This window comes from Microvirga brassicacearum (assembly GCF_008757455.1).
Taxonomy (GTDB): domain Bacteria; phylum Pseudomonadota; class Alphaproteobacteria; order Rhizobiales; family Beijerinckiaceae; genus Microvirga; species Microvirga brassicacearum.
This window is the reverse complement of record NZ_VCMV01000029.1, coordinates 1-56335: the sequence shown is the minus strand read 5'-3', so window position 1 is coordinate 56335 and position 56335 is coordinate 1. Positions and strand designations below refer to the sequence as shown.

The window sequence follows — 56335 nt, the reverse complement described above, 5'->3', positions numbered from 1 at the left end:
TCGATCTCATCACTGCGGTCGACCGAGATCCCGAGAGCTCCATAAGTCTCAGCAAGCCTCGCAAAATCTGGATTCACCAGCGCCGTTGCACTGACCCGTTTGGGAAAGTGTTTTTCCTGATGCATGCGGATCGTGCCGTACGAGCCATTGTCGGCAATGACAATGATTGGGCGTGCGCCACACTGAATCGCCGTAGCCAGCTCGTTTCCCGTCATCAGAAATCCACCATCGCCGACGAAACACATGACGTCTCGGTGAGGACAGCGCAGGTTTGCGGCGACCGCGGCTGGCACCCCGTATCCCATCGCGCCTGAGGAAGGTGCCAGCATCGTGCGCCCTCCGCCAAAGCGCATCAACCTCTGAACCCAACCACCGAAATTCCCAGAGTCGATGGTGATGATGGCATCGTCTGCAAGCAGCCGATCGGCCGCTTGAACGGCGGCCGCGAAGATGACGCCATCATCGGCGTCCAAAGGACCTTCCCTGTGCCTGAGACCGGTCGCGACCTCATGTAGGCGCCGGCTCCATGCCAAATGATGTGCAGGAATCTGCCGCGGGGCATGCGCTCGCAGTCCCTTTAGGAAACGGGCTGGATCGCAGACGAGGCCAAGATCGACTTGGCGAATATGCCCGATTGCCGCCGCGTCGGGCCATACGTGAATGACGGGCTGAGCTGGACGTGGAGCCCCCGGAAATCGGTAACCTTGGGTCGTCACGTCACCGAGGCGGGACCCAACCGCGATGACAAGATCGGCTTGCTCAACTGCGGTCGAGAGTTCTTTCGGTGCTCCGTACGCGAGATGTCCCGCGTAAAGAGGGTGCGTATTCGGAAGCAGATCAGCGTGCCTGACGGCCGCTGCGACCGGAAGTCCAAAGGCTTCGACCAGATCGCGCAAAGCCGATTGCCCATCTGAATTTTTTAGCAAGCCGCCCGCAATCACCAACGGCCTTTGAGCGTGACCAATTTGACGGGCTACATCCGCCAAAGCATCGTATCCAACGTCAGCTATCGGCAATGTGAGCGGCTTTGCCGGTTCACAATCGACCATGTCCTCAAGCATGTCCTCGGGTAACGCTACGACAACAGGTCCCGGCGTGCCGCTTTGGGCAGCATGAAAAGCTGTCGCGACAATGTCGGGCAACCGTGTCGCATCGTTGACCTCGACCACACGTTTGACCATGGAACCGAAGACCCGCTCGTAATTGATCTCCTGAAATGCACCCATATGGCGATGTACGCGTTCAACCTGTCCGATAAACAGAACCAGCGGAACCGCATCCTGCTCTGCGGAGTGAACCGCGATGGCTGCGTTCATTGCGCCCGGCCCTCGGCTGACGAAAGCGACCCCAGGGCGGCCGGTCAGGCGGGCGTCTGCTAACGCCATGAAGCCAGCACCGCTTTCGTGCCGGCAGGTCACGACGTCAATATCCGGATGTTGAGAGAGGCCATCCAGAACACTCAGATAGCTTTCTCCCGGAACACAGAAGACACGATCAACACCATGGAGGATTAACGTATCGATCAACAGATCAGCTGCCCGTCTCATCGCCTCATGGTTCCTTGCTTTTGCTGCTGGTGGCCGTGCGCCGGGCTTCCAATGTCGCCAGGGATTCCTGTTTCAGGTCCTGCGGGAAGGCTTGGACGATGTGTTCAAGTGCGGCATAGAGCCTTTCCCACCCCTCATTCGTGCGCAGGGGAACACCGAGAAAGTGGCTCTCCGTCTTCGAACGCAGCATCAGGTAGAGAACACCGGCCAGCATGATACTGACGACTGCTGGCACATCCATATCCGGCGTCAGTCCGTCTATGCGATCGATGAATGAGCGCGCAGCCTTTTCGCGGCGGTTGGCCAATTGGGCAGTTACGTCGTTGACTTCGACAAGCTCCCAACGCCGCACTTCGCGGAGCGTTTCGTTCTTCCCGAGCGCCTCAATCTGAGCTCGCAACATCGACAAGACGAGCGCCCCCGGCGGCTGCTGGCTGGATTCGCCGGAAGCGAGAAAATCGCGGTGGCTCGTCCAGAAATCCTGCTCCTGCATCCAGGCAAGCATCAATCCGGACATGCCATCAAAATAGCGATAGATCAGTTCCTTGCTGACACCTGCCCTGTTTGCAATGGCGTTGATGCCGACCCCGCCCATGCCGGTTTCCCGAATTTGCTCTTCGAGCGCATCGAGAATTTGCCTCTCCGTTCGCTTCCGACGTGACATTCGGTCTTTCAATGCGTTTCGCCGTTCACAAGCTGAGAATTGAATGAAGATGCTTCTTGGGATGTCTTGGACGGCCCCATTACGAAATGTGACCATGCGGTCACAAAATTGTCAACGCGGGTCGTTTGAAAAAATGATGTGGATGTCAGTTGACGTCCGAAATGAGCCCCGCTTCTCGCGGGGCAAGGCCATTGAGGTCCTCGAGCCGGTGATGGCGCAGACGCTTTCAGGAGATGCAATCAGCCGGACCGGCGCCCAGGCTTCATGTCGCCCTAGTTATCGTCTTCCTCCTTATCCTGGCGGCGCGATCCTGCCTGTTTGTAGACGTGCGGAGCGTTGCGGGAGAGAGGTCAACAGACATTTGCGTTCATGAACCGATTTACCCGATTGGTGTGGCATGAGAACCCGGATCAAGGTTTGCGGGATCGCGTCGGCGGAGGATAACCCGCCTGGCCGTAGAAGCTGACGTCGACGCACTTGGCGTCAGTCGTGTGGAGCCTCCCAGTGGAGTGGTATTCCCACGCGAGGTTGTCAGGCTGGCCTCAACAAGGGCGAGGCGGCCCACAAGCTCAAGCGGGCGGTGTTCTTCTACGCGCGTAGCCAGATCCGCGACCGCTCGTTTAGAAGCGAGGCCTTCGGGGCCTCGGTGGCTGTGCGCCATGCTTGCGCCTCAATGCTCGGCTGTACCGGAGGGCTGCCACAACTCGGTGAGCATCTTCGAGGCGGGGACTGGCCGCCCTATCCGCCTCGGGAATTAGTTTGAGGATGCGGACCCTCTTTCTGACCGCTTTGGACGGACAGGCTTGCAGACAGAGATCGTTGATAATGTGAGTAGTTGGAGTCGCCTGACGCACGTTTCGTTAAGCTGAGGCATGAACCGAGAGTGGCGGAGTGGAAACGCGACAAGCTACAGGCCAAGCACTATAGAGATAAGTCACCGATGGCTTTGGCGACTGATGGAAAGTATTTGAATCATTTTGCGAACGGCAATCGCCAAGCGATGGCATATTATAGGAATGTACTCACCAACTAGAGCCATTCTCGACGGCAGCTTTATTCGTTGTGGCAGTAAGCTTGACTTGAGCGATTCGATGGTTCATCTGGTGAGCCGCGCGAACGTGAATAGATACAGCCGGGGTTAATTTCGAACCGGCATCTGCGTTCGCCGCAATTGCAATGACGAATACGCGGCGATCCAACGACATCCCGCACGACATCCCCGGCCCTGGCCGCGCAGCTCCTCGGCCTCATAGAAGGTTTTTGATATTGGCGATTCTCTACATTTCCCCCGCTGGGTCGGGCACTCGCGACGGTTCGTCGATGGCCAACGCAGGCACGATCTCGAACATCTCGAATTTTATCGACAAGGCCGGCGCGGGTGGCCAGGTTCTCCTTCGCGCTGATCAGGGCGCCTATAAAGTTGCTGGCCAAGTGACCGTTAAGGCTGGCGGCGACGCAGGCGCTCCCGTCACCATACGTGGCGTGGATGCAAGCGGCACGACCATGAACGTCGAGATCATCGGCACGCGCGCCACTGACTGGACGACCGGCAAGGCGGAGGGGACGGAGATCTTCCGGTTGCTCCCGGGCGCCGACCACCTCAAGTTCCAGGACATGACCTTCAAGAATGTCGGCAACGGCGCGTTTCGTATCGGCGCCGACATCAAGGACCTCACACTCGAGCACATGCAGGCCACAAATGTGAAGCGCTTCCTCGAGAACACCGTCTCGAGCGGCTATTCGAGCGCCAGCGTGGACGGGCTCACGGTGCGCGATGTCGACGTCTACAAATATTCAGAAAGCGCGATCAAGCTTCAGTACAACAGCCGAAACATCGTCATCGAGGACGTCACCGGCGAAGGTGACCCCAACACGCCTGAGAAATATGTGTTTGGCATTGCGCTCAACCACACGGCTCATGATGTTCTGTTCAAGAACGTCATCATGAAGAACAGCTCCGCTCGAGGTTCGAACGACGACTACTGGAACGGTGACGGCTTCACGACAGAGCGCGGCAACTACAACATCCGTTTCGAGAACACCGTGGCGTCCGGTAACACCGACGCCGGCTACGACCTCAAGTCGAGCAATACTGTTTTGGTGAACGCGATAGCCGAGGGCAACAACCGTAGCTACCGGTTCTGGAGCGACTCTATCACCATGGAGAACAGTCAGAGCCTGAACCCGAAGCACTACGGCGGCAGCGCATCGACGGATCATATCTGGATGGCCGAGGGCGCCCATGCGAGGGTGATCGGCGGGCACATCGTCGACCAGAACTCGGGTCTCACGGTATTCGACCTGTGGAAGTCGGGTGCTACGCTAGAGGTGAGCGGCACGACGATCGACACGGACGGGAAGCTCTCGGGACTGGGCTTCAACTCCCAGCTCTTCATCAGCGAGGGCAGCGCGCCAGGGGGCACCGCCGCCGGGCCGCAGACGATCGCCGGAACCGGCGGAAGCGACAGGCTCAACGGCACTCTGGGCGACGACACGCTCAACGGACTGGCTGGTGATGACGAGCTGAACGGCAGCGGCGGAAACGACATGTTGATCGGCGGCGCAGGCCGGGATGAACTCCTCGGCGGCGCCGGCGCCGACAAGTTCGTGTTCAATGCCACGCGCGAATCCGGGTCCTCGAAAACCGTGGATACGATCAGGGACTTCATCCAAGGTACCGACAAGATCGACCTGTCGGCAATCGACGCCAACACGACGCTCTCGGGCGACCAAGCATTCTCGCTCAAGGGCGCGCTCGGCTTTACCAAGACGGCAGGCGAGCTGCGCACCCTCTCAGTGAACGGCACAACCGAGTTCTGGGGCGACGTCAACGGCGACGGCGCGGTCGACATCAAAGTCAAGCTCGTCGGCACCTTCAATTTAAGTACGGACGACTTCTTCCTCTAAGCGTCCGTCCGGACGGAAGAAGAGTCCTTAGAAGCCCTTGTGATTCACTGCGACCGAGCAAGATCCAAGCGCGACAGATTGCGTTTGATGGCGAAAGGGCTGCGGCGAACCGCTGCAGCCTTTACGTCGGCCGAAAGCCCCGCATTGCTCGTTCCCGCCTTCCGTGAGGACATGAGAGTTTTCTGCCCTGTTGTTCAAGCCCTGATGGGATCGATGTTCGACCCGGCACAAAGGGCCGCGTGGAGGTCGAATATCGCGGCTGACTCAGATGGTCAGCTTCGGCATCCGTCGTTCAAGGGCGTTCGCGAGGATTAGGCAGGTCCGCTTTGTGCCAGATCGGACCTATGAGAACATTTGAAAAGTTGTGTGGCGCAGCTGGGGTCGAAACAGATCACTTGCTCGCCAACAAGGAGATATAGGCGATCTTGTAAATTTAAGTGGCCCGTCGGCCGGTAGCGTCGAAAAAGTGCAATCGGTCCGGCGCGATGGTAAGCGCCAAGGCGGTATCCGCATCGATCGTCTGGCCGTCGTACGCCACGAGGAAAACCTCCCCACCGGGCAGTTCCACGTGCAGCAACGAGGACGCGCCGGTATACTCGCTGAGGAGCACCCTTCCGCTGACGAGACCCGAACCGGGATCGGTCAGCTTAAGGTCCTCAGGCCGCATGCCGACGTGGCTCGCGCGGTTGGGGTGGGCGGGCAACGCTCCCGCAACCGAGCCGATCGGAAGGATGTTCATCTTCGGGCTGCCAATGAACTGCGCCACGAACAGATTGTCAGGTCGCTCGTAGAGTTCCCGCGGCGTGCCGACCTGTTCCACGAGCCCGTCGCGCAGCACCACGATCTTGTCGGCCAGCGTCATAGCCTCGATTTGATCATGCGTGACATAGATCATGGTACTGCCGAGACGCTTGTGCAGCGACGCGATCTCGGAGCGCATGTGGACGCGCAATTCCGCATCGAGGTTCGACAACGGTTCGTCGAACAGAAACACCTCCGGGTTACCGACGATCGCTCGGCCGATGGCGACCCGCTGCCGTTGCCCACCGGAGAGCTCGCGCGGAAAACGGTCGAGGAGAGGTTCCAGCTTGAGCGTGCGGGCGGCCTCCGCAACGCGGCGGGCCCGCTCATCGGCCGGCGCCTTTCGCACCTTAAGGCCAAACCCCATGTTGTCGCGCACGTTGAGATGCGGATAGAGCGCGTATGATTGGAACACCATCGCAACCCCGCGGCGGGCCGGCGGCATCTCGTTGACGATCCGATCCCCGATCCTGAGCACGCCTGAGCTGATATCCTCCAGGCCAGAGATCATGCGTAGTAGCGTGGATTTCCCGCAGCCGGAGGGCCCGACGAAGACGACGAACTCACCGCGGTCGACCGAGAGATCGACGCCGCGAATGACCTCGACCCTGCCGAAATGCTTCTTGACGTTGCTGAGGGAGAGACTGGTCATGGCAAGGTCCGATATGCGGCCAGGATTGGCGGCCTAGCCCTTCACGCCGGAGAGCGCGAAGCTCTCGATGATCTGGCGCTGGGCGATGATGTAGACGACGAGGATGGGGACGACCGCAAGGCTGGTGGCGGCCAATTGCAGGTGCCAGAGCGGCGTGCCGTACGGGTCCGTGAAATTTGACAGCGCCAGCGGCAAAGTGAACTTATCCAGCGACGAGACGAAGATCAGCGGCTCCAGAAAGAGGTTCCAGGAGTTGAGGAATGTGATGATGGCGACGGCGGCAAGCGCCGGTCGGGACATGGGCAGCGCGATGCGCCACCAGACACCCAGCCGTGACAGACCGTCCATCTTGCCCGCGTCTTCGAGTTCCCTCGGCAAGGCGAGGAAGTATTGCCGCATGAGGAAGGTCGCCATGATGCCCTGTGGTCCGAAGGTCGGCAGCAGGATCAGCGGCCAATGCGTGTCGACGAGTCCGGCCCAGCGCATCAAGAAGAAATTGGGAATGATCGTCACTTCCTCGGGAATCATCAGCGCGGTCACCAACAAGAGCGCGATCAGCGCCGCCCCGGCAAACCGCATGCGCGCCAGCGCATAGCCGGCGAGCGACGAGACGAGCAGAGTCAATGCCGTCACGATGACGGCGATGTAAAGTGAATTGAAGTATTGCCGCGCGAAGGGCTGGTGGTTGAAAACGTCGATGAAGTTCCGCCATTGCCATTCGCGCGGAACAAGGCTGGGCGACCCGAATATTTCGGCCGCACTCTTGAAGCCGGAAGAGACCATCCAAAGGAAGGGAAAGACGAAGGGAATGGCGGCGACGCAGAGCGCGACCGTCCAGCAAACCTGATTGATGATGCGGATACGACGGCGCGTGAGAAACGCAGTCACGTGTCCCTCCGACGCAGGGCGAGCTGGAAGATCGTCAGAACCATGACGATGACGAACATGATCATGGCGAGGGCCGACGCGTAGCCGACGTCAAAGAACTGGAATCCTTGCTGATAGATGTAGAACGCGAGGACGAGCGTGCCGTTCTCCGGGCCGCCGCCGGTCATTTGATAGATGTGGTCGAACACTTTGAACGACCCGATGGTGGTGATGACCATGATGACCAGCGTCGTGGGTCCCAGCAGCGGCCAGACGATCCAGCGAAAGATCTGCCAGCCCGAAGCACCCTCCAGCCGGGCGGCCGCACCGTAGTCGCGCGGGATCGCCTGCAGCGCGGCGATATAGAGGATCATATTGAGACCCACCATCTTGATGACGCGGGTCACGATCACGGCAGCCATCGCCCAGTTCGGTTCGCGCAGCCAGTTCGGTCCATCGATGCCGACCAGAGCGAGGATCTGGTTGATGAATCCCGCTTCGCCCTGAAGCAGGAACTTCCAGACGATAGCCCAGGCCACTGCCGATGTGACCACCGGCGCAAAGAACACGGTGCGGAAGACGACCACGCCCGCGAAGCGACCGGACAGGGCAAGCGCCAGCACGAGCGCCAGTGCCATGTTAAGCGGCACCAGCCCGACGGCGAAGATCACCGAGTTGCGAACGACATGCCAGAAATCCGGATTGCGAAACAGCGCATCATTGTAGTTGTCGAGACCGACGAAGGTGGCCTGCTGGGTGAGCAGGTTCCACTCGGTCAAGGAATACCAGACCACCGCGATCAGTGGCCCGCCGAAGAAGATGAGAAAGCCGGCCAGCGTGGGGCTGATGAAGAGCCATGCCTCCATCGCCTCACGCATCTTCAAGGTGAGCCACGGCGCATCCTCGCGGCGCGCCGTGTCTCGCATTGGTAGCGTGTCCGCCACTGTCCGGTCCTCAGAGAAGCGGTTGAATGGCGGTGCAAACGGCCTTCAACGAGGCTTCCACGTCCGCGTTGGCGCGCCACAGGGCATCGACACGTGGCTTCATCGCGGCAAGGATCTGCGGGCTCTTCTCGTGAGCCGGCAACACTTTGCCTTTGGAAATGGCGTCGGCGACGACCTTCATCTGCTTGGGGGGAATGAGATTGTTGGAGTTGGTGAAGGCGTCGCTCTCGAGCACGCTCTTGCGCGCCGGCGGGAAGAACTGCGCCGCGATAGCGACGTTCTCCTTGCTCGTCATGTGAGCGACGAACTCGCCAGCGAGTTCCTTCTGCTTGCCGGCGGAGAACACGACAATGCCGGCCTGCCCGATGACCGGCGACTCGCCGCCCGCGCCTGTGGGCAATGGAGCGATGCCCCAGTTGAAGCCCGCCTTCGGCATGAGCGAAGCGCGCGAGATCTGGTTGATGGTCATCGCGGCGCCGCCGGAGAAATAGTCCCCCTGTTCGCCAGGCGGCACGATCGACTTGTCCTTGAAGACCATGTCGTGCAACTGCTTGACGGCCGCCACAGCCTCAGGCTTGTCGAAGCCGCACTGCTTGGCGGCCCACACATCCCCGCCGGCGGCGCGGATCGGCGGCATCAGTGCATGCATGACGCGCGTGTCGTAGCCCTGGCCGTCCTTGAACTCGAAGCCCCACTTGCCGGAGGTGTCCTTGAGCTTTTTGGCCACTTCCTGGAACTTCTTCATGTTCCACTCGCCCTTCGCCGCAAGGGCATTCGGGTCTTCCAGACCCGCCTTGTCGAAGAGGTCCTTGTTGTAGAAGATCACGAAGGGCGAGGTCGAGAACGGCACCCCGTAGACCTTGTCGCCCGCGGTCCACAGGCCGAGCGATGGCTTGGAAAAGTCCGCGAAGTCGTAGCCGTCGGCTTTCTTCAATGCCGGGGCGAGATTTTCGAGCACGCCTGCCGCGGCGAAGGTCGGTGCGGCGTCCTCCATCAACCACCCAGCGTCCGGCGGGTTGCCGCCGGCCAATTGAAACGTGAGTTTCTGGGTATAGTCGCCTGGCGGAATCGTCTCGTACTTGACGGTCACGTCAGGGTGCTTTGCCTTGAAGCTCTCCGCGTACGCGTTGAGCATCTTGAGATGCGCTTCGTTGCCCGTCCAGATGGTGAAGCGGAGCTCGGCGGCGCCGAGAGTGCCCGACATCATTCCGAGCGCCAGCACCGTGGTCGTCATTCTCTTCATTGTGGCTTTCATCGTTCTCCTCCCTGCAACTTTCATCCGAATACTAACTCGCCCGCGCTGAGCGGTGCCGCGTCGGGAACCATGGCGACGCGGCCCTCCTGAAAGGCCGTGATGTCGGCATAGGCGCTCATGCGGTCTCCCCCGGCAGCGAGCCCGGCGCATCGCCGATCGTCCAGCCGCCATCAACGGGTATATCCACGCCGGTCAGATAGGCCGCTTCGTCCGAGCACAGGAAAATCGCAGGGCCAACACAATCCTCCGGCCTGCCGGGACGCCCGACGGGAATCTTGGCGGCGACGGCACGACGGAAGGAGGCGTCGGCATAGCGGGCGGCCGTGCGCTCCGTCTCGATCGCGCCCGGGGAGATCACGTTCATGGTGACTCCGCGAGTTGCAACCTCACGGGCGATGGCGCGAATGGCCGTGAGTTGCGCCGACTTGAACGCCGCATAGGCGACGGTCTCGGCACGCGGCCGGGTCGCCATGACGCTGCCCGTGGCCACGACACGCCCCCATCCACGCTCCGCCATCGCAGGGACGAGCGCGCGACAGAGCGCCACGAGGGACGCGAAATTCGCGGTGAAATGGCGCGCGAGATGGTCGCCCGTCACGTCTTGCCACGTCACGCGGTGCTCGATGGCCGCATTGGCGATCAGGATGTCGACAGGCCCGAATTCGTTCGTTACCCGGCGCGCAAGCGCTTCGGGCGCAGAGGGGTCCAGGAAATCCGCTTCGAAGTCCATCGCGGCACGGCCAATGGCGCCGATCTCGGCACGAACCGACGCCAAGCCGTTCCGGTCTTCGTGACCGTGGACCGCCACATCCGCGCCCTGCCTCGCCAAGCCCAGCGCAATCGCGCGCCCGATGCCCGAGTTGGCGCCGGTCACGACCGCGCGGCGGCCTCGGAGGGAGAAGGCGCCAGTCATCGCTGCGTATCCCCAGCGCTGCCGAGCTTTTCGGCGACCTCGAGCGAGGCGATATCTGCCGCCTCGAAATGAGCGATGATCTTCTGCCCGGCAAGATCCGGCGCACCGGCCGCAATCGCTTCGTAGATGGCGCGATGACGCTCGACGGTTGCGCTCCAGTCGGCATCGGTGCGGTTGGCGCGGCGCGCGAAGACCTCGGAGACCTCACGCTGGACGGAGCGCATGCCCTCCATCTGGACGCGGATCATGGCGTTGCCCGTCGCAAGCGCGATGCCGAGGTGAAAAAGGATATCGGCCTCGGTGAATCCCGCCGGCTCCTTTATGGAGCCAACCATGTCATGCAGTGCCCGCTCCATGGCGGCCAATCCTGCCGGATCGCGGCGCTCCGCCGCCAAACGGGCGATCCCCGTCTCGATCACGCGGCGCATCTCGTTCGCCTCACGCAGCCGCTCGAGGCTCGATCGCGCGGCATAGCCGTAGATGCGCTCCATCGGTTCGCCGTTCATCGCCTTGGCGCGCGCAACCTTGCCCTGCTGGGTGAGGATCAAGCCTGCCGCCGCCAATTGGCGCAGCGCCTCACGGGCGATGGGTTTTGAGACCCCGAACTCGCGGGCAATCTCGACTTCGGCCGGCAGCGCCTCCCCAGGCGCGATGCGACCGTCGAACAGGGCTGCGGCGATCGCATCCGAAACGGTATCCGCGAGCCGGGCCGGCACGACCGGCTTGGTGGAAAAGAGTCGCTTTCTGGCCGATCCTGCGCTCATGGGGCTCCCGATCTTCCTCATCGATAGCACGCCAGCGGCCAACCTAGCAACTAGGTTTGTTAGTTGCCAAGCGGTTGCGTTCTGCGCTAGGATTCCTGGCCAAGTGACAGGGGGAATGGGTGTCGACGGGAACGAACAGCGCGGAAATCCGCATCACTGACGTGATCGCCCATCCGCTGACGCAGACACTGCCGCGGCCCACCGTGACGTCGTGGGGGACATACACCGAAGTCTCGATCGTGCTGGTCGAGGTGCGTACCGATGCCGGCATCACCGGCGTGGGCGAGGCGCTCGCCCGCTTTTCGCCGAAGGCCTATGTGGAACTGATCGATACCCTGCTGAAGCCCCGCCTTGTCGGCGGCAATCCCACCGATATCCAAGCGCATTGGCGCACGATGCGGCGTGCGCTTTCCGGACGCGCCGGCGGTATGCTGTTCGAGGCGATCGCCGGGGTGGATATTGCCCTGTGGGACATCCTCGGCAAGGTGGCCGGCCTGCCCGTCCATCGCTTGCTCGGCGGTATGGGCCGGACGGAGGTGCCCGTCTATGCGGCGTCCGTGAACTGGGGCAGCGAGGAGTTCATGAACCGTGAACTCGACGCCTATCTGGAGAAGGGATTCCCGCGGATCAAAGTCAAGATCGCGAATCCCGTCAACGACGCATGCCGGCGCATTGCCAGCCTGCGCAAACGTGCCGGCGACGACATTGAGCTCTGCGTCGATGCCAATTGGGCCTATACGCTGGAAGAGGCGGTCGAGGTGGGCCGCGCGTTGTCCGACAACGCTTATTTCTGGTTCGAAGAGCCGCTGCGGCCCGAGGACGAAGCCGGCTACGAGGAACTTCACCGCCGGTGCGCCACGCCGCTCGCGGCAGGCGAAAGCAACTATACGCTCGATCAGGCGATGCGGCTCGTCGCCAACCGGACGCTCTCCTACATTCAGCCGGACGTTGCCCGTTCTGGCGGGATCAGTGAGACGCGTCGCATGGCCGAGTTCGCTGCAGCGCACGATGTTCAATACGCGCCGCATATCGGCATGTCGGGCATCATCTGTGAAACGGCGAGCGTGCATCTGGCTGCGGCGATGCCGAACATTCGCGCCATGGAATGCGAGACCGATTCCAGTCCGTTCAAGACCGCGCTGACTGGCGCCGCGCCCGGTGCCGACCGGCAGAAAAACGGCATGCTGCCGGTCCCGACTGGCCCCGGGCTCGGCATCGAGATCGACTGGGATGCAGTCGCGCGGCTTCGCGCCTAGCGGAGCATGGAGACGAGAATGACTTCCAATGTGCCGACGAACGACCTGATCGAGGCCATGCGGCTTGCGCTCCTGCGCGCCGATCCCAAGCTCAGCCGGTTCGATCCTCTGCCGCGCATCATCAGTCACGACTGCTTTTCCAGCGGCCACTGTGGCTGGTCGCAGCTCGTCGGCAACTACGAGAACAATCTCGACACGATGCTGCCGGGCTACGCTCAGCACACGAGCGCAATGCTCTCGACACTGCCGCATTGGGATTCCGGTTCGCACGGCGGTATGGGATCGTCCTATGCCCTCAAGATCGCGACGCGCCCACGCAAGGGGGCACAGAACGTCGCCATCAAGCGTCACACCTTCCGCCACCGTGGGACGATCCGGTTCGAGGTGTATTTCACCTTCAAGCCGGAGGCGACGGAACTCAACCTCAGCGAAACGGACGTGCGTTCGGTCGGCTTCCTGTTCGATCTGCAGTCGGGCGATCAGGACGATGGCGGCCAGCGCGTGATGCCCCATCTGCGATTCCTCAACGCGCTGGATGGTCAACATGTGCAGAAGTGGCAGTTCAAGCGCCGGACCACCGAACTGAAGCCAATCGGCGACAGTGACAAGACCCTCAGCCACTATCACCTGGCGGCTGAAGACTGGGAGGACTTGCCCGGAGGCGCACAGCGCCTCTGCTACAACGAGATTCCGACCAAGATAAACTGGACCTATCTCGCGTTCGACTTCGATCTGGCGGAGATGAAGGCGCTGTCCTTCCGCTGCAACGATCGCACGTTCGACATGTCGGCCTTCGAGCCTATCCGCATGCCGGCGATGAAAAATCTCTGGTGTATGCTGAATTTCGGCCTTTTCGCCGAGGCCGACTCGGACAAGCGTGCGTTCCTGTATGTCGATTCCGTTTGCATCTCGGGGGATTTCTGATGCTGCCCGAGAACATCACCCTTGTGGTTGGCCGTAATGAGTGCTGGTCAGGCCGTGCGGCGACAGAACCTTTCGAAGCGGGTTGGGCACGGGAGGCCGTCATCTTCGTCCGGGCGCTGAAGGAGCCCAAGGGCGAACAACCCATGGCGCGGGTCGAGATCTCGCCCGACGGCATGCGCTGGGTGGCGGAAGGCACCGAGTTCCGGATGCCTTCGCACGAGGACGGCATTGCCGTTCTTCGCGTGAAGCACTTTGGCAATTGGCTCCGTGTTGCTGCGGACTATCCGCCCGGTGCCGAATGCACCGTCCTTGTGACCGTTCACTTGAAGGCCTGAGCATCAAGGCCATGGGCGAGTTGCTTCGGCGAGGCCAGGGACGGTCTGCGGGATCTCGAAGTCTGTTTCTTTCGCGGAAGTTTTCGCGAGACGTCGGTGAACCCAGCCCACGGGTCTCGGCCGAGATGGCGCAAGCGTGCAGGCATGCTGCTCGCCTGGCAACGATGCTGCTAGAATATGATTCCCGGGTTGAGGATGCCTGCTGGGTCAAATGAGCGCTTGATCTCCTGCATCAACTGTCTTTCAACAGGATTCGAGAAGCGCGCGAAAGCGCGACAACCCGAGCGTCCGATGCCATGTTCGGCACTGATGCTCCCGCCGAAGGCCGTCGTTACTGCGTAAACGGCCTCGTTCACCTGAAAGGCTGCGGTCTCTAAGGCGGCCTGATCTGTGAAAGCATCGCGCGGAAAAAACACGATGACGTGCATGTTGCCATCCGCCAAATGACCGACGAAGCGTACGAGTGCATTTGGGAAGCGTTTTGACACGGCGGACGGTAGAGCCTTCAACAGGGCAGGAACGTCGTCGGTCGCGACACTGACGTCGTGTGAGATTGAAGGTCCGGCCAAACGGTTCGCCTCGGACGCGGCGAATCGCAGATGCCAAATCGCTTTGGCTTGCGTCTCGCTCTGCGCCAACACCGCATCCGAAATGGCGCCGGCATCGCTTGCCCGCGTCAGCGCTTGCGCAAGGCATTCTTCGATCGAGAAATCGTCTGCACCGATCTCAATGAAGACATACCAGGGATGCCGTGAGGGCAACGGGTGCGCGATGTTCGGGAAATACTCGCGGATCAGGCTCATCTCGCCGTCATCCATAAGCTCGAAGCTGATCAGCTTGTCGCCTGAAACCTCGCGAACCATGCGCAGCAAGCTGAGGGCTGCCTGCGGTTCGACGAGCCCGCAAAGCGCGCTCGCGCGGGCCTTCGGCCTATCCATCAACCTGAACGCGGCGGCGGTGATGATTGCGAGGGTTCCCTCCGATCCTACGAGAAGATGACGGAGATCGTAGCCCGCATTGTCCTTTCGCAGGCGCTTGGGGCCAGGCACGATCTCACCCGTTGCGGTCACATATTCGAGTCCAAGGACGAGATCGCGTGTCATCCCATAGCGCACCACATTGATGCCCCCGGCATTGGTCGCCACGATGCCTCCGATTTGGCATGAGCCTTCACTACCAAGGCTGACCGGGAAAAAGCGTCCTGCTGCGTCCGCAATCCTCTGCAGTTCTGCGAGTTTGCAGCCAGCTTCCGCCACCACGGTGTTTCCCGCCGGATCGAGCGACCTGATCGCGTTCATGCGTTCGAGGGAGAGCACGATGGCAGCGCCGCTCGAGTCAGGCGTTGCGCCCCCGGAGAGGCCGGTATTGCCGCCTTGCGGCACGATGGGCACGCCCGTATGTGAGGCCCAGCGCATCAGCGTGGCGACTTCTGCGACGTCTCGAGGTTTCGCGACAGCCCGTGCGGCGCCAGAGTAGCGGCCACGCCAATCAGTGAGATAAGGGGCCATTGCGTCGGGCGCAGTTACGAAAACGTCGGGCGAAAGGTCCTTTGGGAGTGCGTCCATGATTCACACCACGCCGGCATCCACGATGTAGTTCTGGCCCGTGCACATACGAGACACATCGGAGGCGAGGAAGAGAACCATGGCCGCCACGTCTTCGGGCAAGATCTCGCCCTTGATCGATTGCCGCTCCTCGGCCGCTTTCCCTTTCTCCGGCGTGTACCACATGGATCTCTGCCGCTCCGTCATCACCCAGCCAGGCGTCACGCAATTGACGCGAATTCCCTGAGGTCCCAGTTCCCGGGCGAGCGAACGCGTAAAGCCAGTGACCGCGGATTTCGCCGTGGTATAGCCGATGAGCCCGGGTGCGCCTTGCATCCAGGAGGTCGAGCCGAGATTGATGATGGAACCGGAACCCCGCTCGCGCATCGTCGGAGCGACCGCCTGGCTGACGAACATCATGGGACGCAGATTCACGGCGAAGCGGTCATCCCAATATTCAACGGTGACGTCATCGAATCGATGACGCTCGTCGTGCCCGGCATTGTTGACGAGTACGGAGAAAGGACCCGCAACCTCTTCAAGTTGCCTGATCGCAGCGCGCACGGCATCGATCTCGCGCAAGTCCACAGCCGCGAAGGCAACCTTTCGGCCCGCGCCACTCAGCCGAGCGGCCAAAGCCTCTCCAGCATCTCGATTAACATCGAGGAACCCGACGCTCATTCCCTGCTCTGCCATGGCTTCGATAACCGCGCGGCCGATGCCCTCGGCGCCTCCCGTCACAAGCGCGGAACGGTTGGCAAGGTCGGGATAATACGCGCGCATCATCCTGCGAACTCGGAGGTGGGCAGGCCGGCTGCCGGCGCAGGCGTCGCGAACAAACCGCCCGAGAATGGCGCCTGCGCAAGGACACGGGATGACAGGCGGATCCGGGCGGTGGTGATGAAGAGCGTCTTTAGATCGCTACCCCCGAACGCGATGCTGGTGGGTCGCGGGACCGGGAGGCGGATTTCACGCTCGACCTTTCCGTCGGGTGCGTAGCGCCTGACGCACCATCCATCCCAAATTGCGCACCAGACAAAGCCGTCGCGATCGACGGCGAGCCCGTCCGGGCGCCCCTCTCGTGGATCGATTTCCGCGAAGACGCGGCGGTTCTCGATGGCTCCAGCAGCCAAGTCGAAATCGTAGGCGTAAATGCGTCCGGGTGCCGAATCCGCGAAGTAGAAGGTCTTCCCGTCCGGGCTCCAATCGAGTCCGTTGGCAACCGTGAACCCCTCGGCCAAGCGCCGCCATTCCAGATTTCCCTGAATAACGTAGAGGCCGCCGGTCGGCTTGCTGGCGTCAAGGCGCATCGTCCCCGCCCACAAACGTCCCAGCCTGTCGCACTTTCCGTCGTTGAAGCGATTATCGATGATCTGCGCTTCGGGATCGACCAGAGGCTCGAGCTTTCCAGTCGCGAAATCGAGCGCCTCCAGACCGTCCTGTGTCAGGGCGGCAAGGCCTCCGGCGCGGCGGGGAAGGACCGCACTGACGAGACGCGGAAGCATGACCTCCTCATTTGTCCGCGTCGCAGGATCGAAGCGATGAACGGAAGGCGCCAGGATATCAACCCAATAAAGCCGCCTCTCTTTCGGAAACCAGACTGGCCCCTCGGCCAAATGTGCCCCCCAGGGCAGAACGCATTCCACTTCGCTTTCCCCCACAAGACGAGCACGTGGCTGTGGAGTAATGTTCATCGGCATTGCTCCGACATTACCCGAGATCTGACGTGCTGCCGCCATGAGATCGCGACCTGTCGTGTGCAGGCGGTCGTTCGACAGGCGGGAACTCGGACCGAACACGCCGATTGCCGCCACTGCCTTTCCCGTGTGATCGAAGATCGGGGCCGCAACCGAGACGACTCCGGAGACATGTTCTTCCAGCGAGATTGCATAGCCGCGAGCACGGGCGAGCGCGAGGTCGGCGCCAAGCGCTTCTTCGTCGATGATCGTGCGCTCGGTAAAGCGTTCCAAGTGGGCTTGATCAAGCAGCGCCCGGCGTTCGTGAGGCGAAGCAAAGGCCAGAAGGGTCTTGCCGCCTGCGGTGCAGTGAAGGGGTGCGCGTCGGCCAATCTCGATGCGAAAGCCGAAGGCCCCTCCCCGACTGCGTTGGTCGATGTAGAGAACTTCGTGGTTCTCAACGGAGCAGAGCGCCAGCGTCTCGCGGGTCTCATCGGCAAGCCGGTCAAGCACGGGGGCCGCGGCGCCGCGCAGGTCGAAGGATTCCCAAACACGATGCGCGAGTTCGAACAACCGGTGCCCAAGCCGATAGGTGCTGTCGCTCTCCTCGTATCGGACGAGCCGGAAGAGGACGAGCGTGTTGAGCATCCGAGCCAGCGTCCCTTTGGGAAGACTCGTCGCCGCCTGAAGATCCTTGAAACGCGGCGGCGTCGCGCATTCGCCGATGACGTCGAGCAAATAGAGTCCCTTCGCCAGGGCAGCCGCGCCGGTTGGGACGTCACGTTCTTCCGGAGTCGCGACGCGGGGGCTCTCCATCACTAGGTCGCTTGTATCCTGTCGCGCCGGGCCTGCACGGCCTCGGCGATCATGCGATCGATTGTCCATTTCGGCTCAAACCCTAGATCGTTGCGGATGCGTGCATTGGAGGTCTCGTAGAAGACGCCCCCACCGGGAAGGTCAATGGTCTTGAGCGGCAATCCGGTCAACTGCGCCATCAAGGGCAGAGCCTCGGCGAAATCGACCGGAGCGGTCGCACCCAGATTATAGGTCCGTCCGGCTGCCCTCTCCGCGGTGAGCGCGAGGAGTATGCCATCGACCATGTCCCTCGTGTCGGTAATATGCATCCTAAACGGACGCCCGCTCTCGTTGCGAGAGAGGACGAGAGCCTCGGTTCCGTCATCTTGCCGCTTCAACTTCTCGACAGCCGCAATGTTGTTGAAGCTTTCTTGCTGCTTGATCTTCGGGTGGAGGAAAAAACGGGGGCCTGAGAAGAAGCTCGTGGGGTCGAGGAGTTCGGCTGCATCCTGTGTATGGGAGAATCGCAGGATGGTTGCGGGAATACTGGTGGTGCGCTCGACGAAGCGCACGATTTCCTCCCCGAGCTGCTTCGTCAGCCCGTAAGGAGAGCGGGGCTTGATCGGGTGGTCCTCGTCGACCGGAAGGTAATCCGGGACGTTCTCCGGATATACCTCTCCCGAACTGGCGAAGATGATCCTGCGCGGCTTGTGTTTGGCAGCCTCTTCCAAAATCACGCGCGTGCCGTCCACATTCGCGCGGTGCAGCTTGTCGGAATCGGAGGGGAGCCAGGACATGAAGGCGCCGAGGTGAAGCACCGCGGTCGTCCCTTTCGCTGCACGCTGGGCCGCAGCGCGGTCGTCGAACGCCCCGGTGACTTCGCGATAGTTCACGTGTGTGATGCCTGACGGGCGCAGGTCGAAACCCGTGACGCTATCGCCCTGATCGAGCAGGCGTTTGACAACCTTGGATCCCACGCGGCCAGCGCTTCCGGTGATAAGAATGCTCATGACAGGTGTCTCATTGAATAGCGACTTCCGATTTGGCGTCGAAGAGGTGAAGATGCGCAGGATCGAAGGAGAGCGTGATGCGCTCGCCGGCTGACCGTTCATCCGGATTGATCAGGCGTGCGATGATCGTGTCCGCGCGTCGCTCCTCTTCCTGCCTGTCCGCAGGGTCGATCTGCGCGCGGTTTTCCTCAGGAACGTCGACATAGATGTATTTCTCGCTGCCAAGGCTTTCGACGAGCCGCGGTGTGATTTCGAAGGTCACCGGCCCTGGACCCGCACCGATGTGTTCGGGGCGCAAGCCGACGACGATCTCGCGTCCGGCGAGCGATGCGGGTGCCTCAAGCCGAACATCGTGTCCGAAGAGCCGCACCGCCGCCGCCCCGCCCATCGTCGTCACCGGCGAGCGCAGGAAGTTCATGCCCGGCGACCCGATGAACCCGGCGACAAAGAGGTTCGCCGGCTTGCGGAACATCGTATCCGGATTGGCGATCTGCTGGATTACACCATCCTTCATGATGACAATGCGATCAGCCATGGTCATCGCTTCAATCTGATCGTGAGTGACGTAGATCGTCGTGACCCCGAGTCGCTTATGCAGAGCGCTGATTTCGGCGCGCGTATGAACGCGCAGTTTGGCATCGAGGTTGGACAGCGGCTCGTCCATAAGGAAGGCCTGCGGCTCGCGCACAATGGCGCGCCCGAGCGCCACTCGTTGACGCTGGCCGCCCGATAGCGCCTTGGGGCGTCGGTCAAGAAGATGATCCACGCCGAGGATTTTTGCGGCGTTCATCACGCGCATTTCGATCTGCGCTGCATCCATGCCGCGCATTTTGAGACCGAATCCCATGTTGTTGCGCACGGTGAGGTGCGGGTAGAGGGCATAGTTCTGGAACACCATCGCGATGTCTCGGTCGCCAGGCGCGAGATCGGTTACGTCGCGGCCGCCGATCCGGATGGTTCCGGATGAGGCTTCTTCGAGGCCGGCGAGAATTTTGAGCATCGTCGATTTGCCGCATCCGGACGGCCCGACGAAGACGACGAACTCGCCATCTGCGACCTCAAGGGAGAAATCCTTCAGAACCGATAGCGACCCATAAGATTTGGTGACGTTCTCGATGCGGATGCCGGCCATAAGAAAGTCTCCACTATTTCTCAGCGCCAGCAGTCAGGCCGCCGACGAGATAGCGTTCGAGGAAGAGATAAATGAGTAGGATCGGGAGGGCGACGAGGATAGACGCTGCCGAAATGTCTCCCCAGTTGGAGATGTACTCGCCCTTCATGGTCGTAATGCCGAGATTGGCGGTCCAATTCGTCTGAGCGTTGGTGAGGAAGGTGCGTGCATATGCATAATCCGACCACGACAAGACGAAGCCGTAGAGTGCGGTCGCGGCAAGTCCTGGTGCAGAAACAGGCAGGATCACCCGCACCAACGCGCCGAAGGGCGAGCAGCCATCGACCATCGCAGCCTGTTCGAGTTCGCGCGGAATGGTGTCGAAATATCCCTTCATCATCCAGGTCGTGAAGGGGATGATGAGAGTCGCGTGGGCGAGAATGATCGACCACAGACTGCCGATGAGGTCAACGGTCCGGAAGATTCCAAAGAGCGGGATGACAAGAAGGGTCGCCGGCAGCATCTTCGCCGTAAGGATGAACAGGCCGAGGGATTGCCCGCCTCGAACTTTGAACCGGGACAGGCTGTAGCCGGCGAGAACCGACACGGTCATAGAAAGAACGACACTGCCAACAGCCGCCAGAGTCGAGTTCGTCAACCACAGGAGGATCGGACGCTCGCGCATGATCTGCCCAAACACATCCCAGCGCGGCGTCTCCGGCCAGAAACGTGGCGGCAGAGCGCGAAGCTGGTCGGGCGGAGAGATGGCTGTGATGAGCAGCCAATAGATTGGGAAGACAAGGAACGCGCAGACAATCACGACGGCTGCGTAAAGAAAAAAACGATCGACGGGGCGGCTTCTCATAGCACCTCTCAGATGTTGTCCGGCGCGCGGCCGATCATGAGTCGGCTCGCGACAACGCAGACGATCAGCGTCACGATACCAATGGCCGAGGCGTAGCCCATGCGGAAGAAACTGAAGGCTTGCTCGTATGTCATGATCGAGAGCGACTGGGTAGCCTTCAGCGGACCTCCGCCAGTGAGAACATAGATGATCGAGAAATCGCGGAACACCCACAGCATCACGAGGACGAGCGTGACCCCAAGAACTGGCATCAGCGAAGGAATGGTGATGTTGATCAGGCGCTGCCAGCTATTCGCGCCGTCGACTCGCGCGGCATTGTAGAAGTCCTCGGGAATGGATTGAAGCCCCGCGAGCATCATGATGGATACGAAGGGATAGCCCTTCCAGATCATTGTCACGCACACGACGAAGAAAGCAGCGTTAGGTGACGAAAACCAGTTCACCGTGGTGTCGATGAGACCGATCGTGATGAAAACCCAGTTCATCAGCCCAAAGGACGAATCGAACATCCATGCAAAAATGACGACCGCGATGACTTCCGGTATCGCCCATGGCAACGCGACGAGGAGGCGCGCCAGCGAACGGCCCTTGAACTTGTTGTTGACCAGCAAAGCCGTTCCGAGCCCGATCAGAAAGCAGAAAAGGCTGACGATGACGACAAGCTTTAATGTGACCCAGACTGCGTTCCAGAAGTCCGGAGACGTGAACAATCGCTCGTAATTTGCGATCGTGAATGGACGGCGCGGTTGATCGAGGCGCGCGATGTTGACGTTCTGGAACGACAGATCGATGGAGACGAAGAGAGGATAGACGATGATGAGGCCGATCAGGATGACGGCGGGCGCGAGAAGGAGATAGCCGAGCCAGTGGCGACGGCTCGGACGCGCAAGATCAAGGCTGAATCGAGACTTCATGAGTATCCTCGGTTGGCGGCAAAGATCGGCCGGCGTTAACGCCGGCCGATTGCAACTTCGTGGCGCCTCACTGCTTCTGCAGCGTTTCAGCTTTCTGTTGCATGGTGGCCGCGACCGTCTTGGGATCCAGATCCTGAATGATCATGCGCTGGGACTCCTCCATGATCATCTTGGAGAACTCGTTGAACTGAATTTCCAGCCCTTTGGGAATCCGGTCGACCTTTGCCTTGGACGCGGCCTGTGTCGCTTGGACGAGAAGGTCGAAATTGGGATTCTCGGCCTTTGCCGCCGTGACGTCCGCGCGTGGACTGGGCGGCGGTGAGGCTCCGAGCGTCGCATAGGTCGCCTGAAATTTGTCCGATGTGGCGAGCTTGATGAAATCCCACACGAGCTTTTTGTTCGCCTCACTGATATCGGACGGGATAGCCAGGACGTTGGAGGAGCCGCCAACCGGTGGGTCGAACGGCACCATCGCCGTCTTGATCTGATCCTTTGCCTTGCCCTTCTGAATGATCGGCCAGAGCCACGGGCCATCCATCTTCAGCGCGATCTTGCCGTCCGCGAAAAGTTGGCGGACCTCGCCAGCGGAGAGATCGCGAGGGGTCAGGCTATTCTTGACCACTGTCTTCCAGCGCGACAAGCCCTCCACCATCTGAGGAGTGTTGATGCTCACCTTTCCTTTATCGTCGGTCCAGCGTCCCCCGGCATCGAGCGTGTAGTTCATCATCTCGCTCATATACTGGCCGCCGCCGCCGCGGGTTTCATGACCCGTGCCGTACTGGTCCATGATCCCGTCGCCGTTTGTATCTTTTGTTGTCTTTTTGGCGGCCTCGAGGAACTCCGCGTAGTTCTTGGGAACTGAAAGGCCTTCCTTCTTCAGAAGGTCGTCATTGTAGGCGAGGAAATAGCCAAAATAGAGCATCATCGTGCAGACGGTTTCGCCGTTCCACACGCAGGTGTCCTGACCTGCCCAGCCGTTTAGATCAAGCTTCGACTCCTTGATGTAAGGGTCGAGATTATCGAGCCAGCCGGCATCGGCGAACTTCTGAAATTCGAACGAGGCGAGATGGACGATGTCCGGCGGCGTCCCACCTGCAAAAAGGGTGGTCATAGTATCGGCATAGGCACCGCGCTCAACCTTGGTCCATTCAATCTTGACGCCCGGATGCGCCTCCTCGAACGCCTTGATGACGGAGGCCCACCAGTCGCCGACGCCACGCTCGTCCTTCTGCCAGGAGACGAATTTCAGAACCTTGGTCTGGGCAAGCGCGACATTCGTGCTCAAGGCAAGAGCGGCGCAGGCCGCCAGAAGTGTCAGTTTCTTTCTCAACATAGCGTTTCCTCCGATTTGCTGTGACGGCTTTGTTATTGATATTTTTGGAGGAGGTTCAGCGCCTCCTCGGATGGCTCAACGCCGAGCCCAGGGCCTGTCGGGAGATGATAGAATCCTCCGATGCAATCCATGTCTCCCTTCAACAATCTTCGGTTGGGCTCAAAGATCGAATGCTGGTACTCATGGCATGTCACCGCGCTTAACGCGGCGCTGGCATGCAGACTCGCCGCCATGAAGAGCCCGATTCCGATCGTGGCGTGCGGTATCAATTCGAGATGATGCGCCTGGGCGTATTGACCGATGCGCATGAATTCCGTGACGCCTTTGTGCCCCATTTCGGGCTGGATGATGCCGCAGGCTCGCTTTGCGACGCGAGGAACGAGGTCGTAGACGGTTCGCCATTCCTCGCCAGCGGCAACCGTCGAGGAGACATTACGGGCAACATGGGCGAGGCCGTCGATGTCCTCCGGTTTCACTGGGGCCTCGGCGAACCAAAGGCCATGCGGTTCCATGGCTCGGATTACCGCAATGGCCTGTTCGGCGGTGTGAGCCCAATGCATGTCGCACGCGATCCGGGCGTCGGAGCCGAGGTGCTGGCGCAACGTTGCCATTTCCGCCACCACGCCATCATCCGCGACCGGCGCAGCGAATTTGAAGCTTGTGAATCCCTTTTCCTGCCACTCGGCGGCGAAAGAGGCTCGCTCCTCGCGAGTTCGTTTCGGCAAGCCAGAAATATAGGCCGGAAGGTGCGCGTGACGCTGTCCGCCCAAGAGCTTTACAAGCGGCAAGTTGGTGAGCTTACCGAAGATGTCCCACAAGGCGATGTCGACAGCCGCGAGCGCATCGAGATAGAACCCACCTGTGTAGCCGCGCACCCTCATGAAATCATACAGATCTTCATGGATAATGACGACATCCCGCGGGTCCCGTCCAATCAGGTAAGGGCCGAGCAGATCGTCGATGATTGCCATCGCGGCGCCAGGCGCGACGATGCCATAGGTTTCCCCCCAACCGACTGCGCCATTTGTCGTTTCGACACGCACCACCACGGTTCGGTCACTGGTCGGATAGACCGTGCGATTGCCATGCCGGACGATGTAGCCTTTCTCGTTGACTGTTTCGCCGGGGCGGGCTTCGCCAAGATAGATCGTCTCGCGCGGAATGGTAATCGAGAAGACTTCGATCTTGGCAATCCGCTCGGTCATTCGGCGGCTCCGACGGCTCGCGGAACCGGAGCGGCACTGAAGAGATCGGCCACAAGAGCAAGCCAGGCGTCGATCTCGCCCAGGTCGTGCCGATCCATCGGCGGTACCTTCGCACGAGCAATGAAGTTGGTAAGATTGCCGCGCCTGGTGAGAACGTATTTTGTAAACGCCATGCGAAAGTTGGCCTGAATAACCAGCAGGGGAAGCGTTCGCATGTAGAGCTCCCGCGCCTTTGCCACGTCGCCGCTCCGAAAAGCGCGGTCTATGGCAACATGAACATCCGCGATCTCGACGGCAGGCATCGCACCGCAGGCGCCGCGCCCATATTCGTCAATGATATAGCGCGCGCCGCCGCCGCCAATGACACCTTTCAGGTGAGGTGGCTTGTCCTTGAGAATGGCGGTGATGGCAGGGCCGGCCGGAAGGGTTTCCTCCTTCACATAGAGAATGGCCGGATTGTCTTTGATGATTTCAAGGATGACCTCTGGCTTCAAATCCGAGCCGCGCGGCGCGGGAGCGTTCTGCAGGACGATCTCCAAACCGGAAACGGCATCGGCAATCGTGCGGTAGAAGCTCGCGACAGCCTCGGCGCTGACGCCGATACTTTTTGGTGCTTGGATCATCACAGTGGAGACGCCGTTTGCCATGGCCTCGCGCGAATGCGCGATCGCTTCCTCGACACTTGGCGCGCTGGCGCCAGCCACGATAGGAACGCGGCCGGCGACACGCTTGACGACAAGCGCCAGGAGAGCCGCCCGTTCTTTGGTGTCGAGTTCATCCACTTCGCTTGCAAATCCCGGAAACACCACCCCATCGACGCCCGATGCGAGGGCGAAGTCCACGATGCGAGCCATGGCTGCTTCATCGATTGAGCCGTCAGCGCAGAACGGAGTCGGAAGGACAGGAAAGATACCTTTCAGCATTGCATTTCCTCGTGATCCACTATGTGGACCTTATGTATTTCATATTGGACCTTATGCAAATCTGACGTTACGGTCAAGACAGCATCAACTCTCAGCGGTGGCATCTCATGACTTCTAAAGACATCAACCTGCGCATCGTGCTCGATTGGGGGACGACTTCTTTTCGCGCGCTCCTTGTCGACGGCGCGGGAGCAATTATCGATCGCATCGAGTCCGAGCAGGGGATCCAGTCGGTGCAGGACGGCAATTTCATCGGCGTCTTGCAGTCGGCGATCGCGCCATGGCGGCAGCAACATGGCGTGCTTCCCATCTATGCGGCCGGGATGATCGGGAGCAGAAACGGCTGGATCGAAATGCCCTATGTGGCGACCCCTGCGGATGAGAACACTGTTGCTGCGCAGGTGAGGACGATCAGGCTCCCGGACGGCGGAACCATCACTTTCATTCCCGGACTTACAGACAGATCCGCCTATCTCTTTGCTGACGTGATGCGGGGCGAGGAAACACAGCTCGTCGGCTTTGGTTTATCGCGGGATATAACCGCCGTGCTGCCCGGCACTCATGCCAAATGGGCCCGCATCGAAAACTCGCAAATCACGCGCTTTCAAACTTTCGTAACGGGAGAAGTTTTTGGCACGCTGTCGCGATACTCATTCCTTGCCAAGATTGCCAAGAAGCCAGAAGCGCCGGACTGGACTGCCTTTCTCCGCGGAGTTGATGCGGTGCGCAACGATCGACGCGCCGCAGGCCTACTCACGCACCTTTTTGCGGTGCGCACGGGCTGGCTCTCGGGTAATCTCAAGCCCGAGGAGATGTCGGATTACTTGTCGGGACTTGTCGTTGCCTCCGAATTCCGTGAAGCCAAGGCTCTCGGTTGGTTCGAGATTGGCGACACGATCGCGGTTATCGGCGATGACGATCTTGTAGATGTCTACCGCAGGGTGGGCGAGTCTTTCGGCCTCACGGTGATTTTGGGTGATCCAGACTGCGCGGTGCAGGGCTGCCTCGCTATTGCGAAGATCTTGCACCACACCCCGGGGGTCTCGTAGAGAATCCGACCTGGAGCATTGCCGGCCGGGACAGTGGCGACGAAGCGTCAACGAAGCGTCAATTTACTCAAACGTCACGCCCACATGCATGACGGAGTTGGGAATCCTCTTCCTTAGGCGGGGAACGTTCCCACTGCAAAAGACCTATAGGAAAGACCCACGGATTGAAGTTCTTGTCGCAGACGAGCCAAGGAGACCGTGATGCCTGTTCCCGTGCAGCATCGGAGAACGACCGTCGGCGGGGTGGACATCTTCTATCGCGAGGCCGGGCCGGCGGACGCGCCCGTCGTGCTGCTGCCCCACGGCTATCCCTGCTCCTCCTATGAGTTTAGAAACTATATGCGTCATCTGGGCGAGCGCTGGCGACTGCTCGCGCCGGACTTCCCCGGCTCCGGCTACAGCGCCACGACCGACGGCGTTGCCAATGATTTCGACGGCTTCGCGACCTTCCTCCATGACTTCGTCGGCACGCTGGGCGTTGGCCGCTTCGCCCTCTATCTGCACGACTTTGGCTCATCGATCGGCCTGCGGCTGGCGATGCGCGATCCGGCCCGTATCGCCGCGCTCATCATTCAGAATGGCGACATCTATGAAGATGTGCTCGGCCCCAAATATGCTGGGCTTAAGGACATATGGAATATGGGGCTTACGGAAGGGCTCGCTAAGTTGCGCGAGTTCGTCTCCCGCGACCATTTCAGGGACGAGTTCCTGAACGATGTCCGGCCTGACCTAGCCGAGCGCATCCCGCCCGACCTGTGGGAACTGCACTGGTCACTGATGACGGAGCAGCGGCGCAGCAACGCCGCGCGCATTATCTACGACCTCAAGGACAATCTTGAATGGTTCCCGCGCTACCAGAGCTATCTGCGCGAACACCGACCGCCGACGCTCATCCTTTGGGGCCCGCAGGACGGCTATATGCCCGAGGAGTCGGCCCGCGCCTTTTTGCGCGATCTGCCCGACGCGGAGCTCCACCTGCTCGACGGCGGCCACTGGCTGCTCGAGACCAATCTTGATGAGGCTGTCAGTCTCTCGCGCGACTTTCTGGGACGGCGGCATGCGCCTCTAAGCTAGCCATGCACCAGTCCGGCATCCGGTAGCGAAGACCACCAAACGGCCGGAGGCACAAGCAGGGCCAGTCACGGATCGGGCGTTTCGAGAACCAGAGCTACCGTGCTTCGGGGCTGACCCTCGGGATCGCGCGATGAGTTGCAATCGGCTAATGCGATGATGTCTGCGGTGGTGTGGCTGCCTCGATCTTGGCCAGCGCTTCGCGCATGGCGCGAGCGAACGCGGGATGGTTGTAGAGATCATTGTGCCCCGTCTCGGCAATCGTGCGATCGAGGACCAGGTTCGGGATAGCCTGCCTCAGCGGCTCGCTCCGCCGTGACGGCACGATCGTGTCGCGACCGGCTGCGAGCAAGGCAGTCGGTGTCGTCGTGTCACGCACGAGGTCGATTATCGGCATGTGATGACGAAGGAGCAGCCCCACAGGCGCCCAGGGAAAGTGCTCGCGTGCCAGGGCCTTTAGGGAATCGAAAGGAGTGACGAGAATCATGCCGGCCAGAGGACGATGGCACGCCAGATAGGCAGCCACGCCGCTGCCGACGCTGAACCCGACGGCGACAACTCTCCGCTCCCGCTCCTGCATGAGGTGATCGAAAATAGAAAGAGAGTCGGACAGCAAGGCCTCCGCACCAGGCTGTCCGCTGCTTGGCGGATAGCCGCGGTAATGGAAGGTGACGATCTCGGATTCAGGAAAGAGACCGTGCAGATACAGAGCCATGGTCTCCGCATTCCAGGCATTGCCAGCAAAGCCCAGAAGGAGAGGCTCGGTGTCGCGCAGGCCGCTTTGGGCTTGCAGCCGTACGCCAATGAGGTGTTCGCCATCCGGCGTCCTCACTTCAAGCCGTTCAGCCGAAGGCGGCAAGTTCGGCCGGTTGGCCGCCGCAATCTGGGTCGGGAACAGCAGCTTGGTCTGAGCAATGGATGTGGCGGTGACAAGGCCGATATAGAGAAGGCCGGCGCCGAGGGTGAGATAGGCAATCCACATGCTTGCTGCCTGGATGTGCAACGTCGAATTTAATCAAGCCCAAACAATACCCAGGCGCAATATCGCACTGACGTTCCGTCGTTTCCACTTTCTGGAGCTTTTTCGACCAGACGGAAATTGCAACGAAACCCATCGCCTCTGGCAGATCCTGACGGAACAAACATACCGGCGAAGCCTTATCAAGCTAAGCAACAGCTAGCAGCCGGAGGAAATCATGTCCCGCCGCTTCGCCAGCCTGGCTCTCCTTATCGGACTGGCAGCCCCCACAAGCGCCTATGCGGTTGAGATTTCCATCTCCTGCAGCGCGCTCGGCCAGGAATACGAAATCTGCAAGCAAGGTGTTGACGCCTGGTCGAAGAAGACCGGCAACACGGCCAAGATCGTATCGACCCCGAATTCCGCCACCGAGCGGCTCGCGCTCTATCAACAACTCCTCGCCGCAGGAGCCGGCGATATCGACGTCTTCCAGATCGACGTGGTCTGGTCCGGTATGTTGAGCCAGCATTTTCAGGATCTGACTGCCAAGGCGCAGGGCGTGATCGATCAGCATTTTCCCACCATGATCGAGACGAGCCGGGTGAAAGGCAAGCTGGTCGCCATGCCATGGTTCGCGGACGCGGGACTTCTCTATTATCGCAAGGATCTGCTGCAGAAGCACAACCGGCCGGTTCCGCAGACCTGGTCGGACCTCACCGAAACGGCCCGTACCGTGCAGGCTGCGGAGCGGCAGGGAGGCAGTCGGGATCTCTGGGGCTTCGTCTGGCAGGGTCGCGCCTATGAAGGTCTCACGGTCAACGCACTCGAATGGGTCAGTTCCCACAACGGCGGCACGATCGTTGACGAGAAGGGCGAGATCACCATCAACAATCCGAAAGCCGCAGCGGCCTTGAAGACGGCTGCTGGTTGGGTGGGGACGATCACGCCCGAGGGCGTTCTCAACTACACCGAGGAGGAATCCCGCGGCGTCTTCCAGGCGGGAAACGCTGTCTTCATGCGTAATTGGCCCTATGCTTGGGCGCTGGCCCAAGGCCCGGAAAGCGCGATCAAGGATAAGGTCGGCATTGCACCGCTGCCCAAGGGAGGCGCGGATGGCCGCAATGCGGGTACGCTCGGGGGCCAACTCCTAGCCGTGTCACGCTATTCCAAGAATGCCGAGGCCGCGACCGATCTGGTCATGTATCTGACAAGCGCCGATGAGCAAAAGCGCCGGGCGATCGCAGGGTCCTTCAATCCAACGATCCCGACTCTTTTTAAGGATGCCGAGATCACGAAGGCCAATCCTTTCATGGGTGATCTCCTGACCGTCTTCACCAACGCGGTCGCTCGCCCCGCCGCAGCGACCGGGGACAATTACAACAAGGTCTCGACCGAATTCTTCGACACGGTCCACCAAGTCCTGTCGAAGCGCGCCGAGCCCGAACAGGCACTCTCGCGGCTCGACCGCGACCTGAAGCGGATCAAGCGCAGCGGCTGGCAATAGTGAGTGCGACCGCAGCCCGAGACATCGCCCCTGCTCCGATCTCAGCGCATGAGCGTCCCTCCCCCCTGACGCGTTCCCGTGTCCGGGCCGCATGGGCCTTCGTGGCGCCCACTCTCTTTGTTCTCGCGTTGATCGCGGGTTGGCCCCTTGCGCGCACGATCTGGTTCAGCCTCACAGACGCCAATCTCAACAATCTCAGTGATTACGCGTTCATCGGCTTTGAGAACTACCTCGTCCATGACAACGGTGAATGGCTGGGTCTGCTGGTGGACCCGGAATGGTGGCGCTCCGTCTGGAACACGGTGTGGTTCACCCTCGTCTCAGTCTCCATCGAAACCGTTCTCGGCATCGTGGTGGCGTTGATGCTCAATGCGGCCTTCCCGGGCCGGGGGATCATGCGCGCCATCATTCTCATCCCATGGGCCATTCCGACGGTCGTCTCCGCCAAGATGTGGAACTGGATGCTCCACGACCAATTCGGCGTCATCAACGACATGCTCCTGCGCCTCGGATTGATCGCATCTCCCATCATATGGACTGCCAACCCTGACACAGCCCTTTGGGCGGTGGTGATGGTGGATGTGTGGAAGGCGACGCCTTTCATGGCGCTTCTTATCTTGGCGGCCCTGCAAATGCTGCCACAGGACATCTACGAGGCCGCGCGGGTCGACGGAATTCATCCGGTGCGGGTCTTCTTCCGCGTGACCTTGCCGCTGATCAGGCCGGCGCTTCTCGTCGCCGTGATCTTCCGGGCGCTCGATGCCTTGAGAGTCTTCGATCTCATTTACGTGCTGACCGCGAATTCCCGCGACACCATGTCGATGTCCGCCTATGCGCGCCAGCAGCTTGTGGATTTCCAGGAGGTCGGCTTCGGTTCGGCAGCCTCGACCCTGATCTTCCTCATCATCGCCCTTCTGGTCGTCATCACGATCGTGGTCGGACGGGTTCGGTTGAGTGAGGATGCACAATGAAACTCCTTTCTCGTATCGGCTTTTGGCTTCTCGTTCTTGTCATCGCACTGTTCGCGCTGTTTCCTTTCTATTATGCGGTGCTCTCGTCCCTGCGCTCGGGATCCGAACTCTTCAGCGTGGCATATTGGCCGGAACGGCTTGATGGTTCGAATTACATTGCCGTCTTTCAGCGCCAGCCCTTTGGACAGAACATCCTGAACTCGATCCTTGTTGCAGGCACCGTTGTCGCTCTATCTCTTGCCCTGAGCGTCTTGGCGGCCTATGCGTTCGGCCGCATCGCCTTCCGCGGTCGCTCGATCCTGCTGATGACCATTCTCGGCGTCTCGATGTTTCCGCAGGTTGCGGTTCTCTCCGGCATGTTCGAGATGATCCGGAGCTTTGGCCTCTACAATACACTTCCCGGCCTAATCCTCGCCAATATGATGCTGACCTTGCCGTTTACGGTCTGGGTACTGACCACCTTTATGCGCGAGCTGCCCAAGGAGATCGAGGAGGCGGCCCTCGTCGACGGGGCCACGCCCGCGATCATCGTGCGGAGAGTGTTTCTGCCGCTCATGGCTCCGGCCGCCGTAACCACCGGGCTTTTGGCCTTCGTCGTCTCGTGGAATGAATTTCTGTTCGCCTTGACCTTCACTCTGACCAACGAGCGGCGCACCGTGCCGCCCGCCATTGCGCTCATGACCGGCAGCAGCGCTTATGAGCTGCCTTGGGGTACGATCATGGCGGCTTCGGTCATCGTGACCCTGCCGATCATCGCGCTGGTCCTCGTCTTCCAGCGCCGGATCGTGGCGGGCCTGACGGCAGGCGCGGTTAAAGGCTGAGGCGCGAGCATGGCAGACGTTGCCCTGAAAGGCGTGCAAAAATCGTTCGGTTCGACAAAGGTGATCCATGGGGTGGATCTGGAAATCCGCGACGGCGAGTTCGTCGTCTTCGTCGGTCCTTCAGGATGCGGGAAATCCACACTCCTGCGCCTCATCGCAGGGCTGGAGGGCATCACGGCGGGCGAGCTCTGCATCGACTGCGAAAGAGTGAACGATCTCCCGCCGGCCAAGCGCGGGATTGCCATGGTGTTCCAATCCTATGCGCTTTACCCGCATATGAATGTCTATGACAACATGGCCTTCGGCCTCGAACTGGCAAAAGCCTCGAAGGCGGAGATCGACCGGCGCGTGCGGGAGACGGCGCGGCTTCTCCAGATCGACGCCCTCCTCGATCGTAAGCCTAGGCAACTCTCTGGCGGACAGCGCCAGCGGGTCGCGATCGGACGCGCCATCGTGCGCGAACCCAAAGTTTTTCTCTTCGACGAACCGCTCTCCAATCTCGACGCTGCCTTACGGGTGCAGACCCGGATCGAGATCGCCAAGCTTCATTCCGACATGAAGGCGACCATGATCTATGTGACGCATGACCAGGTCGAGGCGATGACGTTGGCGGACCGGATCGTGGTTCTCAATGCGGGCCGGATCGAGCAGGTCGGCACGCCGCTCGAACTCTATCATCATCCGGCCAATCTTTTCGTTGCCCGCTTCATTGGCTCGCCCCAGATGAATCTCATCCAGGCAGAGGTCACGCAGACGAGTCCTGAGGGTGTGCAGGTCCGGCTTCCCAATGGAAGCACGGTCATCACCGCCGTGACTTCAGAGTGTATCCAGCGCGGAGAGTCCGTCACCTTGGGCATAAGGCCCGATCACGTCACAGTGGGACGGACAGGCATCGTGACTGGACGGATCGTGCTCGTCGAGGAACTTGGAGAAAACCATCTTCTGTATACCGACACCGATGACGGTACGCGCTTGACCGCGCGTGCGCCAGGCGATGCGAAATATGAGATAGGCGATGCAATCTCCCTCGAGTTTTCCGGGAAGTTCTGTCATCTGTTCAAAAGCTCAGGGGAAGCCTTGGCTCCGTCGCAAATTTAGGTTGAGACAGAAAGCCGGCGCTCATCACCGCATCAGCTAGACGCTGTCGACCAGCGATGGCTGGGTTGAAAGCGAACTTCGTCTGTCATTTGCGCATCATGTGAATCATCTCGATCCCACCCAGGATTACGCGGGCGGGCTGATTATGTCATCCCGCTGTTGCCGGCCCTCGACAACGCGAGCGCCTTGACGTGCATCAGGATGGTGGCGATCGGGCCGATCGGGTCGGCTCGGGGGCTATCAGATGGGGCCACGCGGCGCGCCACGGGAAGTGAGACTGCGAGACCGCGTGGACGTTACCGACTTTGATGCATGGCAAGCTCTGCGCAGCGAAGGCCGAGCTTGCCAATCGAGCCGTGTGACGGCAATCTCAGCTCAGCTAGACGTTCAGCGGGTGTATGCCGGAGTATTTTCTCCTCGGGCAATAGGACATGGGAAACTGCCAAATCATGATCATGGACGGTAGGAATGCCGATGCCGGCAAGAGAGACGAGGTAGCCCTGCTCGGGCGTCGGGCGGGGCTTCTCAACCGCCGGTCGTTTCTGATCGGCTCGGCCGCCGGTGTCAGCGCGCTCGGGCTGGCCGGTTGCGCGACATCCGACGGCATGAGCTTCGCCGAGGCGGCGAAGCTCTACGGGCCAGTGCCCGATGAGAAATTCCCGATCCCGGCGGTCGATGTCAGCAAGGTCGATCCGAAATATTATCGCCGGACAGTTCGCTACGACACCAAAGAGCCGCCCGGTACGATTATCGTCGATCCCGGTAATTACTACGTTTACCGCATCGAGGACGACGGATCCGCCACCCGCTATGGCGCCAATGTCGGCCGCGACGGCTTCCGGTGGAGCGGTGACGCTTATATCGGACGCAAGGGCGAATGGGCGACCTGGACCCCGCCCAAGGAGATGATCCGGCGCCAGCCCGAGGCGGCCAAATGGGCCCGCGGCATGCCGGGCGGCCTTGATAATCCGCTCGGCGCCCGCACGCTTTATCTCTATCAGAACGGCGCTTACACGCTCTACACAATCTATGCCAGCCTTGACGCCGAGTCGATCGGCTCCGGCATCACAAGCGGCTGCGTCGGCCTCCTCACGCAGGACATGATGCACCTGTACTCACGAACGCCGGTCAAGACGAAGGTGGTCGTCCTGCCGGCATAGCAACGGCGTCAGCCCCTGGTCCGGGCGCTGCCGGTGCGGGCAGCGCAGCCAACAGGCTCGTGCTTGGAGTCTGAGGGATTGTGCGGTGCGATCCCTGGAAGGGTCGACGACACGACCTTTATGTCACGCAAGACTCCAGGTTGGCGACGCTAGCATCCAGATTGGTGGACAAGGTGCTCGTCCTGAAACTCCGCCTTGGCGACATCGCAGAATAAGCAACAATTCGGACGCAAAGTGGGGCGCCTAAAAAAGCCGGTTCAAGTGGCCTTTTCGCGGACGCTCTCCAAGGCGTTCACATGAGTAGTCGCCGCCGGCAGCGAGGCGTCGCACCATCCCCACGACGGCGCGGATCGCGCCCAGATGATGCTTTGGGGGCGGCCCAGCTCCGTATCGTCCAGTGCGCCGACCCGCACGACCTTGTATTCGCTCTCGCCGACCGCCTCGCAGAAGAGCGGCGTCCCGCAAGTGGGACAGAAGCTTCGGCGGATGACGTTGCCGCTGTCGGCGCGGCTCTCGTACGCGGCAAGCTCGCCGGTGACGCTGATCGCGACGGACTCCGCGATGATGCTGATCGAGGCGTTTCCGCTGGCGAGGTACTGGCAGACGCGGCACCAGCAGGCCCGGCCGATCAGCGGCGGGCGACTGGAGCTGAAGCGGACCGCGCCGCAGAGGCACCCTCCGGAGAATCCCTGGTCGGGCATTTGTCGCTCCATCCCTGGCGCGCACCGACCCCAGGGCAGGCGCGGCAGCTCGTTCGCGTTATAGAACGGCGTCGGAAGCTCCGGCAAGGCGGCTGCGGAGAAACCGCCATCCTGGATCCGGCTTGCCTCCTGCAACCCTGACCAGCTGGGCCAACCCTTCTGTCGCGCCAGGTCACTGACATTTCTATCATTTCTAATAATTAGCGCGACTACGGTTCGACGAAATCGAGCCGTGGCTCCGCCTATTGAGCCCACATGTACGGCTCCTTGGGCTGACTGCTTTCCGCCCAAAGCCGCCGAGCAGCGCCACGAGCTGCCTGTCAGCGCTCACAGTTCCGCGTGCATGTCGCGGAACAGTCGCGGCGCGACGCCGAAGCGGCGCTCAAAGGCTTCCGCCAGGCGCGCGGGTGGGAACAGCCCGACTTCCGCTGCGACCGATTTCAGCGACAGCCCGCGCGACAGGAGCATGCGCGCGGCGTCGAGCCGGGCGATCTCGACGAAGCGGGCCGGCGTCTCGCCGGTCGCCGCCACGAACTTGCGATGGAAGGAACGTTCGGATAGCCCGGCGCGGGCGGCCAGCGATGGCACGTCCAGCGGCGCATCGAGGTTTGACTGCATCCACCCGATCAACTCGGCAAACGGGCTGTCGCCCTTCACCTGCGCCTTGAGGACCGGGCTGAACTGGGACTGGTAGCCGGGGCGCCGAGCGTACAGCACCAGCCTTTTGGCGACTTCGCCGGCGATCGACGCATCGAGGTCGCGCGTGATCATCGCCAGCGCCATGTCGATGCCGGTGGTTACCCCGGCCGAGGTCCAGAGCTTACCGTCGACCACATAGAGTGCTTCGGGATCGACCGCGACGTTCGGAAAGGTTTTCGCAAAGGGTTTGCAGGAATCCCAGTGCGTCGCGACACGACGGCCGTCGAGCAGTCCGAGTGCTGCCAGGACGAAGCCGCCGGTGCAGACCGAGCCGAAGCGCTCCGCCTTGCCGGCGAGGTGCGGGAGGGCTGCCCACAGGGCGGCATCCGCCACCGCCTGCAGGAGCGGCTCGCGCTCGGCCCCTGCAACCAGCACCGTTTGGGCTTCCACAGCTCGAAGGTCGGCGATTGGTCGCGTCTCCAGCGCGATGCCGCTGCTGCTTTCGATGACACCGCCGTGGGCCGATGCGAGCACGACCTTGTAGAACGCCGGCTTCCCCCGCTGGCGCCGGGCGCGATTGGCACCGTTGAAGACCGATGCCGGCCCTGAGACGTCGAGGAGTTCGAAACCCGGATAGACGATGAAGGCGACATGATGCATTGGCAGAAATTACTATCTCTTTGTCATTTCTGCCAGATGTCGCCGCTGCTAGATTCCGACCAGATGAGGAAGCGCCGGAAAGACCAACCAGCCGATGGAAGGCGCTTCCGTTCCACTTGCTGGAGACTCCATCATGTCGAAATCCGCCTTCCTCTCGGGTGGGGTCGCTCTCATCATCCTGTCGATAGCGGGCTTTGGAGGCTGGTTGTTCAGCCTGCCCCCTGCAACGGTGGCGGCAGAGGCGCCCCCGGTGCCGCAGCAGGAGGGGGACGCCATGCTTGCTTCCCTGAAACCAAAGCGCGAGCGACCACTGGTCGCCGTCATCGGCATCAACGACGCTACCGAAACAACCGATTACCTCATGCCCACAGGCATTCTGCGGCGTGCCGATGTCGCCGACGTGATGATGCTGGCGACTGGTCCGGGACCGGTGCAGCTCTATCCGGCCCTCAAGGTCGAGCCGGATGCGACCATCGCGGCGTTCGACGCCGCCCACCCCGAAGGCGCGGGCTATGTGATCGTGCCCGCCATGAGCCGCGACGACGATCCGGCGGCGATCGCCTGGCTCAGGAGTCAGGCGGAAAAGGGCGCGACGATCATCGGCATATGCGCAGGCGCGAAAGTTGTCGCCGCGGCCGGCCTGCTCGACGGCAAGCGCGCGACGACCCACTGGTACTATCTTGGCGAAATGCTGAGGCGCAGCCCGACGGTTCGATATGTCGCGGACCGGCGGATGGTCGCGGACGGGAGCGTAACGACGACGACCGGCATAACTGCCTCCATGCCGATGATGCTGACGCTGATCGAGGCGATCGCCGGACGGGACAAGGCGGAAGCGGTCGCGCATGACCTCGGACTCGAGCAGTGGGATGCGCGGCACGCAAGCGGCGCGTTCAGGCTCACACGTCCCTTCGCGACGACGGTGCTTGCCAGCAGTGTCGCCTTCTGGAACCGGGAAGAGCTCGGCGTCCGTCTCGAGCCGGACATGGACGAGGTGTCGCTTGCCCTGATTGCCGATGCGTGGTCGCGGACCTATCGGTCCAGTGCTTCAACGTTCGCCGCCTCGTCGGAGACGGTGGAGAGCCGCAACGGCGTGCGCGTCATTCCCGATCAGTCAGGCACGAACTGGCCGGAAGGCGTACGCGTGTCAACGTTTCCCCACAGCAAGCCTGCCGATGCGCTTGATCGCACGCTCGACGCGATCACGGCGCGCTACGGTGAGCGGACCACCGAGGTCGTCGCCATGCAGCTCGAATATCCGAGGCGATAGCGGACCGATGACGGGTCGGGCCGGTGCTCTGGAGTTTTATTCCGGTGCGATGTCGTATCCTCAGGTGCTCGTTCGTCGTTACTGGTAGCGGGCGACGAAAGGCTGCCCGCCAGGAGACAACCGAACAACCCGAAACCGAACCACAAGGAGAAATCCATGCCCAGCACGATCCGTCTGCACCGCGTCATCGCCGCCAAGCCCGAGAAGCTCTATCGCGCCTTCCTCGAACCCGACGCGATTGCGAGCTGGCTTCCACCCTACGGGTTTACCTGCACCGTCCATGAGCTGGATGCGAAGGTCGGGGGCCATCACCGGATGACATTCCGGAATTTCACCACGGGGGACAGCCACTCCTTTGGCGGAACTTATCTGGAACTCGTTCCGGGTGAGCGCCTCGTCTACACCGACAAGTTCGACGACCCCAAGCTGCCGGGTGAGATGAAGGTCACGGTGGACTTGAAGGCCGTGTCTGTCGGCACGGAGCTCAACATTGAGCAACAAGGCGTGCCGGACGTGATCCCCGCGGAGGCGTGCTATCTTGGTTGGCAGGAATCCCTACGCAAGCTTGCGAAACTCGTCGAGCCCGAGATCAACCAGTAGCGACGTCGATCCGGAACGGCTCCGGGAAGAGCCCGGGCCGGCCTGCCGGTCCGGGCCGGTAATGGTCACGTCGACCTTATGGGCGCCAACGACCCTTCGGGCTTTCGCATCACGGCGTGACGCAATCACGCGGAGTTTTACAATGATCCCGACCATTACCGCCTTTGAACGGTCGCCCGACGGAGGCAAGGGACAGGCGCGTGACATGCGCGTTCGCTGGGCGCTCGAAGAAGTGGGCCAGCCTTACGACGTGCGTCTTGTTTCGTTCAGCGAGATGAAGGAACCCGCGCATCGTGCGCTTCATCCCTTCGGGCAGATCCCGACCTATGAAGAAGGCGATCTCGCCCTGTTCGAGTCGGGGGCGATCGTGTTCCACATCGCTGAGCGCCATGGTGGCCTCCTGCCAGACGATGCGAATGCCCGGGCGCGCGCGATCACATGGATGTTTGCCGCGCTCAATACGGTGGAGCCGCCGATCGTCGAGCGCGAACAGGCCCCCTATGTCGAGCGCAACGAGGCCTGGTACGGCAAAGAGCGGCTGTCTTTTCTCGACGATCGCATCCGTGCCCGGCTGAATGAACTTTCCCGTCGGCTCGGCGATGCCGACTGGCTCGATAGCGCGTTCAGCGCCGGCGACCTCATGATGGTGATGGTGCTGCGCAGGCTGGAAGGCATGGGTATACTGGAGGAATATCCGAACCTCTCCGCCTATGTCGCCCGCGGTGAATCGCGACCGGCCTTCAAGCGTGCCTTCGATGCTCAATTGGCGGTTTTCACCGCCGCGTTGAACGGCTGAAACCGAACGCTGCGTGAACCTGCCAGCATCGTGCCGGAATCGATGCGATCGCATCAGTTCCGTAGGATTCTCTCCATCGTCTTGCCTTTGGCCAGCTCATCGATCAGCTTGTCCAGGTAGCGGATTTCCTGCATGGTCGGCTCTTCGATGTCTTCGACCCGGACGCCGCAAATCACACCTGTAATCAGCGACCGCGCTGGATTCAGTCGAGGCGCGTCGGCAAAGAAATCCTCGAAGCCGGTCTTCTTTTCCAGCTGAGCGTCCAGCCCTTCCTGAGTGTAGCCCGTCAGCCAACGGATGATCTCGTCGACCTCAGCCTTGGTGCGTCCCTTCTTCTCCGCCTTAGCAATATAGTGCGGATAAACGCTGGCGAAGCTCATTGAATAGATTCGATGCTTGGTCATCGGGCCTCCTCACCTGTGATCCATCACAGTCGACGCTGATGGCCTCCATGGGCCGGTCGAGCTGCTCGCTTGCCGCTGCCTTCATGGCGTTCTCGTCCCACGCAAGGCAGATGCATCACAGCACGAAATCGGCGTTTGTGAAGGTATGCCAGCCGAGCACCTTGATGGCGAAGTCCGCGATACCATTGCCATCATTGTCAGCCGAGAGGTAGGTGTTACCGTCCGAGAGATGGTAGACGTGCAACTCCCCGGCGATGTTGTGAAAGCGTTCCGTGCCGAGAAAAGTGAACGCCTGGTTGCCCTCTAGCGTCCGGTTCGCGTCCATGACTGAGAGGTGGATCCGGTCTCGGCCATGCTCAAAGGCGACGATGGTGTCGCCCCATGCATCGCGCTCGGTCTCGTACACGAAAGTGTCGCTCCCGGAGCCGCCGATCAGCACGTCCTTACCGGCCTTGCCGTTGAGAATGTCGTTCAAGGCTCCGCCGTCGAGGGCGTTCGCGCCCGCGTTGCCTGTCAGCCGGTTGTGCAGGGTATTGCCCGTGCCGTCGATGCTCGCAGACCCGGTCAACGTGAGGTTCTCCACAACCTGCCCATAGAGCGAGTAGGTGATCGAGCTGTTGACCGTGTCCCAGCCTTCTCCGGCCCTCTCAATCGCTTGGTCGCCGATCTGGTCCACGTGATAGCTGTCGTTGCCCGTGCCGCCATACATGAGGTCGATGCCGCCCAGCCCGTGAATGACGTCATGACCGGCATACCCGTAGATCAGGTCGTCACCGGATGTGCCACGGAGATCGTCATTCAGGCTGGTGCCGGCGATGACCTTGTCTCCCCCGGTGTCGGTTTCATCCGCAATAGTCGGCCCGACATCGTCGGGCTCCGCGCGCTCTTGGTCATTCGGTGTGCCGAAGTTCAGCGTGACAAAGACCACGTCCTGCCCATACATCGTGCCCGCCTTCAGGCCGACCCCGAGCTCCTCGTAGTGAGCCCTGGTGGTGTTCGAGTTGTAGGTCGGCGTTTTCAGAATCATCTCGTGAAGCTTGAGGACGGTCGCCTTGTCTAGGGGGCCGTTCACGTATCCGATGTTGTCGGCGACACTCACATATCCATAGCCCGCCTCGGTCACGCGATATCCGACAGTCGTGCTGTTCTCGCCCGTGTGGGTGAGCTTGTCGTTCTGATCCATCCAGGTGCTGTGCCGGTCGGCGGCGGCCAGAAGCTCGCCATCAAACGTGAGTGCCTGGACTCCAGCCTTGGCGCGGGTCTCGTTCACGAGTTGGAGGAAATAGGCTTCCAGAGTGGTCGGACTGTACATCGTGGCTTTTACCCCTTGCGTTCGTTTTTGGGTTGGCCGTCCTCACGAAGGCTGGGTGAGCACGGTTCCGGAAAGGCACAGCCACGCTTGGCAATCCAATGTGGTCGGAATGTGATTGCCCTCCAAAGGCCCACCTCCTCACACGATTGCCGGAGCACCATGGAACGGGGTGACATCGCCCGGCGGTTCAGTCGTACCTGGGTACGTCGATGACCGTCACGGTGATGAAGTTGGAGTCACAACTGCTGGACAGCTAGGCTTCTGACATAGGCTGGACCCGCGCCCGCCGTGGGAGGGTCAGGGAAGGCTCGCTCCCTCAGCTCTCAAGGCGTAAACTGGTCAGGTGCCATACCAGCATTGGGAGTTCGGCATGGAGCGCCGCTTGGCCGCGATCATGGTGGCCGACATTGTCGGCTACTCGTCCCTCATGGAAAGTGCTGAGGAGCAGACTGCTGACGCAGTCGCACGCTGCCAGGAGCTGATCCGGGAGAAGGTCTCCCCTCTCGGTGGAAGAGTCTTCAACACCGCAGGCGACGCTTGCTTGGCGGAGTTCAGCAGCGCCATCAATGCCCTGCGCGGCGCGGCCGAAATCCGCAACGCGCTCGCCAGCAGCTCAGATGGCGATCCGTTGAAACTGCGTATCGGGCTTCATCTCGCCGACGTCGTGGTCCGGGGAGATGATCTGGTTGGGGACGGAGTGAACGTTGCAACCCGCATTCAACAAGAGGCGGAGCCCGACAGCATCTGTGTGAGCGGCGTGTTCTTCGACAACATCCGCCGCAACTCGCCCTTCATCTTCGAGGATCTGGGTACGCGATGCCTTAAGAACCTGTCCAATCCGCTCCGCATCTACCGGCTGCGGGAGGAGAGCGCACGGCACAGGCTACAAACCGCCCCGACCAGAACACAGGCTATCAGGGAAAAGCGGCCCTGTTCCGTTGCGGTCCTGCCCCTCCGGGTCATGGGCGGAGATGAGGACCAGCGGTTTCTAGCCGAGGGTCTGACGGATGAGCTGATCGTCGAACTCGCCCGCTTTCGCCGCCTGTTCGTCAGCTCGCGCAGCGCGAGCTTTGCCATTGCCGACGCCAACCCGGATCCAGTCAAGGTCGGCAGCACGTTGGGAGTTCGCTATGTGCTGGAGGGGCAGGTCAGGAAGATCAGCGATCAGGTGAGGATAAACCTCACGCTCACCGAAACGGACGGAGGCTCGGTCGTGTGGAGCGACAAGGTCGCTCGCCCGTTCGCCGACCTCCTGGATCTGCTCGACAGGACAGCAGCCAAGATAGCAGCGACCGTGTTCGGCCGTATGGAAGACGCCAGCATGATCACGGCTCGCCGCAAACAGCCTGAGAACATGTCGGCGTTCGAGTGCGTGCTGCGAGGGATTGATCATCACCGCCTTGGCGGGGTGTTAGAGGAGCATTCCCGAGAGGCAGTGGAATGGTTCACCAGAGCCATCGAGCTAGATCCGAATTACGCGGCGGCGTACGCTTGGCGGGTCTGTGCCGCTTCCGACCTCCCGGAGTTCAGCTTTCCCGAAAGCGAGCCTGACATTCGACGGGCGCTGGAACTGGACCCTTGTGATGCCGAAGCCAACCGGATTGCATCGTTCTTCGAACTGCTCAAGAGCGACTTTGATCAGGCAGCAATGCTGATGCGGCGGGCAATGGAGCTGAACCCATCCGACGCCTACATCAAGGCCCGTTGTGCGGCGGTCTCCACGTTCATGGGCGAAGGTGAGACGTCGTTGAGACTGCTCGAGGAGGCAGAGGCTCTCGACCCGCTTCTTCCGGTGTGGTGCATCGAGGAGCACGGCATCGCCTACTATGCGCTAGGCCGCTACGAAGAAGCTCTTGAGGCTCTAGGCAAGCTCGTGTTCCAAACTTTCCGCTCGCGGCTGTATCGAGCGGCGGCGCTGATGGCACTCGGCCGGCCAGAGGACGCCAGCAAACTCGTTAAAGAAGCGATAGCGAGCAAGCCGAACTTCACTGTGTCACGCTTCCTGTTTCAGGAGCGCTACCGTGATCCGCTGCTATGTCAGCAGTTGCGGGATCGGCTGGAAGACGCGGGGCTACCGTCCTGAATGTCCGTGTAAGCGGCTCCCGTCGCGCGTTCCGTGTTCGAAAAGCGCCCCGCTAACTGACCTCTTTCGACCGACATGTCCATATCGCGCATATCCTCGACACCGTCGCATTCCCTCGCCGTGAACTTGCTCCGATCATGGCGGCCCACGTTGCCTCGGCAGCAGTCCGACGCCATTCGTGAATCGGACTCATAACTTCATGCAATAACAAGCGGGAAACTCTGACGAGCTTTATCGGTTTACTGTCTGAGGTTTGCGCGGATACCGCCACGTCGTTTTCTGCTGCTTCCGGGGGATCGTGCTTCGTGCCGCTAATACCGGCGGGTTTCTCTTCTGGCCCACCGCTGAGACAGGTCTGCGAAAGTCAGGAGCATCCCGATGACCAGCGACGAATTTACACGACGAGAGGTACTTACGGTCGCGGCTGCGAGCACCGGCACGCTTATAGGAGGACCGCTCATGGCCGGACCGACCTCAGAACCTGCCTCAGCCGCACCCGCTCTGGTGAACGTGGTGCTTCGGGTGAACGGGACCGAGCATCGGCTCTCCCTCGACCCACGCACGACGCTGCTCGATGCCCTGCGCGAGCATCTTCATCTGACAGGCTCGAAGAAAGGCTGTGGCCTCGGCCAGTGTGGCGCCTGCACGGTGCTGATGGACGGCAAGCGCGTGAAATCATGCCTCTCACTCGCTGCTCTCGTTGACAGCCGCGAGATCACGACCATCGAGGGCTTAGCCCAAGGCGAGCAGCTCCACCCGTTACAAACTGCCTTTATCGAACGCGACGCCTTCCAGTGCGGCTATTGCACGTCCGGGCAGATCATGGCCGGTGTTGCCTGCATCGCAGAGGGTCACGCTCACTCGGCGCAGGAAATTCGTGAGTGGATGAGCGGCAACCTGTGTCGCTGTGGAGCCTACGACCACATCGTCGCGGCCATCCAGGACGCGGCTGGCTCCACCGGCTCCGTTCGGGGAGGTTGAGCCATGCACCCCTTCACCCTTGAACGCCCGCGCGATCTGGCCGCCGCCCTCGCCTTTCGCGCCCAGGCCGGCCGCAACGACGCGCCCGCCGAATACATCGCCGGCGGCACCGATATGGTGCAGCTTCTGCAAGAATATGTGCGCCAGCCCGAGCGACTGGTCAGCCTTGCGGGTCTCCTCGACAACAGCGTCGACATCGGACCGCAGGGCCTCAGGCTCGGCGCCGCCGCCACGATGGCGGAGGTGGCGGCCCACCCCGCCGTCGTCCAGCAGTTTCCCGTCATCTCCGAGGCGCTGCTGAACTCGGCGAGTCCGCAGGTGCGCAATCAGGCGACGATGGGCGGCAATCTCCTGCAACGCACCCGGTGCCCCTATTTTCGCGATGTGGGCTACGCCGCCTGCAACAAGCGTGAGCCGGCCTCCGGCTGCGCCGCCATCGGCGGCGAGAACCGCTGGCATGCGGTGCTCGGCACAAGTGAGAACTGCATCGCCGCCAACCCCTCCGATCTTGCTGTCGCGCTTGTCGCTCTCGACGCAGTTATCGAGGTGCGCGGGGCTGGCGGGCAACGCACCGTTGCGCTCATCGACTTCCACCGCTTGCCCGGCGACACCCCGCACATCGAGACGGTGCTCGAGCCGGGCGAGGTGGTTGTCGCCATCACGGTGCCGGCCAATCCGGCGGCGCGGCGCTCGCATTACCTGAAAGTGCGCGACCGCGCCTCGTTTGAGTTCGCGGTCGTGTCAGCCGCAGTGGCGCTCGACATGGACGGCCCCCTCATCCGGCAGGCCCGCGTCGCCCTTGGCGGGGTCGGAACCAAGCCATGGCGCGTCCCCGGGGTCGAGGCAGCGCTGGCCGGAGCCAGCCTTGACCCGGGGGCGCTGCGCCGAGCGGCGGCGCTCGCCGCGGAGGGCGCGCAGGGGCACGGGCACAACGACTTCAAGATCGAGCTCATGCAGCGCGCCATCGTGCGTGCCATCGAAACCGCGGGAGCTCGCGCATGACCACTGCTTTCATCGGACAGCCCGTCAGCCGCGTCGACGGCCGCCAGAAGGTCACGGGGGCCGCCACCTACGCCGCCGAATTCAACGTGCCGGGCCAGGCGCACGGCGCCATCGTTCGAAGCACGGTGGCGAACGGCCGCATTGCTTCCATCGACAGCGTGGCTGCGGAACAAGCATCCGGCGTCATCGCCGTCCTGACACACGACAACGCGCCGAGGCTCGCCTATCGCGCCCACAAGGGGGCTGTTGACCCTGGCATCGGCGAGCGTCTGCACGTGCTCCAGGACGATCGGGTGAGCCATCAAGGTCAGCCGATCGCCCTCGTCATCGCCGATAACCTCGAACAGGCGATCCACGCGGCGATGCTGGTGCGCGTCACCTACGTGTCCGAACCCGGGACCACAGATATCAGCCTCGTCGAGCCGGTGCTGCCGACGCAGGAAAAAACTGATCAAGGTGAGGGCCCGCCGCCCGAAACGCGGCGCGGCGATCCCGACGGCGCCCTCGCAGCGGCCGAGATGAGTATCGACCAGAATTACGTGATCGCGCGCGAGAACCACAACCCGCTTGAGATGCACGCCACGATCGCCGCCTGGGACGGCGACCGCCTGACCCTCTGGGACAAGACGCAGTGGGTGAACAACGTGGCCGACGAGATCGCCGCCGTGTTCGGCATTCCGGCCGAAAACATCCGCGTTGTTTCGCCCTTCGTCGGCGGTGCTTTCGGCTCAGGGCTGCGGACCTGGCCGCACGTGACCCTGGCGGCGCTCGGCGCCCGCGTCGCCGGGCGACCGGTCAAGCTGATGCTGTCGCGCCGCGAGATGTATTACAGCGTCGGGTACCGCCCGCACACGGTCCAGCGCGTTGCCCTCGGCGCCTCACGCGACGGACGCCTCGCAGCCATCATGCACGAAGGTTACCAGGAGACCTCGACGTACGAGGAGTTCTCTGAGGCGCTCCTGAACGCGAGCCGGTTCCTGCATTCGTGCCCGAACGTCTACACGCGTCATCGCATCGCGCCGATGAACGTGCACACGCCGACCTATATGCGCGCTCCTGGCGAGGCGAGCGGTGTCTTCGCGCTCGAATCCGCCATGGACGAGCTCGCAGTGGCGCTGAACATCGACCCTGTCGAACTGCGGCTGCGCAACGAGCCGGAGCAGGACGAGTTCAAGAAGCTGCCGTTCTCGAGCCGATCGACGCGGGAGTGCTACCGGGCCGCTGCCGAGCGCTTCGGTTGGAGTCGGCGCACTCCCGAGCCAGGCTCGATGCGCGATGGGCGCTGGCTGATCGGCTGGGGCATGGCGAGCGCCACCTATCCCATGAACTACGCGCCCGCCTCCGCGACGGCGCGTCTTTTGCCGGACGGCACCGCCGAGGTGATGAGCGCGGCGAGCGATATGGGGCCGGGCACCTGGACGTCGATGACGCAGGTGGCAGCCGAGACGCTCGGCCTGCCGATCGAGCGGGTAAAGTTCATCCTTGGGGACACTCGGCTACCAAGGGCTCCCGTGCACGGCGGCTCGATGACCATGGCGAGCGTCGGCAGCGCCGTGCAGGCCGCCTGCCGCAGGGCGCGTGAGGAGGCGCTCGCACGTAGTGGTGTCAACGAACTCGGGGAGGCCATGCGCCGCTTCGGCCAGCCGATCGAGGCCTCGGCCGACGTGAAGCCGGGCGACGAGGCCCAGCGATTTTCCATGCACGCCTTCGGGGCCGTGTTCGTGGAAGTCGCCGTCGACCGGGATCTCGGCGAAACACGGGTGCGACGCATCGTTGGCGCCTACGGCGCCGGCCGGATCGTCAACCCGAAGATGACCCGCAGCCAGTGCATCGGCGGCATGATCGGCGGCATCGGCATGGCGCTCATGGAGCATTCCGTGGTGGACGCTCGCAGCGGGCGGGTTCCGAACGCCAATTTGGCCGAATACGCGGTGCCGGTCCACGCCGACGCCCCACCGGTCATGGACGTGATCTTCGTGGAGGAGCACGATCCGCACGTGAACCCGCTCGGCGTGAAGGGCGTCGGCGAGATCGCCATGGTGGGCGTCGCGCCAGCCATCGCCAACGCCGTTTTCCACGCCACGGGAAAGCGCATCCGGGAGCTGCCGGTCACGCCGGATAAGCTACTCTGAAGCATTGGCATGGGGGAACTTCTAAGACGGCGATGACGCATATCGCCGTTCAGGGCACGTGGACGGCAAATCTGTCGGTTGATGGCTGATATCGGCGACAAACAGTACGGCGGAGAACAGGGCATGAATTCGGAGCGTCGGCAGCCTTCTGACGGCTATGCAGATGGTGGTGCGCTCCGCGCGACAAATTCCGCTCGGCAGATGAGTAACGTGGCGGCGATCATCCTTGCCGCCGGGCGAAGTACCCGTTTTGGTCCCGGACCAAAACAGCTCACATCGTTGCAAGGCAGACCCCTGGTGCGTCACGCGCTCGAGGCGGCAGTTGGCTCCCTGGCAGAGCCGGTGATTGTGGTCACTGGCCATCGGGCCGACGAGATAGAGGCGTCGCTGGAAGCGCTTCCGGTCCTTATCGTTCGGAGCCTCGCTTTCGGAGACGGACTTTCGACGTCGCTGAAAGCGGGCTTCGCAGCGCTACCACGCCACTCGCGGGCGGCTGTCGTTCTGCTCGGGGACATGCCGCTCATTACCACCAGACTGATCGACATCCTCGTGAGAGGGTGGCGATCGATGGGCGAACCAGCGGCGCTGGTCCCGACCGTGGACGGCCAGCGCGGCAATCCCGTCGTGCTCTCGCGTGAGCTCGAATGCTTGATCAGAGAGCTCTCGGGAGACATCGGCGCGGGATCTATCCTTCGCGGGCGCCCCGATGTGATGGAATGCCCGGTAGATGATCCGGCCATTTTCCAGGATGTCGATACGCCGGACGAACTCGGCAGGATTGCCCGCTGTATGTGAGCATGACCGTCATAACGAGAAGTGGGTCCATGCAACTGTCCTTCATTGGTAAATTCTCCCTTGTCACCGGAGCAGCTTCGGGAGTCGCGCACGCGACATCTGACCAGAAGCGGCCGTGAGATCAGGACAGACAATGGTTCAGAACGCGCCTGCGCTTCGCGTTGATGGCCTGTCAGATTCCGCGGACGGGGCGCCCGTGGATGCCGTCGCGGCGACCTCGCTTCAGGTTCTTCGGTTCGTCGCGGACGCGGACCGGCGTAGCCAACGTGTTGTCCTCGTCACGATCACGGACCTTACAGGCTCCTCGTCCCGGCCGGCCGGCACGCTCATGGCCGTCGCCGAAGATGGTGGCTTTGCCGGTTCGTTCTCGGGCGGGTGCATCGAGGCCGCCGTCATCACCGAGGCACAGGAGGCTATCCGGGACGGGCTACCCCGACAGGTGCGCTATGGTGCCGGCTCTCCTTACCTTGACATCAAGCTCCCATGCGGCGGCGGGGTGGATCTGCTGTTCCAACCCGAGCCACACGCTGACGAGATCCGCCGCGCCGTTTCGATGCTTGAGGAACGGGTCGCGCTCACCCTCGTCCAGCGTGCGTCGGGGGGCTTGCGCGCCCTCCCCGGTTCGCCCCGGCAGCCAACAGGATGGCAGCGCGGGACATTCATTTCCTGGCACGCGCCGCCGCTGAGACTTCTTGTCATCGGACACGGGGTGGAGAGCCTCGCCCTGGTCCGGCTTGGCCTGGCCTACGGCGCCGCAATCACGCTGTTGTCACCCGACGAGCGGGTGCTGGCGCTCGCCGAACAGCTTGGTGCCCACGCGAACCTCCTCACTACGCCCGGTGTGATGCCTGACGTCAAAGCGGACCCGTGGAGCGCCATCGTGCTCCTGTTCCACGACCACGCTTGGGAGCCCTTGCTTCTGGAACAGGCGCTGGCGCAACCCGCGTTTTTCATAGGCGCAATGGGAAGCCGGCGAACGCACGCCAATCGGCTGGAGAAGCTACGCGAGCACGGGGTGCCAGAACAGGCTCTGGCGCGCATCGCCGCGCCGCTGGGCCTGATCCCCTCCGCGCGCGATCCCGTCACGCTCGCGCTCTCAGCCCTGGCGCAGGTGGTCGACGGTTATCGGCGGGTCACGGCGATAGGGCAGGAACCGGAAAACCGCCCATGACTGCTGCATGCCCGTCCGGTGCTGATTTGAGCAGCACCCCCATCCTCGACAATTGGGCCCCGATGATCAGACCGAGTCTGTGCCTCGTTGGTGATGTTACCGGTCATCCTGTATTGCCGGGATCCGGCGGTAATATCGTCTCTTCTGATCTTTGGGTGCTTGCAGAACAGCAAGGACGGGCCAGAACGCTCTCGCGTTGGTACCGCCTCGCACGGCCGCGGGAGACCGTTGGACTGTTTTCTTGATGAGCAAGGCGCGTCGATGACTTCCAGCCACTCACTCGACGATCCGGCCCGCCGCGCAGGAAGGCCACGCCCACCGAGGAGGAACTCCTCATCGGGATGCCATTCTTTACCAACGATATCCAACACGACATCCGCACCTGTGCGGAGAGATTGATGCCCCGGCTGCGGAAGAAAGCTGACAACATCGCCATCGCGGCCATCGTCTACAATCTCGAGCAACTTACTGTTGGCGCAGAAGTGGAGGAAATCCGAAACGTCGCCGCTGCCCTGGCTGGTGCCTGGGGATCGCTACCCGTCACGAGGCGCTCCTGGCAGCAACGGTGCCGCATTTATCTGGCACATCTCGGGGATCATGGGGCGGCCCTGGATCAGGAACTCCGCGCGGCTGGTCTTCAGGAGAGCCATCCCTTCCGGTGGCACTCATCACGCGGCACAAGCTCGCAGGCCCGGGCGCCGTTCTCGACGAGATCGAAAAAGCGGGAACATCCCATCTCAATGGCAATCTCCATGCGGCGCTTCTGAAGCTGCCTCGTGCAAACCGAAGCTACACCAATTGCCCTCTCCAGCATGTGATAGGGATTGTGCTTTGTCTCCGCGTCCGTAAGCGCCTCTCTGAGGTGTTGGTCTATTCAAAGCTTCTGCTCGGCAAGCTCATTCTTCCATGTATAGGCTTGAATCAGAGGAGCTTACGCTCCCCAGCCGGGTCATCTCGTTGGTGCGATCATCTCGCTCGTCCTCCGGCATCCAGGCCTCTCCAGCTCCACGTCCGCAGCGATCTTTACCCTACCTGTGCAACCTCGAGGGCGCCGACGGGAAGTGGCTTGATCAGCGACTTCGCCGAAACCGACGGCTCGAGCCAGTCGGCCCAGGCTTCACGCTCGAGGATGACGATCTGCCGGTCGTGATAGGGCGCGATGTCGGCTCCGGGCTCCATCGTCAGCATCGTGAAGGCTTCGCCAACATCCGGCGTGTCTCGCCATATCCCGGCAATGCAGAAGATCGCTTCGCCGCGCTTCGTGAAGAGCCACTTGTCCTTGCGCTTCTTCTTCGGGTCCTTGGGATCGGTGAATTCGTAAAAGCCGTCCGCCACGATCAAGCAGCGGCCCGACGTGAACTCGCGGCCCTCCGACCGGAAATTGTAGACGGGCCGCCTGTTCGGTCCCGGCCAGCTCCAGCGCCGCTGCACCAAGTCGCCGTCGCCGCGGACGATCGGTCCCGTGTCGGTGATCTTGATGTCGTCGCGCGCTTCGAGGTTCGGCGCCCCCTCGTCGAAGCGGATCTTGATCTTCAGTTCGGCGAACGCCTCGACGATCCTCGTGACGTCGACCTTCAAACGGTAGTCATTACACATTCGTCCTCCGTGCCGACCGCTGTGGCCCAGTGGCGTTGTTCTCATCCTGTACGCTTATATGAGCGCAACCGCCTTCGACACGGAAGCCCTGACGCACGCCGCTTCGTTATAAGGCGGGAGGCGCCGATGTTGAGATGGTCGAGCGTGCCTGGGCTTGCAGCCGAGCGAGCCCGGCAGCCGGCCGTTCCCAGTGGTTCGCGGGGCGAGCGGACCTTCCCCGCAGGAAGTGATTGTCGGGGACGTGGTCATCAAGGCGGAAATCGTAGAACAGCCGTGCTGGTTCCGCCTGAACTCCCATCATCGCCGCACCCCCTAACGATTCACTGCAAAAAAGTGAATCACGTCGCAGCGAGACGATCAACGATGGGTTTTTCAACAGTATCTGCCAGAACCGGTCATTCGCGCGTTGCCTGCTGCTGACTCTTCTCGGGCCAACGCGGCAGCAAATGATCATGCCTCCACCAGCCCGTTGCGGATCGCGTAGCGGATCAGCGCCGCCGTCGTGTCGAGGTTGAGCTTGCGTAGTGTCAGCGCGCGATGGGTCTCGACCGTCTTGGTGCTGATGCTGAGGATGTCGGCGATCTGCTTGTTGGTCTTGCCTTCGGCGATGAGTTGCACCACGGCCTTCTCACGAGCAGTCAGCGCTGACTCCTGCGCGCATCCCTTCGACAGGTAGGTCTCGAGCAGGGCCTCGGAGACCTTTCCGGTGAAGAAGGGCCTGTGGACTGCCAGGCTCTCTACCGCCGAGATCAGGAACTGCCTGGCATCGGACTTGAGCAGGAAGCCCCGGGCGCCCGCCTCGAGAGCATCGCGCACCAGGCTGTCCGTGTCGTGCATGGTGAAGATGAGGACCTCGACGCCGGGGACGCGAGTCCTGATCTGCCGGGTCGCCTCCACCCCGTTCAGCAGCGGCAGGGCGTAGTCGATAATCACGATATCCGGCCGGGTGGCACCAGCCTGGTCGATGGCCTCCTTGCCATCCTTTGCCTCGCCGACCACCTCCCAGCCCTCATGTCCCTCCAGGATAGCCCGAACACCGGAGCGGACCACGTCGTGATCGTCGGCGATCAGGATGCGTGTCATGGTGAGACTTTCTCCGGCGAACCGGTAGCTGCCGCGATTCCGGTGAGCCCGAGTTCCAAGGCAGAATACACCTCCGGGCAGTCGGACCCACCTGCGTGAAACCCTGAAACTGCGGGAGGCAGACCCTGAATCATCAGGAGAGGGCCTCGCCGTCCGTCTTGGTTCGGCCCGGCAGCCACGGCAGCCGCATGCGTCCGGCAGGTGGCGGTGCCCGGCCGGCATTGGGGACCGGGATCATTGCGACGATGCCGGTGCCGCTCCGGCCCGTCCGGATCCTCAGATCGCCGCCGAACTGCTCCAGGCGGGCCCGCATGCCTGCAACGCCCACGCCGAGCCGGATCGGCCCACCCGGCCGGGCCGGGGCAACCATACCGTGTCCGTTGTCGCCGATGCGGACAAACAGCCGTCCGGAAATGATTCGTGCATCGACTGACACGTGCGAGGCACCGGCGTGTCGATGTACGTTGGTGAGGGACTCCTGCACCACGCGCAGGATTGCCCGCTGGAGGTCGGGGGGCAGGTCGTCGACCTCCTCCGGAATCCGGATGCGCGCGACGAGTCCCGTCCGCCCGGCGAAGCCTTCGGCGAAATCCCGCAACGTGGTCTGGAGGCCGTCCTTCGCCAGATTCGGCGGATGCAGCAGATAGGTGAAAATGCGCAATTCCCGGAGCGCCTCGGTGAGCAGACGCTCGACCTCCGCCAGAGCCGTGCGGCCGCTCAAACTATGCTGGACCTCCGGCCCAAGACTCGCAAGGCCGAGATTTGCCGCCACCAGGTGCTGGGCCGTCGAGTCGTGTAGCTCGCGGGCGATGCGTTGCCGCTCCTCCTCCTGGAGAGCAAGCAACTGCCCGGACAACTCACTGACCTGCTTCTTCGCTCCCTTCACCTGATCGGACAGCGATCGGAGCGGCTGCTCCAGGTGGCGAGCCGTGAACAGTGCGGCGAGGCCGCCCGCCAGAAGGAGGAAAGCTGCCATCCCCGCCATCTGGCGCAAAACGCCCGTGACCGGCGCGTTGACTTGGGCGAGCGGGACCGCGACCACGGTCGTCCAGTTGGTTGCCCCGGAACCGCGGTACGCGACCAAGACCGGGACGCCGCGCTCATCGATGTCCTGAACGAAGCCGTCGACCGTCTCGCTCCAGTTGACGGCAGCGAGACGTGCAGCGAGGGCATTTGGCATGGGAATCCGCGACGACGTCTCGGCCCCTCTCATGGTCACGATCGGTTGGTTCTTGCGGTCGTAGAGGCCTCGCATCGATCCCTCGGGGACCTCCTGACCTTGCAGAATCATGCCGAGGCGATCCTGCGAGAGGATGGTGGTGATGTAGCCTTTCATCGTGCCGTCGTTGTGGTTGATCCGCAGGCTGAGCGCGATGACCGTCGTTCCGGGCTTTAGGAGGCTCCCCATTTGCCCGGACACCGCCCAGCCGCGCGCGCGAATCCGATTCAGGGCTTCCGGATAAGTCGGAAAGTCCCGGTGTCGGGGAAGAGGTGCTTCGAACTCGCGGAGGGTGTTGGCGACCTGTCCGTCCAGATCGCTGAGGATCAACCAGGACCCGTCGGTAATGGGCGTCGCTTTGAGCTGGTCGTAGAAGCCCTTGGCGTCGCCGGACTTCAGGGCAGGCGATGAGGACAGACCTTTGAGCAGGGCATTGCCGGCCGCCACCTCCTGGTCGAACCCGAACGACAGCGCAATGGCCGTGTCCAGAGTATCCCCCCGAATGTGATGGCGCTCATGCAGGGCATTCGAGAGCAGCAGCGCCGCGGCGAGGACGCAGGTGACCAGGATGACGGCTGCGAACGTCAGGGCCAGCCGGCCCCGCAGACGGGGCGGCACCGGAAGTGAGCGCGCAACCTTCGGGACGGCACCGTCGCTCATGACGGAGACCTCTGGCCGCAAGGGTAACGCAACGGGATCGGGGTCGCGACGAGGACCTTCGGTCCGATAACGTACGTTAAACCCTGAGCTGGTTCGCTGTCGACTCAGCATCGGCATGAGCCCGCGGTCAGCCACCCGAATGCCCCCCTTCGCGCTGGATTCCCGTCACCATGGCCGGCGAGAGACACAAATTCAGGGTCTGCCTCCACCATTTTCAGGATAGACCCTGATAGCCCGATGGCCGCGCGCTGGATGATACTGCCGGCCTGCCAAGACGAGAGCAAAGCCGATGACGCAGGCTGTACTCGGAGATGAACAGCACACCGGTTCAACGGATGATCCGCGCGCGGGCATGATTCAAATCCCCGGCGGCACGTTCCGGATGGGTTCGGATCGGCACTATCCCGAGGAAGCACCCGTCCACCGGGTGACCGTCGACGGGTTCTGGATTGACCGGACGCCGATCACAAATCGCGAGTTCCGCGAATTCGTTCGAGCCACCGGTCATGTCACGTTCGCAGAGAAGCGGCCCAACCCGAAGGACTATCCCGGCGCTCTGCCGCACATGCTCTTTGCGGGCTCGCTCGTCTTCACGCCGCCGGATCATCCGGTCGATCTCCAGAACTGGGGCCAGTGGTGGACCCTGCTCAAAGGCGCCGACTGGCGCCACCCTTATGGCCGGAAGAGCACCATCAACGGCCTCGACAACCATCCCGTGGTGCACGTGGCCTACGCAGACGCGCTCGCCTATGCCCGCTGGGCGGGCAAGGACCTGCCGACCGAGGCCGAGTGGGAGTTCGCCGCCCGCGGAGGGGTCGATGGAGCAGAGTTCGCCTGGGGCGATGAGCTGACGCCGGGTGGACACCAAATGGCGAACACCTGGCAGGGCGCTTTTCCGTTCCAAAACCTCGCAGAGGACGGCTTCGAGCGTACGTCGCCCGTCACTGCCTTCCCACCAAACGGCCATGGCCTCTACGACATGATCGGCAACGTCTGGGAATGGACGAGCGACTTCTACATGCCGAAGCATCAGGCAGACGCCGTGAAGGCCTGCTGCATCCCGGAGAACCCGCGCGGTGGCCGCGAGGAACAGAGCTTCGATCCGCACCAGCCTGAGACGCTGATCCCGCGCCGTGTGCTCAAGGGCGGCTCTCACCTGTGCGCGCCCAATTACTGTCGCCGTTACCGTCCGGCCGCGCGTCACCCGCAGCCTGTTGATACTTCAACCAGCCACGTCGGCTTTCGATGCGTGGTCAGACAGAGGAACGATAAATGAAGACGCTCATATCGGACTCGAATGAAAAGTTCGCGCACAAGCGGACAAGACGAAGCCTGATGCTGTTCGGCGCAACCGCGCTCGCGGCTACTACGATGTTCACGCCAGCCGGCGCGCAGACGCCTCAACAACAGCGGCCGAACATCCTGTTTATCGTGTCCGACGATACGGGGCTTGGCGACCTCGGTCCCTATGGTGGGGGTGAAGGCCGCGGAATGCAAACGCCGAATATCGATCGGCTGGCCAGCCAAGGCATGATGTTCCATTCCTTCTATGCGCAGCCGAGCTGTACACCCGGCCGGGCGGCGATGCAGACGGGTCGTATTCCGAACCGCAGCGGCATGACAACCGTTGCGTTCCAGGGCCAGGGCGGCGGTCTGCCGGCGGCGGAATGGACGCTGGGCTCGGTACTCAAGACCGGTGGCTACAAAACCTACTTCACCGGCAAATGGCATCTCGGCGAAGCCGACTACGCGCTGCCGAATGCGCAGGGCTACGACGTGATGAAGTACGCTGGTTTGTACCATCTTAACGCCTACACCTACGCGGACCCAACCTGGTTTCCCGACATGCCGACGGACCTTCGAGAGCTGTTCCAGCGGGTGACCAAAGGTGCTCTGTCCGGCAACGCTGGGCAACCTCCGAAGGAAGACTTCAAGATCAACGGACAATATGTCGATACGCCGGTCATCGATGGGCGGGAAGGCGTCGTCGGCATTCCCTTCTTCGACGGCTATGTCGAGAAGGCCGCCCTCGAATTCCTCGATGATGCGGCACGCACGCCCAGCACGCCATTCTATATCAACGTCAATTTTATGAAGGTGCACCAGCCGAACCTGCCGGCGCCCGAGTTCCAGCACAAGTCGCTGTCGAAAAGCAAATATGCAGACAGTGTTGTTGAACTCGACACCCGTATTGGCCGCATCTTGGATAAGCTGCAGGCCACCGGTCTCGCCCAAAACACATTGGTGTTCTACACGACCGACAATGGCGCCTGGCAGGACGTCTATCCCGATGCCGGCTATACGCCTTTACGCGGGACGAAGGGTACGGTGCGCGAAGGCGGCAACCGGGTGCCGGCGATCGCGGTGTGGCCTGGCAAGATCAAGCCAAACACCAAGAGCCATGACCTGGTCGGCGGTCTCGATCTGATGGCGACGTTCGCCTCCGTCGCCGGCGTCAAGCTGCCGGAAAACGACCGCGCCAATCAGCCCATCGTCTTCGACAGCTACGACATGTCGCCCATTCTGCTCGGCACTGGAAAGTCGCAGCGCAAGAGCTGGTTCTACTTCACTGAGAACGAGCTTTCGCCGGGCGCGATCAGGGTCAACAATTACAAGTTCGTGTTCAATCTGCGAGGCGATGACGGCGCGCAGACGGGCGGCTTGGCGGTCGACTCCAACCTCGGATGGAAGGGAGCAGAGAAGTACGTGGCGACCGTGCCGCAGGTCTTCGATCTCTGGCAGGATCCACAGGAACGCTATGATATTTTCATGAACAACTTCACCGAGCGCACCTGGATGGCCGTGTTGATGCAGGAAGAACTCAAGAAAATCATGGAGACCTACGTAAAATACCCGCCACGGAAATTGCAAAGCTTCGGCTACACAGGTCCAATGACACTCTCGAATTATGAGAGGTTCCAATGGGTACGGGAAGAACTGGCAAAAGGCGGCATGAACATCCCGATGCCCACCGGCAACTGACGTGAAGCGCGCGGAGAGGACATAGCGTCTACTGACCTCTCCGCACTCATCTAAAACCGATGGGCAGAAGTTCGGCATCGAGCTCCAACCGATCACGAACACGAACCCACCGTTTATCGAGACAAACAAGCGCCGCGAACCCATAACCGTCCTTTCGAGGCTGTGGAGAAAATCATGATCAGATTCGCGCTACCGATTCTTGCCTTCGTCCTATGTGCAACAGCAGCCACCGCACAGATCGGGCCGCCAACCTCGCAGAGGCCCTGTGCTGCAAACCGCGCACTTGTTGTCAAGGACGGCGCAGTCGTCCTTGACACCGGGCCATCCACCTACGCCCGCTTCGTCAATAGCGCTGCAAAATGCCTCGTCGATCAATTCCCCGAGCCGGCATGGGTCCCGAGCTCGAACAATC

51 protein-coding genes and 2 pseudogenes (1 of these 53 cut by a window edge) are annotated in these 56335 nt (G+C 61.8%); 26 read left to right on the top strand and 27 right to left on the bottom strand.

Going from position 1 to position 56335, the window contains the following annotated elements; all coding sequences use genetic code 11:
• Positions 1–1547 carry the 5' portion of a thiamine pyrophosphate-dependent enzyme gene (locus tag FEZ63_RS17105; RefSeq protein WP_150946693.1) on the bottom strand. Its footprint begins 121 nt before the window's first position, so only the first 1547 of its 1668 coding nucleotides appear in the window; it begins with the start codon at positions 1545–1547; the stop codon falls past the left edge of the window.
• A 4-nt stretch (positions 1548–1551) separates the two neighbouring features.
• Complete coding sequence (locus FEZ63_RS17100; RefSeq protein WP_150946823.1) at positions 1552–2211, bottom strand: TetR/AcrR family transcriptional regulator; 660 nt, start codon at positions 2209–2211, stop codon at positions 1552–1554.
• Between the two features lie 523 nt (positions 2212–2734).
• Here FEZ63_RS17100 and FEZ63_RS17095 point away from each other — a divergent pair.
• Positions 2735–2857 (top strand): annotated as a pseudogene (locus FEZ63_RS17095) (Tn3 family transposase); the annotation flags it as partial.
• A 674-nt stretch (positions 2858–3531) separates the two neighbouring features.
• Positions 3532–5118, top strand: a complete 1587-nt coding sequence (locus tag FEZ63_RS25960) for a M10 family metallopeptidase C-terminal domain-containing protein (RefSeq protein ID WP_162419766.1) — start codon at positions 3532–3534, stop codon at positions 5116–5118.
• 130 nt (positions 5119–5248) lie between these two features.
• Here FEZ63_RS25960 and FEZ63_RS25705 read toward each other — a convergent pair.
• The 7 genes and pseudogenes from FEZ63_RS25705 to FEZ63_RS17055 form a co-directional block, all read right to left on the bottom strand.
• Positions 5249–5340 (bottom strand): annotated as a pseudogene (locus FEZ63_RS25705) (IS6 family transposase); the annotation flags it as partial.
• Positions 5341–5551: 211 nt separating this feature from the next.
• On the bottom strand, positions 5552–6571 hold the full coding sequence (locus FEZ63_RS17080) for an ABC transporter ATP-binding protein (RefSeq protein WP_150946689.1): 1020 nt from the start codon (positions 6569–6571) through the stop codon (positions 5552–5554).
• A 33-nt stretch (positions 6572–6604) separates the two neighbouring features.
• Entirely contained in the window at positions 6605–7459 is an 855-nt protein-coding gene (locus FEZ63_RS17075) for a carbohydrate ABC transporter permease (RefSeq protein ID WP_150946687.1), read from the bottom strand.
• Positions 7456–8364 carry a carbohydrate ABC transporter permease gene (locus FEZ63_RS17070; RefSeq protein ID WP_150946685.1) on the bottom strand — a complete coding sequence of 303 codons (909 nt, stop codon included), beginning with the start codon at positions 8362–8364 and terminating at the stop codon, positions 7456–7458. The genes FEZ63_RS17075 and FEZ63_RS17070 overlap by 4 nt, the downstream gene beginning before the upstream one ends.
• A gap of 28 nt (positions 8365–8392) precedes the next feature.
• Positions 8393–9625 carry an ABC transporter substrate-binding protein gene (locus FEZ63_RS17065; RefSeq protein ID WP_244622845.1) on the bottom strand — a complete coding sequence of 411 codons (1233 nt, stop codon included), beginning with the start codon at positions 9623–9625 and terminating at the stop codon, positions 8393–8395.
• Positions 9626–9752: 127 nt separating this feature from the next.
• Positions 9753–10550 (bottom strand): SDR family NAD(P)-dependent oxidoreductase, encoded by a 798-nt coding sequence (locus FEZ63_RS17060; RefSeq protein ID WP_150946680.1) that lies wholly within the window; start codon positions 10548–10550, stop codon positions 9753–9755.
• Positions 10547–11314, bottom strand: coding sequence for a FadR/GntR family transcriptional regulator (locus FEZ63_RS17055; protein ID WP_150946678.1), 768 nt, complete (start codon positions 11312–11314; stop codon positions 10547–10549). Before FEZ63_RS17055 ends, FEZ63_RS17060 begins: the two co-directional genes overlap by 4 nt.
• Positions 11315–11433: 119 nt before the next feature.
• Between FEZ63_RS17055 and FEZ63_RS17050 the strand changes: the two genes are divergently transcribed.
• Genes FEZ63_RS17050 through FEZ63_RS17040 form a run of 3 tightly spaced genes read left to right on the top strand, consistent with a single transcriptional unit; the run spans position 11434 to position 13829 of the window.
• A complete protein-coding gene (locus FEZ63_RS17050; protein ID WP_150946676.1) occupies positions 11434–12570 on the top strand; it encodes a mandelate racemase/muconate lactonizing enzyme family protein in 1137 nt (378 codons plus the stop codon).
• Between the two features lie 57 nt (positions 12571–12627).
• Positions 12628–13494, top strand: a complete 867-nt coding sequence (locus FEZ63_RS17045; protein ID WP_150946821.1) for a DUF6772 family protein — start codon at positions 12628–12630, stop codon at positions 13492–13494.
• Positions 13494–13829, top strand: a complete 336-nt coding sequence (locus tag FEZ63_RS17040; protein ID WP_150946674.1) for a hypothetical protein — start codon at positions 13494–13496, stop codon at positions 13827–13829. Before FEZ63_RS17045 ends, FEZ63_RS17040 begins: the two co-directional genes overlap by 1 nt.
• A 170-nt stretch (positions 13830–13999) precedes the next feature.
• Here the strand turns inward: FEZ63_RS17040 and FEZ63_RS17035 are convergent, their stop codons facing one another.
• From FEZ63_RS17035 to FEZ63_RS16990, 10 genes are all read right to left on the bottom strand, one after another.
• A complete protein-coding gene (locus FEZ63_RS17035) occupies positions 14000–15394 on the bottom strand; it encodes an FAD-binding oxidoreductase (protein ID WP_150946672.1) in 1395 nt (464 codons plus the stop codon).
• A gap of 3 nt (positions 15395–15397) precedes the next feature.
• Positions 15398–16159: an SDR family NAD(P)-dependent oxidoreductase gene (locus tag FEZ63_RS17030; protein ID WP_150946669.1), complete on the bottom strand. Its 762-nt coding sequence runs from the start codon at positions 16157–16159 to the stop codon at positions 15398–15400.
• Positions 16156–17865: an SMP-30/gluconolactonase/LRE family protein gene (locus FEZ63_RS17025; RefSeq protein ID WP_150946667.1), complete on the bottom strand. Its 1710-nt coding sequence runs from the start codon at positions 17863–17865 to the stop codon at positions 16156–16158. The genes FEZ63_RS17030 and FEZ63_RS17025 overlap by 4 nt, the downstream gene beginning before the upstream one ends.
• Positions 17866–17867: 2 nt before the next feature.
• Entirely contained in the window at positions 17868–18854 is a 987-nt protein-coding gene (locus tag FEZ63_RS17020) for an NAD-dependent epimerase/dehydratase family protein (RefSeq protein WP_150946665.1), read from the bottom strand.
• A 10-nt stretch (positions 18855–18864) separates the two neighbouring features.
• Entirely contained in the window at positions 18865–19986 is a 1122-nt protein-coding gene (locus FEZ63_RS17015) for an ABC transporter ATP-binding protein (RefSeq protein WP_150946662.1), read from the bottom strand.
• 13 nt (positions 19987–19999) lie between these two features.
• Complete coding sequence (locus FEZ63_RS17010) at positions 20000–20830, bottom strand: carbohydrate ABC transporter permease (RefSeq protein ID WP_150946660.1); 831 nt, start codon at positions 20828–20830, stop codon at positions 20000–20002.
• 8 nt (positions 20831–20838) lie between these two features.
• Positions 20839–21744 carry a carbohydrate ABC transporter permease gene (locus FEZ63_RS17005; RefSeq protein ID WP_150946658.1) on the bottom strand — a complete coding sequence of 302 codons (906 nt, stop codon included), beginning with the start codon at positions 21742–21744 and terminating at the stop codon, positions 20839–20841.
• Between the two features lie 67 nt (positions 21745–21811).
• Positions 21812–23077 (bottom strand): ABC transporter substrate-binding protein, encoded by a 1266-nt coding sequence (locus tag FEZ63_RS17000; protein ID WP_150946656.1) that lies wholly within the window; start codon positions 23075–23077, stop codon positions 21812–21814.
• Positions 23078–23109: 32 nt separating this feature from the next.
• Positions 23110–24282, bottom strand: coding sequence for a mandelate racemase/muconate lactonizing enzyme family protein (locus FEZ63_RS16995; protein ID WP_150946654.1), 1173 nt, complete (start codon positions 24280–24282; stop codon positions 23110–23112).
• On the bottom strand, positions 24279–25205 hold the full coding sequence (locus tag FEZ63_RS16990) for a dihydrodipicolinate synthase family protein (protein WP_150946651.1): 927 nt from the start codon (positions 25203–25205) through the stop codon (positions 24279–24281). Before FEZ63_RS16990 ends, FEZ63_RS16995 begins: the two co-directional genes overlap by 4 nt.
• Positions 25206–25312: 107 nt before the next feature.
• Between FEZ63_RS16990 and FEZ63_RS16985 the strand changes: the two genes are divergently transcribed.
• Positions 25313–26254, top strand: coding sequence for a 2-dehydro-3-deoxygalactonokinase (locus FEZ63_RS16985; RefSeq protein WP_150946649.1), 942 nt, complete (start codon positions 25313–25315; stop codon positions 26252–26254).
• A gap of 201 nt (positions 26255–26455) precedes the next feature.
• Positions 26456–27328 carry an alpha/beta fold hydrolase gene (locus tag FEZ63_RS16980; protein ID WP_150946647.1) on the top strand — a complete coding sequence of 291 codons (873 nt, stop codon included), beginning with the start codon at positions 26456–26458 and terminating at the stop codon, positions 27326–27328.
• A gap of 145 nt (positions 27329–27473) precedes the next feature.
• On the opposite strand, the gene FEZ63_RS16975 is transcribed toward FEZ63_RS16980, so the two are convergent.
• Positions 27474–28307: an alpha/beta hydrolase gene (locus FEZ63_RS16975; protein ID WP_150946645.1), complete on the bottom strand. Its 834-nt coding sequence runs from the start codon at positions 28305–28307 to the stop codon at positions 27474–27476.
• Positions 28308–28521: 214 nt separating this feature from the next.
• Between FEZ63_RS16975 and FEZ63_RS16970 the strand changes: the two genes are divergently transcribed.
• The 5 genes from FEZ63_RS16970 (at position 28522) to FEZ63_RS16950 (ending at position 33837) form a co-directional block, all read left to right on the top strand.
• The gene (locus tag FEZ63_RS16970; RefSeq protein ID WP_150946643.1) at positions 28522–29787 is read left to right on the top strand and encodes an ABC transporter substrate-binding protein; all 1266 of its coding nucleotides are present in this window, start codon (positions 28522–28524) and stop codon (positions 29785–29787) included.
• Complete coding sequence (locus FEZ63_RS16965) at positions 29787–30758, top strand: carbohydrate ABC transporter permease (RefSeq protein ID WP_420846297.1); 972 nt, start codon at positions 29787–29789, stop codon at positions 30756–30758. Before FEZ63_RS16970 ends, FEZ63_RS16965 begins: the two co-directional genes overlap by 1 nt.
• Positions 30755–31579 carry a carbohydrate ABC transporter permease gene (locus FEZ63_RS16960; protein ID WP_150946640.1) on the top strand — a complete coding sequence of 275 codons (825 nt, stop codon included), beginning with the start codon at positions 30755–30757 and terminating at the stop codon, positions 31577–31579. The genes FEZ63_RS16965 and FEZ63_RS16960 overlap by 4 nt, the downstream gene beginning before the upstream one ends.
• 9 nt (positions 31580–31588) lie before the next feature.
• Positions 31589–32677, top strand: coding sequence for an ABC transporter ATP-binding protein (locus FEZ63_RS16955; RefSeq protein ID WP_150946638.1), 1089 nt, complete (start codon positions 31589–31591; stop codon positions 32675–32677).
• Positions 32678–33126: 449 nt separating this feature from the next.
• Positions 33127–33837 carry a L,D-transpeptidase gene (locus FEZ63_RS16950; RefSeq protein ID WP_150946636.1) on the top strand — a complete coding sequence of 237 codons (711 nt, stop codon included), beginning with the start codon at positions 33127–33129 and terminating at the stop codon, positions 33835–33837.
• A gap of 257 nt (positions 33838–34094) precedes the next feature.
• Here FEZ63_RS16950 and FEZ63_RS16945 read toward each other — a convergent pair whose 3' ends face one another.
• Positions 34095–34538, bottom strand: coding sequence for a GFA family protein (locus FEZ63_RS16945; RefSeq protein WP_150946634.1), 444 nt, complete (start codon positions 34536–34538; stop codon positions 34095–34097).
• A 327-nt stretch (positions 34539–34865) separates the two neighbouring features.
• Positions 34866–35837 carry a GlxA family transcriptional regulator gene (locus FEZ63_RS16940; protein ID WP_150946632.1) on the bottom strand — a complete coding sequence of 324 codons (972 nt, stop codon included), beginning with the start codon at positions 35835–35837 and terminating at the stop codon, positions 34866–34868.
• Positions 35838–35970: 133 nt separating this feature from the next.
• Between FEZ63_RS16940 and FEZ63_RS16935 the strand changes: the two genes are divergently transcribed.
• The 3 genes from FEZ63_RS16935 (at position 35971) to FEZ63_RS16925 (ending at position 38503) form a co-directional block, all read left to right on the top strand.
• A complete protein-coding gene (locus tag FEZ63_RS16935) occupies positions 35971–37107 on the top strand; it encodes a DJ-1/PfpI family protein (protein ID WP_150946629.1) in 1137 nt (378 codons plus the stop codon).
• A gap of 156 nt (positions 37108–37263) precedes the next feature.
• Positions 37264–37707 carry an SRPBCC family protein gene (locus tag FEZ63_RS16930; RefSeq protein ID WP_150946627.1) on the top strand — a complete coding sequence of 148 codons (444 nt, stop codon included), beginning with the start codon at positions 37264–37266 and terminating at the stop codon, positions 37705–37707.
• A gap of 142 nt (positions 37708–37849) precedes the next feature.
• A complete protein-coding gene (locus FEZ63_RS16925; RefSeq protein WP_150946625.1) occupies positions 37850–38503 on the top strand; it encodes a glutathione S-transferase family protein in 654 nt (217 codons plus the stop codon).
• 53 nt (positions 38504–38556) lie between these two features.
• On the opposite strand, the gene FEZ63_RS16920 is transcribed toward FEZ63_RS16925, so the two are convergent.
• Together FEZ63_RS16920 and FEZ63_RS16915 are read right to left on the bottom strand one after the other, a co-directional pair.
• Positions 38557–38907, bottom strand: a complete 351-nt coding sequence (locus FEZ63_RS16920; protein WP_150946623.1) for a DUF2200 domain-containing protein — start codon at positions 38905–38907, stop codon at positions 38557–38559.
• Between the two features lie 115 nt (positions 38908–39022).
• Positions 39023–40219 carry a M10 family metallopeptidase C-terminal domain-containing protein gene (locus tag FEZ63_RS16915; protein ID WP_150946621.1) on the bottom strand — a complete coding sequence of 399 codons (1197 nt, stop codon included), beginning with the start codon at positions 40217–40219 and terminating at the stop codon, positions 39023–39025.
• 370 nt (positions 40220–40589) lie between these two features.
• Here FEZ63_RS16915 and FEZ63_RS16910 point away from each other — a divergent pair, with 370 nt between their 5' ends.
• From FEZ63_RS16910 to FEZ63_RS16875, 8 genes are all read left to right on the top strand, one after another.
• Positions 40590–42302, top strand: a complete 1713-nt coding sequence (locus tag FEZ63_RS16910) for an adenylate/guanylate cyclase domain-containing protein (RefSeq protein WP_150946619.1) — start codon at positions 40590–40592, stop codon at positions 42300–42302.
• A gap of 459 nt (positions 42303–42761) precedes the next feature.
• Complete coding sequence (locus FEZ63_RS16905) at positions 42762–43283, top strand: (2Fe-2S)-binding protein (protein WP_244622843.1); 522 nt, start codon at positions 42762–42764, stop codon at positions 43281–43283.
• A 3-nt stretch (positions 43284–43286) separates the two neighbouring features.
• Complete coding sequence (locus FEZ63_RS16900; protein ID WP_150946614.1) at positions 43287–44285, top strand: FAD binding domain-containing protein; 999 nt, start codon at positions 43287–43289, stop codon at positions 44283–44285.
• Positions 44282–46417 (top strand): xanthine dehydrogenase family protein molybdopterin-binding subunit, encoded by a 2136-nt coding sequence (locus FEZ63_RS16895; protein WP_150946612.1) that lies wholly within the window; start codon positions 44282–44284, stop codon positions 46415–46417. The genes FEZ63_RS16900 and FEZ63_RS16895 overlap by 4 nt, the downstream gene beginning before the upstream one ends.
• 123 nt (positions 46418–46540) lie before the next feature.
• Entirely contained in the window at positions 46541–47212 is a 672-nt protein-coding gene (locus tag FEZ63_RS16885; RefSeq protein ID WP_244622842.1) for a nucleotidyltransferase family protein, read from the top strand.
• A gap of 133 nt (positions 47213–47345) precedes the next feature.
• On the top strand, positions 47346–48383 hold the full coding sequence (locus FEZ63_RS16880) for an XdhC family protein (protein WP_150946610.1): 1038 nt from the start codon (positions 47346–47348) through the stop codon (positions 48381–48383).
• Positions 48380–48628, top strand: coding sequence for a DUF6634 family protein (locus tag FEZ63_RS26235; RefSeq protein WP_420846296.1), 249 nt, complete (start codon positions 48380–48382; stop codon positions 48626–48628). The genes FEZ63_RS16880 and FEZ63_RS26235 overlap by 4 nt, the downstream gene beginning before the upstream one ends.
• 153 nt (positions 48629–48781) lie before the next feature.
• The gene (locus FEZ63_RS16875) at positions 48782–49150 is read left to right on the top strand and encodes a hypothetical protein (RefSeq protein ID WP_150946608.1); all 369 of its coding nucleotides are present in this window, start codon (positions 48782–48784) and stop codon (positions 49148–49150) included.
• A 256-nt stretch (positions 49151–49406) separates the two neighbouring features.
• On the opposite strand, the gene FEZ63_RS16870 is transcribed toward FEZ63_RS16875, so the two are convergent.
• The 3 genes from FEZ63_RS16870 to FEZ63_RS16855 form a co-directional block, all read right to left on the bottom strand.
• Entirely contained in the window at positions 49407–49979 is a 573-nt protein-coding gene (locus FEZ63_RS16870) for an SOS response-associated peptidase family protein (protein ID WP_150946606.1), read from the bottom strand.
• A gap of 450 nt (positions 49980–50429) precedes the next feature.
• Positions 50430–51062, bottom strand: a complete 633-nt coding sequence (locus FEZ63_RS16860) for a response regulator (protein ID WP_150946601.1) — start codon at positions 51060–51062, stop codon at positions 50430–50432.
• 133 nt (positions 51063–51195) lie between these two features.
• The gene (locus tag FEZ63_RS16855) at positions 51196–52941 is read right to left on the bottom strand and encodes a sensor histidine kinase (RefSeq protein WP_162419765.1); all 1746 of its coding nucleotides are present in this window, start codon (positions 52939–52941) and stop codon (positions 51196–51198) included.
• A 289-nt stretch (positions 52942–53230) separates the two neighbouring features.
• On the opposite strand from FEZ63_RS16855, the gene FEZ63_RS16850 reads away from it, so the two are divergent.
• The 3 genes from FEZ63_RS16850 to FEZ63_RS25370 form a co-directional block, all read left to right on the top strand.
• Positions 53231–54217, top strand: coding sequence for a formylglycine-generating enzyme family protein (locus FEZ63_RS16850; RefSeq protein WP_150946596.1), 987 nt, complete (start codon positions 53231–53233; stop codon positions 54215–54217).
• Between the two features lie 95 nt (positions 54218–54312).
• Positions 54313–55923, top strand: coding sequence for an arylsulfatase (locus FEZ63_RS16845; protein WP_244622857.1), 1611 nt, complete (start codon positions 54313–54315; stop codon positions 55921–55923).
• 174 nt (positions 55924–56097) lie between these two features.
• Positions 56098–56335 (top strand): hypothetical protein (locus FEZ63_RS25370; protein ID WP_150946594.1); only part of this gene is annotated, 238 nt, incomplete at its 3' end.

Excerpts from the sequence above, each read along its gene's own strand:
- FEZ63_RS17100 (WP_150946823.1), bottom strand. The coding sequence starts at position 2,211 with ATGTCACGTCGGAAGCGAACGGAGAGGCAAATTCTCGATGCGCTCGAA.
- FEZ63_RS25960 (WP_162419766.1), top strand. The coding sequence starts at position 3,532 with ATGGCCAACGCAGGCACGATCTCGAACATCTCGAATTTTATCGACAAG.
- FEZ63_RS17080 (WP_150946689.1), bottom strand. The coding sequence starts at position 6,571 with ATGACCAGTCTCTCCCTCAGCAACGTCAAGAAGCATTTCGGCAGGGTC.
- FEZ63_RS17070 (WP_150946685.1), bottom strand. The coding sequence starts at position 8,364 with ATGCGAGACACGGCGCGCCGCGAGGATGCGCCGTGGCTCACCTTGAAG.
- FEZ63_RS17065 (WP_244622845.1), bottom strand. The coding sequence starts at position 9,625 with ATGAAGAGAATGACGACCACGGTGCTGGCGCTCGGAATGATGTCGGGC.
- FEZ63_RS17060 (WP_150946680.1), bottom strand. The coding sequence starts at position 10,550 with ATGACTGGCGCCTTCTCCCTCCGAGGCCGCCGCGCGGTCGTGACCGGC.
- FEZ63_RS17055 (WP_150946678.1), bottom strand. The coding sequence starts at position 11,314 with ATGAGCGCAGGATCGGCCAGAAAGCGACTCTTTTCCACCAAGCCGGTC.
- FEZ63_RS17045 (WP_150946821.1), top strand. The coding sequence starts at position 12,628 with ATGCGGCTTGCGCTCCTGCGCGCCGATCCCAAGCTCAGCCGGTTCGAT.
- FEZ63_RS17040 (WP_150946674.1), top strand. The coding sequence starts at position 13,494 with ATGCTGCCCGAGAACATCACCCTTGTGGTTGGCCGTAATGAGTGCTGG.
- FEZ63_RS17035 (WP_150946672.1), bottom strand. The coding sequence starts at position 15,394 with ATGGACGCACTCCCAAAGGACCTTTCGCCCGACGTTTTCGTAACTGCG.
- FEZ63_RS17030 (WP_150946669.1), bottom strand. The coding sequence starts at position 16,159 with ATGATGCGCGCGTATTATCCCGACCTTGCCAACCGTTCCGCGCTTGTG.
- FEZ63_RS17025 (WP_150946667.1), bottom strand. The coding sequence starts at position 17,865 with ATGGAGAGCCCCCGCGTCGCGACTCCGGAAGAACGTGACGTCCCAACC.
- FEZ63_RS17020 (WP_150946665.1), bottom strand. The coding sequence starts at position 18,854 with ATGAGCATTCTTATCACCGGAAGCGCTGGCCGCGTGGGATCCAAGGTT.
- FEZ63_RS17015 (WP_150946662.1), bottom strand. The coding sequence starts at position 19,986 with ATGGCCGGCATCCGCATCGAGAACGTCACCAAATCTTATGGGTCGCTA.
- FEZ63_RS17010 (WP_150946660.1), bottom strand. The coding sequence starts at position 20,830 with ATGAGAAGCCGCCCCGTCGATCGTTTTTTTCTTTACGCAGCCGTCGTG.
- FEZ63_RS17005 (WP_150946658.1), bottom strand. The coding sequence starts at position 21,744 with ATGAAGTCTCGATTCAGCCTTGATCTTGCGCGTCCGAGCCGTCGCCAC.
- FEZ63_RS17000 (WP_150946656.1), bottom strand. The coding sequence starts at position 23,077 with ATGTTGAGAAAGAAACTGACACTTCTGGCGGCCTGCGCCGCTCTTGCC.
- FEZ63_RS16995 (WP_150946654.1), bottom strand. The coding sequence starts at position 24,282 with ATGACCGAGCGGATTGCCAAGATCGAAGTCTTCTCGATTACCATTCCG.
- FEZ63_RS16990 (WP_150946651.1), bottom strand. The coding sequence starts at position 25,205 with ATGCTGAAAGGTATCTTTCCTGTCCTTCCGACTCCGTTCTGCGCTGAC.
- FEZ63_RS16985 (WP_150946649.1), top strand. The coding sequence starts at position 25,313 with ATGACTTCTAAAGACATCAACCTGCGCATCGTGCTCGATTGGGGGACG.
- FEZ63_RS16980 (WP_150946647.1), top strand. The coding sequence starts at position 26,456 with ATGCCTGTTCCCGTGCAGCATCGGAGAACGACCGTCGGCGGGGTGGAC.
- FEZ63_RS16975 (WP_150946645.1), bottom strand. The coding sequence starts at position 28,307 with ATGTGGATTGCCTATCTCACCCTCGGCGCCGGCCTTCTCTATATCGGC.
- FEZ63_RS16970 (WP_150946643.1), top strand. The coding sequence starts at position 28,522 with ATGTCCCGCCGCTTCGCCAGCCTGGCTCTCCTTATCGGACTGGCAGCC.
- FEZ63_RS16960 (WP_150946640.1), top strand. The coding sequence starts at position 30,755 with ATGAAACTCCTTTCTCGTATCGGCTTTTGGCTTCTCGTTCTTGTCATC.
- FEZ63_RS16955 (WP_150946638.1), top strand. The coding sequence starts at position 31,589 with ATGGCAGACGTTGCCCTGAAAGGCGTGCAAAAATCGTTCGGTTCGACA.
- FEZ63_RS16950 (WP_150946636.1), top strand. The coding sequence starts at position 33,127 with ATGATCATGGACGGTAGGAATGCCGATGCCGGCAAGAGAGACGAGGTA.
- FEZ63_RS16945 (WP_150946634.1), bottom strand. The coding sequence starts at position 34,538 with ATGCCCGACCAGGGATTCTCCGGAGGGTGCCTCTGCGGCGCGGTCCGC.
- FEZ63_RS16940 (WP_150946632.1), bottom strand. The coding sequence starts at position 35,837 with ATGCATCATGTCGCCTTCATCGTCTATCCGGGTTTCGAACTCCTCGAC.
- FEZ63_RS16935 (WP_150946629.1), top strand. The coding sequence starts at position 35,971 with ATGTCGAAATCCGCCTTCCTCTCGGGTGGGGTCGCTCTCATCATCCTG.
- FEZ63_RS16930 (WP_150946627.1), top strand. The coding sequence starts at position 37,264 with ATGCCCAGCACGATCCGTCTGCACCGCGTCATCGCCGCCAAGCCCGAG.
- FEZ63_RS16925 (WP_150946625.1), top strand. The coding sequence starts at position 37,850 with ATGATCCCGACCATTACCGCCTTTGAACGGTCGCCCGACGGAGGCAAG.
- FEZ63_RS16920 (WP_150946623.1), bottom strand. The coding sequence starts at position 38,907 with ATGACCAAGCATCGAATCTATTCAATGAGCTTCGCCAGCGTTTATCCG.
- FEZ63_RS16915 (WP_150946621.1), bottom strand. The coding sequence starts at position 40,219 with ATGTACAGTCCGACCACTCTGGAAGCCTATTTCCTCCAACTCGTGAAC.
- FEZ63_RS16910 (WP_150946619.1), top strand. The coding sequence starts at position 40,590 with ATGGAGCGCCGCTTGGCCGCGATCATGGTGGCCGACATTGTCGGCTAC.
- FEZ63_RS16905 (WP_244622843.1), top strand. The coding sequence starts at position 42,762 with ATGGCCGGACCGACCTCAGAACCTGCCTCAGCCGCACCCGCTCTGGTG.
- FEZ63_RS16900 (WP_150946614.1), top strand. The coding sequence starts at position 43,287 with ATGCACCCCTTCACCCTTGAACGCCCGCGCGATCTGGCCGCCGCCCTC.
- FEZ63_RS16895 (WP_150946612.1), top strand. The coding sequence starts at position 44,282 with ATGACCACTGCTTTCATCGGACAGCCCGTCAGCCGCGTCGACGGCCGC.
- FEZ63_RS16885 (WP_244622842.1), top strand. The coding sequence starts at position 46,541 with ATGAATTCGGAGCGTCGGCAGCCTTCTGACGGCTATGCAGATGGTGGT.
- FEZ63_RS16880 (WP_150946610.1), top strand. The coding sequence starts at position 47,346 with ATGGTTCAGAACGCGCCTGCGCTTCGCGTTGATGGCCTGTCAGATTCC.
- FEZ63_RS26235 (WP_420846296.1), top strand. The coding sequence starts at position 48,380 with ATGACTGCTGCATGCCCGTCCGGTGCTGATTTGAGCAGCACCCCCATC.
- FEZ63_RS16875 (WP_150946608.1), top strand. The coding sequence starts at position 48,782 with ATGCCCCGGCTGCGGAAGAAAGCTGACAACATCGCCATCGCGGCCATC.
- FEZ63_RS16870 (WP_150946606.1), bottom strand. The coding sequence starts at position 49,979 with ATGTGTAATGACTACCGTTTGAAGGTCGACGTCACGAGGATCGTCGAG.
- FEZ63_RS16860 (WP_150946601.1), bottom strand. The coding sequence starts at position 51,062 with ATGACACGCATCCTGATCGCCGACGATCACGACGTGGTCCGCTCCGGT.
- FEZ63_RS16855 (WP_162419765.1), bottom strand. The coding sequence starts at position 52,941 with ATGAGCGACGGTGCCGTCCCGAAGGTTGCGCGCTCACTTCCGGTGCCG.
- FEZ63_RS16850 (WP_150946596.1), top strand. The coding sequence starts at position 53,231 with ATGACGCAGGCTGTACTCGGAGATGAACAGCACACCGGTTCAACGGAT.
- FEZ63_RS16845 (WP_244622857.1), top strand. The coding sequence starts at position 54,313 with ATGTTCACGCCAGCCGGCGCGCAGACGCCTCAACAACAGCGGCCGAAC.